This window comes from Cupriavidus necator (assembly GCF_016127575.1).
In the GTDB taxonomy this organism is placed as follows: Bacteria; Pseudomonadota; Gammaproteobacteria; order Burkholderiales; family Burkholderiaceae; genus Cupriavidus; species Cupriavidus necator_D.
This window is the reverse complement of record NZ_CP066019.1, coordinates 2,835,015-2,892,685: the sequence shown is the minus strand read 5'-3', so window position 1 is coordinate 2,892,685 and position 57,671 is coordinate 2,835,015. Positions and strand designations below refer to the sequence as shown.

The following is a 57,671-nucleotide window of genomic DNA, read 5'->3' as shown; positions in this document are numbered from 1 at the left end:
CGCCTCCTTCAAGCACACGAGGCCACTTCCGACTGGTATAGCCCATGGCGCAAGCTTCATGCCATTTCCGCCCCACCGATTTGCGCGACTGAACGCACCGTGATGGCGCCGCGACGCCACCAGTGCGCCCCCAACCGGGCCATGCCGAGGCATCGCGCACCGTTGCAGCGTACCCGTTTCTGCGTGCCCGGCCAGGCCGCCCACAAAGGGTGCGGCGCCTGCTCCGGGATCCGTTGCCTTGCGAGAATCATTTCCCGTGTAACGTCACATTACCTCCAACCCGGCACGCGCAGGCCACGCCATGGACCTGCCGCCATGCGCGCAACGCCTTGATACGCAAGGGCTTCCGGGATGCCGCGCGCCCGGTGCGGGGCTGCGCCCGCTGCAAAACCCCTTGTGAGACAGCCTTACAAGTGCAAGCACGCGCAGCGGGGCTGGCTCGCTACATTGAAGCCATGTCCAACGCGAACCCGCCAGGAGCCCATATGAAACGCGCCCTCTCGCTGCTGGTGCTGCTGTCCACCACGGCCGCACTGCTGTCCGCCTGCATCGTAGTGCCACCGCGCGGCGGCCCGCCGCCGCGCCACCACCACTACGACCGCTATTGACCGAGCCAGCGGCTTCGAACCGCTTCCAACCGCCCCAAGGAGAATCCACATGAAACGCCAGCTCCTGATTGCCGCAGCCGTCCTCGCCACGGGCGGCACCTTCGGACTGACCGCCCCCGCCGAGGCTCATCCGGTGGCGGTCGCCCACGGCTATGACCGTCCGCCCCCGCCGCCGCGCTATGAACCGCACCCCGCCGCGCGCCGCGGCCAGGTCTGGGTGCCGGGCCACTGGACCGCCACCGGCGGGCGCTACGACTGGCGCGCCGGCTACTGGAAGGCGCAGCGTCCAGGCTACCGTTATGTGCCCGAGCGCTGGGTGCGCGGTCCGCACGGCTGGGTCATGCATCCCGGCCACTGGGCCCGCTGACGCCTGCGCGGACGAACCTGCCGGCCGGCCCCGGGCCCGCCACCCTGTCCTCCCGGCAGGCGGTGGCAAGTCCGGCGCAGGTCGGTGCAGCCGGCGCCGCAGCGCTCATCCCGAGGTGGGAGACGTCTCTCATCCAGAAGCACTAGGCCATGCGCCCGACCTGCCTGAAAATCAGGCAGGCCTATTTCGAAAACACATATGAAAGCGGCGTTTCATGATTGGAGCAATCCGCCGCAGATATATTACCGATACCCCACGATGGGGTTAAGAATACTACTTTCAGGGGGTACAGATAATGCTATCTGTTTCAATGCTGCAACCAAATTAAATCCCGATGTCACATCCGTGAAACCTCCTGGACCCCGCATCAGCGCGGCGTTTGCGGAACCTGGACCGGTGCGTTCGGATGATTTTTGAAAGGATTATGTATGTCCTTTCATTCCCACCCACACTCGTACCAGACCGGCTCGCTTGCATTCCATTCAACCAGCCCATAAGATGAATTTAAGCCGATTTAGGAGCGAGAATCTTTCGGGTTCGGGTTCGGGTCAACCTTCCAGCCACCGACAAGTTCCATCCAGAAAAACGGGACTGCCGGAGCATGGAAGCATGGGGGTCAGACAAGCAGCCAGTCGCCGCAGGTGACTGCTGTCCTGCAATGCCCTCCATACGCAAAGCGCCCCGCATTCCGCCCCCGAGTAACGGGGAGTGAAGTCAATGAACGCGTTGCTGATCGAGGAGCATCCACTGCTCCGGCTCGGGCTGTTGCAGATGCTCGAGAACATCCAGGAGTCTGCCCAGGTTGCCGCCATTGCGCCCGCGGACATCGCCAGGCTGGACACCCGGCACCACAACGCAGACCTGCTCGTATTCGGCATGCCCGCCGATGTGGGGTCTGGCTGGCCGCAGCTCGAACAGGCCCGCGAAGCACTGTCGCCGCAACGCATCCTGATCCTGGCAGACATCTTGCCATTGCATGTGCCCAACGCGGACAGCGCCCGCGGCGTCTGCGGCTGCCTGCCGAAATCCGCTTCGCTGGCGGTGATCGAGGCGGCCATCCGGCTGGCGGTGTCAGGCGTGCAGGGGCTGCTGTTCTCGGCCGAAACCGGCTCGATGCCGTCGGCGTCGCGTTCGGCCATGCCGGCCGTGCAGTCGCTGGCCTCGGCCGCGCCGCTTCCGCTGAACCCTGCGCACGCGCTCACAGGCGAGCAACTGTCGCTGGTGGCATGCGCCGGCACGCCCGGTGCCGCACGCACCACCGTGGCGGTGCGCGACCTCACCGGCCTCCGGCCGGGGCAGCCGCTGTCGGCCCCGGCTGCCACCAATGCAGCCCCGCTGGTCGAGGAAGAGCCCAGCTACGACGAAGCCGAAATGCTGAAGATCACGCCGCGCCAGTACGAGGTGCTGGTGCTGCTGGCACGCGGCTACCCGATCAAGACCGTCAGCCGCATGCTCAATATCTCGGTGGCAACTGTCAAGAGTCACGCCTGCACGCTGTACCAGCGCCTGAAGGTACGCAACAAGGGCGAGGCCGTCTATGCCGCCCTGCAACGTGGCGCGACGCTCGAGTGGGTCAGCGGCGATGAACGCTTCACGCGCGGCAGCACCGCGCGCCCTGTGGTTGCGTCCCGCACCGGCGAAGCCGCGCTCCAGGCCGCCAGCCCGGTGCTGTAGTTCAGGACCTTGCGCCGCGCCCGCACCAGACGGGCCGGCGCAGGTGTCTGCCATCTGCCGAACATTGGAGGGGTCACCATGCCGGCAAGCTCGTTCCTGCCCACCGTTTCGGTGTGCATCTACACGTGCGACCATCCCGAGCAGCTGCGGCACACGCTGCAATCGGTCGCTGATTCCACCATGCCGGCGCACCAGCTCATCGTCACGGATGACAGCAGCGGCTACGACACGCGCGAGATGATGCGCCGGGACTATCCGGACATCACCTATCTGGAAGGCCCGCGCCGCTCCAGGGCCGCCAACCGCAACCGCGCCCTGCGCGCGGCCACCGGCTCGCACGTACTGTTCCTGGATGACCAGACGCTGCTGGGCGCAACCTTCCTGCAGCAGATGACCGAGTCCGTTGCCGACGACCATCTCCGGCGGGCCACGGCCGGCTGCGCGACGCCGCTCATCCTGACCGGGACCGAGGTCTGCCAGGGGCGGCGCGGCGTTCCGCGCAAGCCGGCGTTCCTGGGCCACCCGACGCTGGACTACCGCCGCGGCGAGCGCCTGTGCTCGGTGCTGTTGCACAGCGCGGTGTTCCCGCGCGAGCTGTTCGAGAACCTGTCGTTCGACGAGCACCTTGCCGTCGGCTACGACGACCTGGAACTGGCCGGACGCGCGGTGCAGGAATTCGGCTACCGCATCGAGATGGTCCCGAGCGCAGTCAACCAGCGCTTGCCGTCGGTGTCGGCCGACCGGCCATGCTCCGCCAGCGACGCCTCACGACTGTATGTGGCCTGCCGGCGCTATGACCATGGCCCGCAGCACCCACTGAAGACGGCAGTGTTCCTGCTGTTGGCCCTGCCGCACGACCTTGCGCACCATCTGCGCGCAGCGGGTCTGCGCGGCGCCGGCACCTTCTATGACACGGCGACTTGCCTGTGGCAGCTGCTGCGCGGCCCGCGAGCCGCCGGGCGCCAGGGTGCCGCCGGCCTCGGCGCACCGCTGCCGCGCGACTGACAAGCGCACAGGCCCGGGGAGCGTACCCATTTCTGCGCTGCCCGCCCACGCGTGCGCGGCGGCGCACCTACTCGAGGGGTGAGGCGGCCAGCGCCGCGCTGGAATGGTTCAGGGTAGACGAATGCACGACACGCAGCGTGCGCTTCCGCGGAGGCAACCCCGCACGGCGCGAGGCGGTCAGCGGCCTGCCAAACGGCCGGCGCGGCGTTCTGCCCCGGGCACGGCAGGCGCCAGCCCGATACGGCCCCTTGCATATGCGGCCTACCTCATCTCTACCTGATTTTCGTCGGTGCAAAATACCAGATAATTAATGATACTAATGTGCAACCTGTTCTGCCCCACATCACCGCTGTTGTAAGGAATAAAACTGCCATTTTCTGTTTTAAACTGATGATGAGAGTGCCCAATCATGTAGTTTGCGTCGAGAGCAAGCTTGGTGTCCGGGTAGATGTTCCTGTTTTCGATGGTGTGAGTAAACGCGGCGCCTGCCGGCCCCGCTTCGACAGGCACGACCGCTTGCGCACGGTGATGCGGGTCTCGCCCGTCACCGGATCGGCGTCGATCTGCCGGTAATGCCGCACTGTGCCGTCCTGCCACGGTGCCGCGTGCTCCCACATTGCGGCCTTGACCGGGTACAGCAACCCGCGCACATTGACAAAGACGAAGGCGCCGATGCCAAGCGCAGCCACCAGCACGATCTGCGGCGCCGGCCCGCGGATACGGATGCCCGCATTCAGCCACGCAACCGCCAGCCCCACCGCACCACCCAGCAAGGTCTCGGACAGCGTGTGGTAATTGCCGGACACCAGTTTCACCGCCATCGCGAGCCCCAGCGCCAGTCCCGCGAACCAGCCGATGCGTGCCACGCGCGGGCTCAGCGCCGAACCCAGCAGCATCAGCAGCACCGGATACGTCGCCGCGGTCAGCATGGCGTGGCCGCTGACACTGTACAGGCCGAGCTGCGGCAGGTACCAGCCGCCGTAATCAAACGCGAACTTGGCAGCCCCCACCAGCGCGGCGCCAAGGCTGAACGACACCAGCCATCGCAGCGCGCTGCGCCATGCGCCCCCCACGGACAGCGCTAGCGCAATGACCAGCGCAACGGGCACCAGCAAGGTAATGGTGCCAAGCTGGATCAGCGACGGCCAGTGCATCATCGCCGCATGGCGCCCGCGCAGTCCTGCGCCAGGCCGGGCACCACCCCGCCGTCGGCGTCCCGCCCGGCACCGGTCGGCAGCGTTGCACGAAGCATGACCTCGCGCAGCACCTGCGCAGTCAGGGCAATCTCGGCGTCGGTCAGGGTGGGATGCACCAGCAGCATCAGGCTGTTTTCACCCAGCAGCCTGGCGTTGGGCAACCGGTGCGGCGGGCGCCAGCCCGTGTAATCGAACGCCTTCTCGAGATAAGCCTCCGAGCAGCCGCCCGCATAGCAGGGCACGCCGCCTGCCTGGATCTCGGCCACGATGCGGTCACGGCTCCAGCCATCCCTCAGCCATTCCGGGCGGACGAATGCATAGAACTTGTACCAGGCTGATTGTGCATCCGGTGGGCAGGCGGGCAACCAGACCGCAGCACATTGCCGAAGCGCGCCGGCAATGACCTCCGCATTGGCAGTGCGCTGCGCTGTCCATTGCTTCATGCGCGCAAGCTGGATGCGCCCGATCACCGCCTGCATTTCTATCATGCGCCAGTTCGTCCCGAAGGATTCGTGCAACCACCGGAATCCCGGGGGGTGCTGACGCTCATAGACAGCGTCCCAGCTCTTGCCATGGTCCTTGTACGACCACATGCGCAGCCAGAGGTCCCTCGCGCTGGTCGTCACCATGCCGCCCTCGCCGCCGGTGGTCATAATCTTGTCCTGGCAGAAGGACCATGCACCCACGTCCCCGATCGAGCCGACCGAACGCCCTTTGTAGCGCGCACCATGTGCCTGGGCACAATCCTCGATCACCTTGATGCCGTGCTCGCGCGCCAGCGCCATGATCGGGTCCATGTCGCAGGGTATGCCGGCAAGGTGCACGCATATGACGGCTCGCGTCCTTGGCGTCAGAACCTTGCTGATCGTCACCGCGGAAAGATTGCCGCTCGCAAGATCGACGTCTGCAAATACCGGCTTTGCTCCCGCATTCACCACGCTTGAAATGCTGGCGATGAATGTTCGCGGCGTCACCACGACCTCGTCGCCAAGGCCAATGTCCAGCGCCTTCAGCGCGACATCGAGCGCAAGTGTCCCGTTTGCCAGCGCGATCGCATAGGGCGTCCCGGCCCACCTGGCGAATTCCTCCTCGAACTTCCGGCATTCAGAGCCGGTCCAGTAGTTCACCCGGTTCGACAGCAGCACCTTCTGCACGGCAGCCGCCTCGTCGGCAGTGAAACTTGGCCAGGGAGAAAAACTGGTATCCAGCATGGTGGTCCACCTCAGTAATGAAAGTCGGAGCGGGTGCCCTGCACGAACCCGACCGGGTACCGGGAACGCATCCATCTAACCAGACTTGCATGGGCAGGTGAAGGCCGCCATGTGGCCTGGATCACTCAACTAAGGCGCAAAGGGCGCGGCGGGCGCCACGCCCTTTGCGCCACCTGCCGCTGCGTACGCAAACCCACGCTGCTGCGTTGCCAGGGACGCACCAACAACAATAATTGTTTCAGTCGGGAATGGTGTCGAAAGCACCCAGTCGCTGACGGGTAAACGGGCAAATCGGAAGCCTCTGAAAGGGCATGTCCCTTCCAGAGGCCACCAGCCGGTGGAGCTGCCCATAGAAGAAGCCTTAAGACAATGCATAACCGTGCGCAACCTTCTTTGTCCGCCCCGCAAATGGGGCGTCCCTATCGCAGCCTGGTCGCCGCCAGGCCCCTGCCCGTTCTGGTGCGCGGAGGTTCCGGCCAATGACCAAACCGCTCTCGCGCTGGCTGATTGCCCTGCCAAGACGTCGCAAAGTCGCGCTGATGATTGCGGCGGACCTGCTTGCGCTGCCGCTGTGCTTTGCTTTCGCACTATTCCTGCGCGCCGGCAACTTCGAGTTGCTGGCACAGTACGGCATCACGCCGCCGCTGATCATTGCCGCCTGCACGATTCCCGTGTTTTCGCTCAGCGGACTGTATCGGACCGTCGTCCGGTATTTCGACCTGAAAGTCCTTTGGACCACCGGCACCAGCCTGGCCGGCATCGTCGGACTCACCTATGCGCTGTCGTTCCTCATGCACCTCGACCGGCTGCCTCGCACCGGCCTGCTGATCTACTGGTTCATCGCCTTTTCCTATGTCGTGATCTCGCGCTTCGTGGCGCGCGCCTTGCTGACGCGCACGCGGCAGAGCCTGCTGGCCCGCAACGAGCGCGCCAGCTTGCGCGTGGGGATATTCGGCGCCGGCGAGGCCGGCTTCCAGCTCGCCATCGCCATGCGCGCCAGCCTGGGCCACAAGGCCGTCTGCTTCTTCGACGATGACTTCGCGCTGGAGGGCAAGGTCGTTGCCGACCTTCCAGTCCATCACAGCAACCACGTGCGCAAGGAGATCCAGCGGCACGCCATCAATGAAGTCGTACTGGCCGTTCCGTCCCTGCCAATCGAGCGCCGCCGCCAGATCGTCGACAAGCTGCACCGCTATTCGGTCAGCGTGCGCACGTTGCCCTCTCTTCTCGAGCTTGTGGATCGCAAGATCACCGTGCAATCGATTCGGGATATCAGCGTGGAAGACTTGCTGGGCCGTGACATCGTCCCGCCACGGGTAGACCTGTTCGCCAAATGCACGCAACGCAAGACGGTCATGGTGACCGGTGCGGGTGGCTCCATCGGCAGGGAGCTGTGCCGTCAGATCGCTTCGCAGGAACCCCAGCGCCTAATTCTCTTCGACCACTCCGAATATGCCCTCTACGCGATCGAACAGGAACTGCGCCAGCGCTACCCTGACCTGCAGATCACGGCGCGGATCGGCTCTGTGTGCGACGCCACTGCCGTGTCAGCCGCACTGCGCGGCCAGCAGGTCGACACCATCTATCACGCCGCCGCCTACAAGCATGTGCCGCTGGTCGAAAAGAACATGCCCGAAGGGATCCGCAACAATGTGCTGGGCTCCCTGACCATTGCCGATCTGGCAGACCATTTCGGCGTTCAGACCTGCGTGCTGGTTTCCACCGACAAGGCGGTACGGCCCACCAACGTGATGGGCGCCAGCAAGCGCATTGCGGAACTCGTTTTCCAAGCCGCAGCCACGCGCCCCAACACGCGGACAACGTTCGCGATGGTGCGCTTCGGCAATGTACTGGGCTCATCCGGGTCCGTGGTACCACTGTTCCGCAAACAGATCCGTGAGGGCGGGCCCGTCACGATCACGCATCCGGACGTCATCCGCTTCTTCATGCTGATCCCCGAAGCAGCCCAGTTGGTGATCCAGGCCGGCGCGATGGCCAAAGGTGGGGAAGTCTTCGTGCTGGACATGGGCAAGCCCGTCCGCATCATCGACCTGGCCCGCACGATGATCGAGATGTCCGGCCTGACGGAAAAGACGCGCAAGAACCCCGCCGGGGACATCGAGATCAAGGTCGTGGGGCTGCGCCCGGGAGAGAAGCTGTTTGAAGAGCTCCTCATCGGTGGTGAGGTGACGGCCAGCGAGCATGAGCGCATCTTGTGCTCGAACGAACCGCTCATCGCGGAGGCAGAGTTGCACGAGATGCTTGAGCGCCTCTTTGCCGCCTGCGATACCCGTGACGAACTCGAGATCCAGACCGTCATTCAGAGCCTGGTAGTCGAGTACGCGCCGTACAGCTCACTGGAGTCGCCGGGCCGCAAGGTGGCGGCGCCCTCGCAGCGGGAGCCGAGCCAGCCGTTGCAGCATGCACTGCGCGGGGTTGCATCGCGCCAGCAGCCGCCCCCGGAGATCGGCACCGACCCGCAACTCGCAACACTGTCGAATTCAAGCAAGGCGAGCTGAAGCCGACCGGCATGAGCCAGTGCGAGCCAATCCTGCGTTCGCTGACACACGCGGGCCCGTTGCGACCGCACTACCACGCGGGAATAATTCCTTTAACGAAAAAAGGAAGGCCTCGCAGGCAAATGCTGGGGCCGCCAGGGGCAATATCTCAAGGCGAGTGTTTCTGAGAGAAACCAACTATGGAGCGTTGTGAGGAATCATGAGCCAAACCAAGCCCGTGCCAGCTATCACCGCTGAAAGCGAGACCAGGAAGGCATATCGCACCATATGCTCGGAAAATCCGCAGATAGCGATCTCATCCAAAGACTGGTGGCTTGACTCGGTCTGCCAGAATGGCGAATGGGACGCGGCGATTGTCATGAAGAATAACAAGCCAATTGCCGCACTCCCTTACTACACCGAACGCAGGGGGCCACTCATAATTCAAAGGATGCCAAAGTTGACGCAAAGCTTTCAGCTCTGGCTAAATTATCCGTCGAATATATCCGAGCACAATCGCATTGATTTTGAAATGGAGGCAGTCAGGGAAATCGTGGCACTGCTCCCAAAATCACATGTCGTTAGCTTCAATATTCATCATTCCCTCAGAAATCTATTGCCATTCTATTGGAAAGGATTTTCCGAGGCTGTACGTTACACTTACGTTATCGATGACATCGCCGATCTGGACGGTGTCTTCAGCCGGTTCAACAGCGCCGCGCGCAACAAGATTCGCAAAGCAGAGAAAATTGTCAAAACACGCTTCACCAATGATGTATCAGAATTCTACGCCATCAACAAAAAGACCTTTGATCGCCAGGGCATGAAAATGCCATATTCCTTTGGCTTTATAGAAAGACACGACCAAGCCTTGCTGGAAAGAAATGCAAGAAAGATTTTCATGGCCGTCGACGATGACAACCAGATACATTCCGCGCTTTATTTAACGTGGGACCAGAAGTCCTCTTATGTCCACATGGTCGGCGAGGACCCGAAGCTGCGCACAAGCGGTGCCGGAATAAAACTAATCTGGGATGCCATTCAATATACCCGGAACGAGTTGAAATTAAACTGCCTTGATTTCGAGGGCAGCATGATTCAGTCTGTTGAATCGGTGAGAAGAAGCTGCGGAGGACAGCAACGCACGTTCTCCAACATCTCAAACCGGTTGTTCGCAGCATTACATATGGCTCGCGGTGTATTTCGCCAGGCAAAATAACAGCCAGAACCGTTGCGCAGAACTCGTGGCCGCCAGGAGACGGATTGGCAAAAAGTTGCGCTACCTGACGCCGGGTGCCCCACGTGCCGCGCTCAGGCCTGCTTCGCCGCGCAGCGGTACTCGTTGAGATAGCGGTACTTGCCGTAGTGATTGTGCGAGCGATACCAGCGGCCCTGGACGTGGGGACCGTTGAACAGCACGCCCTCGACCTCGGCACCCGCCCGGCGGATCGCCTGTTGGGAGGCCCGCAGCTCGCCCGCGGTTGTCATTTCCGCGCGCGCCACCAGAAACACCGCGTCTGCCTTGCCGGCGAGAATGCCGGCGTCGGCAGCAGCCAGTACCGGTGGCGTATCGATCACAACCAAGTCATAGCGCGACCTCAGTGCATCGAGCAGGGCGCCCATGCCCGCGCTCTGCAGCATGTCGGCCGCGTGCGGTGCTTCCATACCGGTCGCGATGAAATCAAGGCCCTTCACCACCTGACGCCGCAACGCCCGGTCCGGCGGCATGCCCATCAGCACGTCGGCCAGACCGGGGCTGCGCTGCACGCCGAAGCAATGGTGCAGGCCACCGCGGCGCAGGTCGGCGTCGATCAGCACCACGCGGCAACCGCTGGCGGCAATGGCGGCTAGGTTGGCACAGATGAAGGACTTGCCGACGCCCGGCGACGGGCTGCTGATCACAACGACACGGTTGTCGCTGCCTGCCAGCGCGGACTGCAGTACGGTGCGGAAAATGCGCAGGCTCTCCATGGCAGGATCCTTAGGCATCACGCGCGCCAGCAGGCCCGCATCCTCCATGCCCGCCGACTGCACCTGTGCCTGCTGTGCGCTGAAGGGAATGGTCGAATAGACGGTCATGCCAGTCTGTCGCTCGACCTCGTCGGCGTCGTTGACGCCGCCATCCAGCGAGTGGCGCGCAATGATCACCAGTAGACCCGCAAAGAGGCCGAGTACTATGGATAGGCCGGTGATCAGTGGGCGGTTGGGACTCTCCGGCTTGACCGGCACGCCGGCGGGATCGACCAGGCGTGCGGTACCGACCTTGCTGGCCTTGATCAGCTTGAGGTGCTGGATGTCATTGAGCAGGGACTGCAGCATTTCAGTGCTGACCTTGACATCGCGCATGAGGCGCAGCACGTGCTGCTCGACGTCGGGAAGCTTCTGGATCTGCCCGGCAATGGCATTGATCTGTGCGTTGAGACGACCGATCTGGCCATCGATGGCTTCAAGTGCCGGGTGGCCGTTGGTAAAGCGCGTGGCCAGCTCCTGGCGCTGCCGGTGCAGCTCCTGCAGCCTGGTCTGGATCTGCATCGACTGAACCAGGACCAGCTTGGATTCCTCGCCCAGGTCGATCGTGCCGCGCTGGCTACGCATCGCGTTGTAGCGGGTTTCGGCTTCCTCGACCTGCTCTCGAAGCTGCGGCAATTGCTGCTCCAGGAAGGCGAGTGACTTCTCCGCTTCGGCGGCTTTGCGGCGAACGTTCTGGTCGACGTACGCACCGGCGATCTCATTGAGGATGGCCGCGATCATCGTCGGCGAATTGCCATTCAACGATACGCCGATCACGCCGCTCTCCTTTCCGCGCTCAGAGATCATCAACTGTTCTTGCAGCCTGGCAATGGCGGTGGCGCGTGGCAGGCGGCGCAGCACAAATTTGCAGCCGGCGCGGCCATCGAGATGGCTGACCAGCAGGGTAACCGTGCCGCGTCCCGTAGCAATCTTCAGGGGCAAGCCCACGGTGCCCGTCACCTTGGTATCGTCGCTGTCAAAGGTGACACGGAACTGGTTGCCCCCCAGCGCGGTGAGGTAGATCTTGCTCCCCTCCATCTGCGGCGGTACTTCGAGCCGGGCCACGCTGATCGATTCCTTGCCCCACGCGAAGCCGCCCCAGCCGAACAGGCCGGGCGTGGACAGGCCGGAACTGAAGCTTGCGAGGCCCCGGCCGATCAGGGGGAAATAGCGTGCTGCGGCCTCGATATCGAGGCGCAGGTCGTCAACCGCCTTTCCTACCACCATCCGGGACCGCAGCAGTTCAATCTCCGCCGCTGCAACCAGCTTGGCGTCGAATATCGGCGAGATGTTGGTTGCCAGCCTGCCAGCGCTGGCATCGCCATTGATGTCTTCCACTTGCACCAGGATGTCGGTGCGATAGAGAGGCGTCGCCAGGAGGGCATAGAGCATTCCGACACAGATGAACATGCCTGCCACAGCGAGAAAGGTCCAGCGGTAGCGCAACAGCACATCGACATGGACGGTCAAATCGAGCGGGTCGCGCCCCTCGTCCCCGGCATCCGGAACGCTGCCATGCATGTTAACGACTTTCATGTTCCCTTCCTGTGACGATGGCTGGCACTACCCCTTTGCTCATTGACCAGATAGTACGGATACACGCTGACGCTGGTGCGCTCTTGTTTACTGCGCATTGCGTCATGCAAGCTGCTCACGCATTCGCCGCAGCACCCATCCCACGATAGCCGCATCCTAGAAAGCCATGTCGCCGGCATCGGTGCGCCTTCGCACATTGATTGGAAGTGGCCCGTCGCATGCAGTCTGGTGCGGCACGGCTCCATCGATTGGACGATAGCCGTCAGAACGATGTCGCTTTCGACTTCGATTCCATTAGTGTTGGCAGCGACATCTGGGCACGCCGGAATTAGCGACAGGAAATGGTTCATGTAATTGCCCGCATATGTGTGGGTCACAACAGTCTTCACCCGTCTGGAGATATACGGACTCCTACAATCGATAACACGGGTCATCCGCCCAGCTCTGTCATCTCGTCGCCGGTCCGACCTTATCGTCCTCTTCGATTCACCACAACGAAGCAGATTCCACCATGCCGAGCCCAATCGCCAAAGACCTCATCGACCGGATCAAGAACCGGGAGTCCATTATCGGCATCGTCGGCCTGGGCTATGTCGGCCTGCCTTTGATGCTGCGCTACTGTGCGATTGGATTCCGCGTGCTGGGTATAGATATCGACGGGAACAAGGTCGACAAACTCAATGCCGGCGAGAGTTATATCGAGCATATCCCCGCACGCGGCATTGCCCATGCCCGCGAGACCGGATTTGAGGCGACTACGGATTTCGAGCGCGTGGGCGAGTGCGATGCAATCATCCTGTGCGTGCCGACGCCGCTCAACAAGCATCGCGAACCCGACATGAGCTTTGTCATCAATACGACGGATGCCATCAAGAAGTACCTGCGCATCGGGCAGGTGGTATCACTGGAAAGTACCACCTACCCCGGCACAACCGAGGAAGAATTGCTGCCGCGCTTGCAGGAAGGCGGGCTGGAGGTGGGCAACAACATCTTCCTGGTCTATTCGCCGGAACGCGAGGACCCGGGCAATGGCAAGTTTGAAACCCGCAGCATTCCCAAGATCGTCGGCGGACAGACGCCGGGCTGCCGCAAGGTCGGCATTGCGCTGTATGAAGCGGCGATCGACCGTGTGGTGCCGGTCAGTTCGACCAAGGCGGCCGAGATGACCAAGCTGCTTGAGAACATTCATCGCGCCGTGAACATCGGCCTGGTCAACGAAATGAAGATCGTGGCCACGCGGATGGGGATCGACATTTTCGAAGTCATCGATGCCGCCTCCACCAAGCCATTCGGTTTCACCGCGTACTACCCGGGGCCGGGCCTGGGCGGGCACTGCATTCCCATCGACCCCTTCTACCTGACCTGGAAGGCCCGCGAGTACGGCTTGCATACCCGCTTCATTGAGTTGTCGGGCGAAGTCAACAAGGCCATGCCAGAATATGTCGTCGCCCGGCTGACGGAGGGGCTGAACCAGCAGGGCAAGGCGCTCAAAGGCTGCCGGGTTCTGGTGCTGGGCATTGCCTACAAGAAGAACGTCGATGACATGCGCGAGTCTCCCTCTGTCGAGATCATGGAACTGATCCGCGCTCGGGGCGCGACGGTCGCATACAGCGACCCGCATGTCCCCGTGTTTCCGAAGATGCGCGAACACCATTTCGAGCTATCGAGCGTGCCGCTTGACGGCGAATCGCTATGTGGCTTCGACGCCGTGGTGCTGGCCACCGATCACGATAGCTTCGACTATCTTCTGATCCGCCAGCATGCAAAGCTCCTCGTCGACAGCCGCGGCAGGTATCGCTCGCCAGAAGCCAATGTTGTCAAGGCCTGAGCATACGGGGAGCGCTATCGTGAAGCGATTCGCACTGATCGGCGCGGCCGGCTACATTGCGCCCCGCCACATGACGGCCATCAGGGATACCGGCAACCAGCTGGTGTCGGCCTATGACATCAATGATTCCGTGGGCATCATCGACAGCATCTCGCCCCAGAGCGAGTTTTTCACCGAGTTCGAGCGCTTCTATGACCATGCCTGGCGACTGCGCCGCCAGCCCGGCGCGGCGCTGGACTACGTCGCCATCTGCTCGCCGAACTACCTGCACCAGTCTCATATCTCAGCCGGCTTGCGCCTGGGATGTGACGTGATCTGCGAAAAGCCGCTGGTACCGACGCCCGAGTTGCTCGATGAGCTTGCCCTGGTCGAGCGAGAGACCGGTCGGCGCGTGTTCAACATCCTGCAGCTGCGCCACCACCAGGCCATCCTCGACCTCAAGGACAAGGTCGGCCGTGAGCGCAACGGGCACAAGCACGAGGTCGAGCTGACCTACATTACCTCGCGCGGCAAGTGGTATATGGAGAGCTGGAAGGGCGACACGCGCAAATCCTTCGGCCTGGCCACAAACATCGGCGTGCACTTCTACGACATGTTGCACTTCATCTTCGGGAGGGTGCAGCACAATGTCGTGCACCACAGCACGGACAACAAGGCGGCCGGCTACCTCGAGTACGAGAATGCGCGTGTGCGCTGGTTCCTGTCGGTCGATGCCGGCGACTTGCCCGCGGCGGTGAAAGGCAGGAAGCCGACCTATCGCTCGATCACCGTGGACGGCGCGGAGATCGAGTTCTCGGAAGGCTTCACCGACCTGCACACCGTCAGCTACCGGGAGGTACTTGCGGGCCGGGGCTACGGCCTGGATGACGCGCGCCACTGCATTGAAACGGTCAATGCGATCCGCTCGGCACGCCCGGCAGCGCCCCGCGACGGCGAAGCCCATCCTTTCTTGCAGCAACTTCTTGCCTGAGGCTCTAATGACCTACCAGATACATCCATCTGCCGTCATCGATGAGGGCGCACAGATCGGAGACGGATCGCGCGTCTGGCATTTTGCGCATGTTTGCGCCGGCGCGCGCATCGGCAGGCAGTGCTCGCTCGGCCAGAACGTGTTCGTTGGCAACCGTGTCGTCATCGGCGACCACGTCAAGGTGCAGAACAACGTCTCCGTCTACGACAACGTCACGCTGGAAGATGGCGTCTTTTGCGGTCCAAGCATGGTGTTCACCAATGTATATAACCCTCGCTCGCTGATCGAGCGCAAGGGCGAGTACCGCGACACTCTGGTGAAGCGGGGCGCGACGCTGGGCGCCAACTGCACCATCGTCTGCGGCGTGGCGATTGGCGAATATGCCTTCGTCGGCGCCGGCGCTGTCATCAACAAGGACGTGCCCGCCTACGCGCTGATGGTCGGCGTGCCGGCACGTCAGATCGGCTGGATGAGCGAATTCGGCGAGCAGCTCGACCTGCCGGTGCGTGGTGAGGGTGAGGCCATCTGCCCGAACAGCGGGCAACGCTACGTCCTGGATGGCGCCACGCTGCGCAAGGCTGCCGCCTGAGGTGCCTGAGGTGCCTGGGACAGTGGCCAGGCTTGCCCGAATGCCGTCTGCAGAGGAGATCAGCAATGATCGAGTTCATCGACCTCAAAACCCAGCAAGCCCGCATCAAGTACAGGATTGACGCCGGCATCCAGCAGGTGCTGGCGCACGGTCAATACATCCTGGGCCCGGAGGTCGAGGAACTGGAGCAGCGGCTGGCGGACTATACCGGCGCCAGGTATTGCATCAGTTGCGCCAACGGTACGGATGCGCTGCAGATCGCCCAGATGGCGCTAGGGATCGGCGCCGGCGATGAGGTCATCATGCCGGGCTTTACCTATATTGCCACCGCTGAAACCGTCGCGCTGCTGGGAGCAAAGCCGATCTATGTAGACGTGGATCCGCGCACCTGTAACCTGGACCCGGCGGCACTTGAAGCCGCTATTACGCCACGCACCAGGGCCATCGTCCCGGTCAGCCTGTATGGCCAATGCGCCGATTTCGACCCCATCAATGCCATTGCCGCGCGCCACGGCGTACCGGTCATCGAGGATGCCGCGCAGAGCTTCGGCGCCTCCTACAAAGGCCGCAGCAGCTGCAATCTGTCCACGATCGCCTGTACCAGCTTCTTTCCCAGCAAGCCGCTGGGCTGCTATGGCGACGGCGGGGCGATCTTTACCAACGACCACGAGCTGGGCAAGCGGATACGCCAGATCGCCCATCACGGCCAGGAGCGGCGCTACCACCATGTCCGCGTTGGCGTGAACAGCCGCCTGGATACATTGCAGGCGGCCATCCTGCTGGCGAAGCTGTCAATCTTCGATGAGGAGGTGGCGATGCGCCAGCAAGTGGCGGCGCGGTACGGAGAGCTGTTCCGCCGCGGGGGAATCGAGGCCACGCCGCATATCGAACCACACAACATCAGCGTGTATGCGCAGTACACGATCCGGGTGCCCGATCGCGAAACCTTGCAGGACCGGCTGAGGGCCGCCGGGATCCCCACCGTCGTGCACTATCCGCTGCCGCTGAACCGACAGCCCGCGGTGGCCACTCCCCATGCCCGCCTGCCGATCGGCGACGCATTGGCGCGGCAGGTGTTGAGCCTGCCGATGCATCCTTACCTCGACATGACGAGCCAGCAGGCCATCTGTTCGGCGATTCTCCAACATGTCATGTGCCAGCCGGAGCGAGTTTTGCCTTGAACAAACAAACGCTTGCCACTGAGCCCAACGCGGCGGCGAAGCCGCGCGTGGGCAGGAGCGTTGGCCTGCTGGTCGGCGGGCAGGCCACCGCGCAGATACTCACCCTTGCGGCAGCGCCGATTCTGACGCGCCTTTATGCACCGCAGGATTTCGGCGCCGCGGCGGTCTTCACGGCCCTGCTGGCATTCTTCGGCGTTGTTGCCTGCCTGCGCTACGACTTGTCGATCGCGCTACCCGCCAACGATCGCGATGCCGAGAACCTGGTGGTGTTGTGCCTGCTATGCGTTGCGTCGACTACCGCGCTATGCGGGCTCGGCGTGCTGTGGTTCGGCGATGCGCTGATCCTGGCCCTGAATTGGTCGATCGACACCAACGTTCTCTGGCTGCTTCCCTTCGGCGTTGCTTCGGCCGGCCTCTACACTGTGATTGAGAGATGGATGGTCAGGATGCAGTACTTCGGCCAGCTGGCGCAGACCAGGCTGCTGCGGTCCTTGATCGGGAATCTGGTTCAGTTGGGCGGCCACGGACTCGGCGTCCTTGCCTTGATGGGCGGAACGGTGATCGGCAATGGCACCGGCGGACTGTTCTTCCTGATAAGGGAAGTCCGGCGCAGGCAGGGCCGCAATATCAGGCTGGTCCGAATCATTGCCCTGGCTCGCCGCTACAAGGACTTTCCGCTGTATTCCACCTGGACGGCCGTATTCAATGTGGCGGGCCTACACCTGGTCCCGTTGATCTTCTCCGCATTGTTCGGTGCTGCCGTGGTGGGCCACTTTGCCTTTGCACTGCGCATGGTGTCAGCGCCGATCACGCTGATCGGCGCCGCTATCGGCAGCGTCTTCTTCGCCCAGGCCCCGGCCGCCAGGCGGGCAGGCCGCCTGCCGGAGGTGGCCGAGGAACTGCGCCGGAAGCTGGCCAACGCCGGTGTCCCGGCGCTGGTGCTGCTCATCTGCGCCGGACCGGACCTGTTCGGCACCGTGTTCGGTGAACGGTGGCGCATGGCCGGCCACTATGCGCGCTGGATGGCACCCTGGATCTATTTTCAGTTCCAGTTTTCCCCGCTGTCGTGCCTGCCTGATGTGATGGAACTGCAGAAGCTGGAGCTGACCGCGCAGTTCAGCACCTTCGCAGTTCGTCTGGCCACGCTGGCGGCGTGTTACGGATTCAGCGTTCCGGCGGATCAAAGCATCGCCGCGTTCTCGGTGGTAAGCGCCTTGGCCTATCTCTGGATGCTGGCCTTGTTCATGTCGCGAGTAGGGGTAGGTCTCAGGGCAATGGTGGCGCACGATACGAAGCGGATCCTCATCTTCTGCGCCTTGGCGCTGCCGTCGTTACTGCTGTACAGCGGCGCGCCCGACTGGCGCTCCCTTGCTTGCGCGATTTACTTCCTGGCGCTCTCGGCACTCTGGCTGCGGCGTGCCTTGCGCGCGCCGCACGCCGGCACCGGTCGGGCATGAAAGGGCGACAACGATGGACATAAGGCAATTGCCGCAACGCGATCTGGATGCAAGTGAGTGCGACGACGCTCCCATCTTCAGGCAAGCATGCCCGTTTGTTCTCGGGTAGGCGATGGCCGGCGTCAAGCCTCGACCCGCGAGCAAAACGGCCGCCCTTTTTTCAGAGGGTGTCGTGGCGATGTTAACGGAGTAAAAACGGAGCAGAAGAAGTGCAGAGTCCTAACGTAGCCCACCTCACCTCCGTTCATCCACGCTACGATGATCGCATCTTTCTCAAGCATTGCCGTAGCCTGGCGGCCAATGGCTATCGGGTCTCGCTGGTGGTGGCCGACGGCAACGGGGACGAAAGCCGCGATGGGGTGCTCATCACCGATGTTGGCACCTTGCCGGGGCGTGTGAACCGCGTCTTCAGGACCACCGCGCGCGTTCTGCGCCGGGCGATCAAGCTGAATGCTGATATCTACCACCTGCACGACCCGGAGCTGATTCCCATTGGCTTGAGGCTGAAGAGCATGGGCAAGCGTGTCATCTATGATTCGCATGAAGATGTGCCCAAGCAATTGCTCAGCAAGCCCTACCTGGGACCGACGCGCTTACGAGCGCTTGCGGGTGCCTTTTCCATGTATGAGAGGCAGGTCTGTCGCAGATTCGACGGCATCGTGGCAGCCACACCCTATATCAGGGACAAGTTCCTGCCGATTAATCCATGCACGGTCGACATCAACAATTTCCCCATACTCGACGAACTGGGCGGTCCCGTGCGCTGGGAAGATAAGCGTGCAGAAGTGTGCTATCTCGGCGGCATAAACTCAAGTCGCGGTATCCGCGAGACCCTCATGGCGCTGGAGCTGATGCGATCCGGGGCCCGACTGAATCTGGCGGGACGGTTCGGCGACCGGGCCCTGGAGTCCGAGGTCAGGGCGACCACCGGCTGGTCCAGCGTCAACGACCTCGGGTACCTGGACCGGGCCGGGGTGCGGGCCGTGCTGGAGCGGTCAGTGGCCGGCCTGGTGACGCTCCACCCGATCATCAATTTTCTCGATGCGTTGCCGGTGAAGATGTTCGAGTACATGGCAGCTGGTATTCCGCCCATTGCCTCCAACTTTCCGCTCTGGCGTGAGATTGTCGAGCAGAGCGACAGCGGCATATGCGTGGACCCGCTGGATCCGAAGGCGATTGCCGACGCCGTCGACTATCTGGTGACGCACCCGCATGAGGCGCGCCGCATGGGTGAGAACGGCCGCCGCAACGTGGTCAGGAAATACAACTGGGCGATCGAGCAAGACAAGCTCCTGCAATTCTATGAACGGCTTCTGGCGTGAAGTCCGTCGCCGACGCGTCGTTGCCCATCTGTGTGCACTCCGGGCGGCGCGTCCTGCGTGTGCCAGCGGGCTTGCCCGCCTGCGCAACCGCGCTCGCCAGAGCGGACCGGATTTTCCGCCAGAAGCAAACCCTTCCAGTCCGGGCTGCCATACCGCTGTGTGTTGGGTTGGACACGCACTGCGCTACAAAAGTAGCGGCGACTTTGATTAGATGGATAGGACGGCAGCAGACATCCGTGGCCGGGCCTTGCATGCGGAAAGGCACTGTCCGCGGCTTGTACGCCAGCGACTTCCACTGGCTGATAAACCGCGACGGATGCAATAGCGATCGGGAATTCCGTCCGAATTGACGACCAACACGGGAGGCAACAAGGCAATCATGAAGCGCAGGTACCTCTCATTCTGCGCCGGCGTGGTCTTCGTCACCCTCTTTCCGGGTTACTTCTACTATCACACCGCGGTTGCTGGCGGTTTCTTTCCGCCGGTGCTGGGCGGCTTCTTCGGCCCGATGTCGGTCGTGCTCGGTGTCCCGCTGCTGGCACTCGGCGCCGGCGCGATGATAGTCGGGCGCGAACGGTCGCTTTTTATCGATCAAGCTTTCATGCTGTATTTGCTGTTTGCCGTGGCATGGTCAAGCCTGCATTTCCTGCTCGGCATGGGGGCGCAGGGATCCCCCGCCGTCTATTTGTATAACCTCGGCGCGATGTTCCTTTGGCTGGTGGTCTACGCGGCAGTACGGAGCCTCGATCTGGACGGGAAGTGGCTGCGCTGGATACTTTCCCTTTCACTGGTCTACTTCCTGGCGATCGCCGCATGGCAATCGAATGGCCAGTTCTACGATACCGAAAGGCTTGCTGGTGATGCGGTGCGGGTCTCGGGCTATCAGGGGCTGGCCCGTTCTGCCGCCGTTGTCGCCCTGGTCCTGCTCGCGATGAATGCGGGATTGCGAGCAGCACTGATTACAGTGATTGCCGTACCCCTATTGTTCCTGTTAGGGGCAAGGTCCGAGTTTATGGCATTCCTCGTGGTGGCCGCAATGCTCATGGTGGTTCGGGAAGGCGCGTCGCGGACCACGCTGATCTGGCTTCCGCTGGGCGTTGCTGGTATCGCCTATCTCGCCATCAGTTTCCAGATCCTCGAGGGCAACTCGCGCATTCTGCAGCTTCTGGCGATCAAGGAATCGGCTTCCTATCAGGCAAGAAGCGAACTGATGCAGTACGCCGTCAGGATAATCATGGAGCATCCGCTGCTTGGAAGCTATGCTTCCGAGATGGAGATCGGCGAAATGGGAAGCTATGCGCACAACGCACTTTCGGCCTGGGTCAGCTACGGGCTCGCGGGCTTTCTTGGCTTTGTACTCCTGCTGGGCTGTGCCTTGGTACAGTCGGCCTGGCTGGCCAAAAAGGGCGGCGCATCGGATCCGCAGGTTGCACTGGCGCTGGCCTTCAGCCTCTATGCAGTGACGTTGGCGGCCACCGCCAAATCCGTCAACGACCCGATCTTCGCCCTGGCGTGGGGCGCGACGGCTTGCGCACTAGACAAGCGCCGGCGCACAAGCACGCCATCCCTGACACAGGCAGGGGTGCGCAGCCGCGAAGCAGAGCTGACAAAAGTCCGCTCTCCATCCCTCTGAACGATATCGTCCTTCCGACGGCTGATCGCCATCCGCACGATGTTGCGCCTGCCATGGATCCGCTAGTCTGGAGACGGACAACGGAAATCAGGTATGCCGACACTTCTCGGCCGCCGATTCGGGTGTGCAACCAGCAGAAGTATAGAGAGCCCTGCGCGATCGAATGCTCTGCCCTTTTTCCAGTCAGGCGTGGTGGCTGGTCGCCACGATCGGCGCTGAACAGCCGCGCGTTCACAAGGAGATGCTGGCATGAGGCTCGTCCGCCGCCGTCTTGCGTCAGCGCTACTGGGCGCCTGCGGCCTTGTTGTACTGCTGGCCAGCACTGTGCCGGCAGCGCAGGCTCAATCCGGCGGCCTGATGCCCGACGCGCTGAACTGCGACGGCCCGATCGAGTACGCCGTCTGGCGCCGCTGGAACCAAGGCGGCCTCGCCTTCGTGCGAGAGGAGCTGATCGCGCAACGACTGGCAGCAGGCGATACTTACGCGCTATACCATTTCGAGATCTACTTTCACAACTTGCTGGCCATGGCGCAACGTTGCCAGCGGATCGACCGGCTGTACCAGCTGGCCGAACTCGTCTCCAGCACGTACGCGAAGCTGGAGCCTGCGCCCGGCAACCGGCCGGGGCGAGCATGGATATGCCGTGGCGGTCCTGAGTGCAGCCACAACATCCGGCTCCGCAACACCGAGGTGATGCTCAGCAGCACGCAGTTCCTGGCATTCGCGACCAGCCTTGCCAACAGCTTGAGCCGGGCGCGGCCCGAGGCTCCCGGCGATTTTGTCGAGCAGACCGCGCGCATCGCGCGCGAGCACCTGGTGCGGTGGAGTACCCCTGCGGCGCAGGGTGCGTTGCGCAAGCAGATCGCCGCCCGGCCGGAAGATGTGAAGAATGGCTCGTCCGAGCTGTTCCTGACCGACAAGGAGCTTTGGCAGATCTCCATCTACGCGGATCTGGCCGGCATGCTGGCCGTGCGGCCTGGGCTTGCCCTGGACCAGGATGATGCCGGCTTTGCCACCATGAAGGCGCACCTGGACTTGCTGCTGGGCCTGGTTGCGGCGCGTATCACTGTACAGGTGCCTCCCGGAGCGAACGGTAAGGCCGGCAAGAGCGCCATGGTGGCTGACCTCGACGCGGGATTCTGGCGGCTCTATGACGACAACCGGTACGCGGGCTACACCGGGCGCGACAAGCCGGTGGTGTGCAAGCGCGATCCGGCCAGGCCCGATGTTTTCGTGGCGCAGACGCAAATCCCTGCCGAGCGCTTCGCGCCGGTTGCCAACCTCGGCTGGGACATCAGCCATGCGCGCCGGCTGGTGCATTTCTTTGAAGCCATCGAGCGCAATCGCGCAGAGATGGTGCGGGTATACGGCATCTCCCCGTCGAGCCTGCCCTCGCACGACAGCATGGTCGCTTTTGCGCGCCAGCTGCGTCTTCACGTGTGGAACCAGGACTGGAACCGCCCGCTGTTCACCAATTACTTCAGCGGCGCCAATGGCTGGTATCGGGTGAACTACGACAATGGCACCGGCAATTGCTCGGAGGGCTACCCACCCTATGGCCAGGCGGAGTCATTCCCTACCGGTGGCTATGCGACATGGCCCGGACTGCATGCGCTGGGTGTGCGCTTGTACGAACTGACGCAGTCGGCAAGCGTGGACGACCGGGACTTCGTCGCGGCGTATTTTCCGAGCTTTATGGGGCGCTACGGTCCTAGCAAGCGTATGATTGCCGAGCTGATGTTCTGGCCTACGCTGGTTCGCCGTGGCGGCTCGCGCTGAAGGACAAAAGCATCGCGGCGCTGTTCGCCTGCGGGCGAGGGCGGCCCTGGCGGGTGCGGACCGGCTGCTTGCCAATGCGATGGCTGGTCAGTGCTCAAGCACCGCCTGGTACAGATCCCGTTCTTCGGCACTGCCGAGCGATGAGTTATGCCAGAGCATCGTGAAACAGCCGTTCACCGCCTTGCAGGTATCCTTCAGTTCCCGGAACTTCTTCCAGGCTGCTTCGCCGGTTCCAAGCCCCATATAACCAATGACGCTGCCTTCCATCGCAATCAGCGGACGGATGCGCAGGTTCAGCGCCGTTCCCGCGACCGGGTCGAAGGCCGGATACTCGAAGCAGGTTCCGCAGCGGAATCCGGCGTGGTCGGCGTAGGTGAGCGTGCTGTCGTAGGTCATGCCTGCCTGCTCCCAACCAAGCATGGTGGTGGGGTGTTCCCAGCGCAGGTAATGCATGCGGCCGCCCCATGCTTCCTGTTCGATATTCTCCTGCTCGCATATCCGCCGCAGCCGCTTTGCTTCCGCCTGGAGCTTTTCGGGGGCGCGATAGGTATTGAAGCTCGGATGCAGGCCGATTTCGTGGCCGCGGGCATGGATGCGCTGCATCAGTCCACATATGGCGGGATGCTCGGGCTCGTAGTCGGCATCCTTGCTGGGGTCGGTACAGCCACAGATGAAGTAGAAAGCGCTGACCAGTCCATGGCGCTCGGAAACATCCATGATCCAGTCGAAGGTATTGACCCGATCCGTCGGATGCAGCGCGGTCCGGGTCTTAAGCCGTATCACGGGAGCCTGCAGCACGCTTTTCACGTCCCGGCGTATCAGTATGTCGCCCGCCATGCGGCGGATGATTCTCGCCGCAGAGGCAAAGCCATAGCGGCTGGGCACATCCACGTCATGCGACACCTTCATGCTGGCCCGCTGCTGCCTGAGCTGCAGTTCGGGCCATAGCCGGCTGATCACCTGGCCAAGGATATGCAGCCATTCGTCCACCACCGGCCGCTCCAGATAGCCATGTTTCCCGGCATGCGACGCGCTGGCCGGGAAACGACCGTAGCTGTCGAGGTCGGAGCGGCCGACCTCCTCCTGGCGCGACAGCATCCAGTAGCTTAGACCGAGAACGTCATAGTGGATGCGATAGCCGGTAGTGGTCGCCTCGATCAGCGGTGACGGTGCGCGCGCGAGGCCTGGCGCTGGCAAGGGACTGCCGAGGGCCGGCTGCCAACCCTCGGCAAGCGCGTCCCAGCTCGTGAAGGCGAGCTCAGAGTCGGCGCGCCGGAAGGTGCCGGGATCTGCGGCAATCTCAATCGACCTCTGGCCGGAACCAGCAAGGCACAGGTGGACAAAGTCCGCGCCAGCAGCTTGCAGGTGAAAGCCATGGCCGAATCGCTCGGCCAGAATCCGCTGTAGCCAGGAAAGGGCTTCCGGGGTCATATGCCTCATTCAGATTTCCAGTGTGAATATGCCAATGCTCCGATGGGAATGATGGCTGTCAGTTCCACGAGCCGGTCCTGGATCGGCGCCACGCAAGCCGAATGGCCGATACTCACAGGATTGGGCCAGTCGAGAAAATTATCGGGACTTCGCAGTGCACTAACAATGGCGCTGGGTGCGACGCCGAACGCAAAGCGAATACGTTGACCTGGTGGACCAGCTGTCTTGAGCTTGCTACGGTGCGCCGTCGAGCAGTGTGGGCCGGGCCACGCTATGCGCTTCCCTTTAGCTGCGGACTTTGATTAGATGTATTTGACCGGATTGGCAAGTACGCCGCAGACGACGGCAAGGTATTCCAGTTTCCGGCCCGTGACCATGTCCTTGTGCGGCGACAAGTGGTCGCGAGGGGGGAGGTCCTTGGCGGGCCCGCATTGCTCTGCTGACCTACCAGACCGGGAGGGCAACTGGACGAGCTCTGCCGATGACATCCGCGCCAGCATCCAACGATCCCGTCCATCCATGAAGCATGTCTGGATTCTCAATCACTATGCCCAGGAGCCCGGCGGCACAGGCGGCACGAGACACTTCCATCTCGCAAAGCACCTGAGCTCGTCTGGCTGGCAGGCGACCGTCATCGCGGCCACCGCGATCGGCAGCGGCGAGAAGCGGCTGGAGGCGGGCGAGTTGTCGCGCCTGGACAGTATTCGCGATGTGCCCTTCCTCTGGGTACGCACGCCCATATACGAAGGCGATGGCGCCGGCCGAATGCTCAACATGCTGGCCTACAGTTGGCGTGTATTGCGTCGGCGCACCACGCACGGCCTGCCGCGCCCGGACGTGGTGATCGGCTCCAGCGTCCATCCCTTTGCCGCGGCGGCGGGCGCCCTGCTGGCGCGCCGCTTCAAGGTGCCATTCGTATTCGAGGTGCGCGACCTGTGGCCGCAAACACTGGTGGACATGGGCCGTCTGCGTGAAGGGGACTTCCTGACCTGGGCATTGCGCAAGCTGGAGACGTGGTTGTACCGACGTGCCGCTCGCATCGTTGTGCTGTTGCCGCATGCGTGGGAGTACATCACGCCGCTCGGCATCCCGAGGGAGCGCATCACCTGGATACCCAATGGCGTGGACCTTTCGCTGTTCCCGCCCACGCCTGAGCGCACTGGGGAACCATCCGGGCGATTCACGCTGATGTATTTCGGCGCCCACGGGCAGGCCAACGGCCTGGACAACTTGCTGCAGGCGATGAAGCTGGTGCAATCGAGTCCGGAGGGACGGCACATCGTGCTGCGCCTGGTGGGGGATGGCCGCATGAAGGCTGCACTGATTGAGCAGGCGCGGCAGCTCGGCTTGAGCAATGTCAGCTTTGAGCCCCCGGTGCCGAAATTCCGCATCCCTGCCGTGGCGATGGAGGCGGATGCCTTTGTCATCGCCGTGCGCGACCTGCCGCGGCTGTACCGGTACGGGATCAGCATGAACAAGTTGTTTGACTACTTGGCTGCGGCCCGCCCCGTCGTCATCGCCTCCAATGCCGCCAACAATCCGGTGGCCGATTCGGCGGCCGGACTGACGGTCGGCGCGGAGCAGCCTCGGGCACTGGCCGATGCCATCATCAACATCGCCGCGGCGCCGCTCGAGGCCCGCCTGCGCATGGGGCGCGCCGGGCGGGAGTACGTCGAACGCAACCACAGCTTCCAGCAGCTGGCGCAGCGTCTGGCTGTCGTGCTGGACGAAGCATGCGAAGCCACAGTTTAGTGATTGGGTCAGCGCCAGGAGCAAAAGCAATGGCGTGGTTGAGTTGGATGGCCATGCCGCGATCACCGGGAAGGGGTGTGTGCGAAGACCGGCGTGCAAGCCGGCGCGGAGCGGCCTGGCGCTCGCAGAAGCGCGGCTCTCACGTGCATGTACTTACTGTGCGCAACCGCACCGAAGCATGGAGCAGCCGCTCCTACTATGCATTCGTCGGGGGACATGGCATGTGCGGTGCGATGTCCGCTGCTATCAGCAAGGAGACCGCCGTGAGACCAGTCAATTGGCGCATTCAATCTCGGACCAGTCTGACAATACTTGTGGCCACCGCCCTGCTTGCGGCTTGCGCCGCATCGCCCGGCATGTACTTCGATAACAAGGCGGTAGTGAGCGCGATCGGGCCGGAAGTCGTGCCCAAGGTCACGCCGATCACCCTGGACCTGGTGAAAGCGCAACGCAACAAGGCCCGTACGGACAACGATCGGGTCCAGGAACTGTTCGCAACGCCGCAGCCTTATCGTATCGGCCCGGGGGACATCATCTCGGTCGTGGTATGGGACCATCCGGAACTGGTCTTTCCCACGCAGACTTACAGCATCGGCGCCTCCTTCGAAATCCCTTCGTCGAGCGGTGGCGCCAACGTGCCTGGCTATGTGGTCAGCGCACATGGCGATATTCAGTTCCCCTACGCCGGTGTCATGAAGGTGGCCGGAAAGACGGCAAACGATGTTCGCGACCAGATGGCGCGTGTGCTATCGCGAGTGGTCAGGAATCCCCAGATGACCGTGCGTGTGCTTGGCTTTCGCAGCCAGCGTGTCTATGTCGACGGCGAGGTCAAGCTGCCTGGCATGCAGCCCATCGACGACGCGCCCATGACTCTGGTGGAAGCGCTCAATCGCGCCGGCGGCGTGCTGAATCTGACCGGTGACAACAGCCGCATCCGTATCACCCGAGGCGAGCGCAGCTGGTATGTCAACATCCCCGCGCTGCTCGCCAAGGGCATCGATCCATCCCGCATTCTGCTGCGCTCCGGCGACATCGTCCGCGTGGAACAGCGCGAAGACAACAAGATCTTCGTCACCGGCGAAGTGGTGCGTCCGGCTTCCTTGCTGATGCGCAACGGGCGGATGACACTGAACGAGGCACTTGGCGATGCCGGTGGGGTCAATCCGAATTCCGGCAATGCGGAGCAGATCTACGTGATTCGGAAGGCGGTGGATGGCGAGCCCAATGTCTTCCACCTGGATGGCAACTCTCCGGCGGCGCTGGCTATCGCCGAGGGCTTCGAGCTGGAACCGAAGGACGTGGTTTATGTGAATGCACGCGAAGTGGTCCGCTGGAGCCGTGTGATCAACCAGTTGCTGCCGAGTACACAGCCCGTTTTCAGTTCGGCCACGGCATTCAAATAGTGGGATGCGAGAGATGGTTCACTCAATCCTGGTGGTGTGCATCGGTAACATCTGTCGCAGCCCGATGGCGGCTTGCCTGCTGGGCCATGTCCTGCCTGCTTGCGAGGTGGTTTCCGCCGGGCTCGCACCGCCGGTCGGCGCCCCCGCTGATCCGAACGCTGTCAGGCTGCTTGCACGCGAGGGGTTCGATATCGTCGGTCACCGCGCACGCGCCGTCGATGACGCACTGGTGGCGGCGGCAGATCTGATCCTCGTGATGGACAGCGAGCAACGCGACGAGCTCGAGCGGGTTTTCCCGCACGCGCGCGGGAAAACCCACCGGCTTTGCGAATATACGCACACGGATGTGCCGGATCCGTATGGATGCTCGCCGAAGATGTTCGGCATCGTGCTGGAACTGATCAAGCAGGGCATCGCATCATGGTCTACACGGCTGGGGGCTGCTGCTGCACCCGCACATGTTCAAGGAGAGGCATCATGAAACCGATCGGTACGCGATACCAGGCCCCCGCTGGCGCGGACGAGCGCGAGCCGGCAGTGGACCTCACCTCCTATCTCGATTTGCTGGCCCGCTATCGACGGACCTTCCTGTCCGTCGCCGGAGTCATCATCGGCCTCGGTCTCATCTACGCCATCCTGGCAAAGCCGGTCTACCGCACCGACATGACGGTACAAGTGGAGGACTCGAGCGGTAACTCGATAGGCAAGCTCGCAGCCGGCGTCTCGCCGGCTTTCGACGTCAAACCCGCGGCTTCTGCGGAGATCGAACTCCTGCGCTCACGGATGGTAGTCGGCAAGGCGGTCGACGACCTGCGTCTGTATATCGAAGCCGCACCGCGCTATTTCCCGCTGATTGGCCCGGCAATCGCCAATTTCAATCCTGAACTGTCGCACCCGGGGCTGTTTGGATGGGGCGGCTTCGCGTGGGGCCATGAATCGATCACCGTGGCCCAGCTCGACGTGCCAGCGCCCATGGAGGAACGCAAGATCACGTTGACCGCGCTGGGTGACGACGCGTACAGGGTGCGGTTTGCCAGCGACAATGTCGAGGCTACCGGCAAGGTGGGATCGCCATTGACGATCAGCACGGCCACCGGGACGGTCACCATGCTGGTCAGCCAGATCGACGGACGCCCCGGTGTCCAGTTCGTACTCCGTCGCCTGCCGCGCGGCGCGGCCATCACGCGATTGCAGGAGAAGCTGGCGATCAGCGAGCGTGGCAAGCAAAGCGGCGTGATCGGCGTGTCGCTGGAGGGAATCTCGCCGGACATGACGGCAGCTGTCCTCAACGAGATCGGTAACGCCTATGTTGACCAGAACATCCGCCGCAAAGCCGCTGAAGCCGAGAAGTCGCTGGCCTTTCTCGAGGGACAACTGCCGCTGCTCAGGCAGCAGGTCGATGTGGCCGAGACCCGGTATAACGCGATGCGCAATCAACGCGGCACCATCGACCTCAGCGAGGAGTCCAAGCTGATCCTGGGCCAGTCGGTACAGATCCAGACCAAGCTTCAGGAATTGCAGCAGAAGCGCCAGGAGCTGGCTGCACGCTTTACCTCCAATCACCCGGCGATCGCACTCATCGACAACCAGATTGCCGGCCTGAACGGCCAGCTGAACGGTGTATCCGGGCGGATCCAGAAGCTGCCGGATGTGGAACAGAATGTGCTTCGCCTGATGCGCGACGTCAAGGTCAGCACTGAGTTGCTTCAGACGCTGCTAAACGAGGTGCAGCAGCTGAAACTGGTCAAGGCAAGCAAAGTGGGAACCGCGAGGATTGTCGACCCGGCCGATGTGCCGCTCAAACCAGTGCGGCCTGATCGGGCGATGATTGCGGGGATGTCGCTGGCCCTGGGCTTGCTTGCCGGCCTGCTGGCGATCTTCATGCGCCATATGCTCGATGGCGGCGTGGCCGACGCGGACGAGATCGAGAGGCAGACAGGGATGACCGTCTATTCGACCATCCCCTTCAGCAAGCAGCAGTCAGAGCTGCCATCCGGCGGCAACCTGCTGGCACTACAGCAGCCGGACGACCCGGCCGTGGAGAGTCTGCGCAGCTTCCGCACGGCATTGCGTTTCGCCATGGCTGGGAGCAATAGTCGGACGGTGATGATCACCGGGCCCGCCCCGGGCGTCGGCAAATCCTTTGTCTGCGCGAACTTTGCCGCGATTGCCGCCGCTGGCAGCCGCGTGGTGCTTATCGATGCCGACCTGCGCCGCGGCAGCCTGCAGAGCCTCTTTGATGCCAGGCGCGGGCCAGGCTTGACCGAACTGCTGATGGGCGCGCCGCTGGAACAGGTTTTGCAGCGGCAAGTGGCGCCCGGCCTGGACTTTATCTCGACCGGCACGCAACCACCACACGCGGCGGATTTGCTGCTGACTTCCAGCATAGATTCCCTGCTTGAGCAACTCAAATCGCGCTATGACCTCGTGCTGATCGATACCCCGCCAGTGCTTGCCGCTGCCGACGCGAGCATCCTGGCGAGCAAGGCTGGCGTAGTGTTCCTCGTCGCGCGTGCCGAGAAGACCACCACCGACGAGTTGATCGCGGCGCAACGGGCCATCCAGCAGGCCGGCGCCGACATCAAGGGCGTGCTCTTCAACGGCCTTCTGATCGAGGGACGCTGGTACCGGTCCCACAACTACTTCGGCAAGTATCGCTATCTCGCCGAATACGGCAATGGACAGAGCAAGCGGGCCTAGCTAAAGCGGCGGTCGGTGTCGTCCCCGGCTGTCTCCCAGCCGTCGGCCGCCACCACCGCCGACTTTCACACGGCTTCACCGGAGGGCCCATCAGCCATGCCACTCGTTCACGCGTCTGCCGTCTCTTCAGTGGTCATCGCCGGCGCCGGCGGGCTCGGGGTGGAACTCTATGATTATCTGCAGGCAGAAGCATTGTGCGGCGGACCGGTTGTAGCGGGCTTCATCGATGACAGGCCGGGCAAGGTTCCGGACGGCATAGATCTGCCGCATCTGGGACCGATACGTCAGTTCCGCCCCGCGTCGCACCAGGCAGTGCTGGTCGCGATAGCTGCCACCCAGGCACGGCAGGACGTACTGTCTTGGCTCTTGCAAATCGGGATCGAGGTTCCGCTGTATGTACACAGCACGGCCCTTGTCTCGCCTTCCGCCCGCCTGGGCGTGGGTGCACTGATCTTTCCATTCACTGTCGTCAGTCGGGGCGCATTGGTGGAGGATGGCGTGGTGGCCAATGTCTTCAGCGGGATCGGCCATGGTTCCCGGGCGGGCGCATGCTCTGTGCTGTCACCTCACGCGGTCCTCAATGGCAACGCCACCGTCGGACCGCGGTGTTTCCTGGGGACACGTGCAACGCTCTACCCAGGCGTGACAATCGGTGCCGATTGCGTTGTCGACTCTCACACCGGCGTCTCCGCCAACGCCAAGGACCGGCAGTTCATCACTGCCGGTACCTACCAGATTACGGCACGCCGGATCCGTGATCAGTGATGGTGAACTCCATCGTCGCAGCTCAGAAGGTGTCAGAACATGCCCGGTAAGACGGCAAACGGCACTGTTCGACATTCACCACAGTCCGGCCGGAAACCGGATCGGTGTCGATGGATCTGAAATAGCGCTCGGTGACACCGAACCAAAGCAACCCATGGGACCACAAGCGAGTTTTGATAGGATGCAGCGCGGCCGGCATAATAAGGACCAGGAAGCCGCAAAGTGCCAGCCGGGCAAGCATCGGCGTCTGACCGGCGCGCGCAAGCGGACGAAAGGGATGTAGGTTGAGCCATGCCACGGTCAACCCCACAGCCATGCCGATCAGGGTTTCCGCCAGCGTATGATAGCGACCGACAATCAGGGCAACCGCCACCACGACCGCCACCCATACACCGGCAAACAGGCCGAACCTGGCTGTGCGCCTGCCCCATGTCGATCCCAGCATCGCACAGAGCACCGGGTAGACCGAAGCCGTAAGCATGGCGTGCCCGCTTATGCTGTACACGTTCGCCGATGGTATTGACCATCCCCCAATTTCGAACGCGAGTTTCCCTGCAAGAATGACGGCCACGCCGGCCCCCAGCGACAGGAGCCAATAGCATGCCTGCCTCCAAAAGCCCAGGTAGACCAGCCGCAGCGCAATCATGGCAGCAAGGGGGAACGTGAGTGAAGCGCCGCCAATATGGACGATCAGCACCCAGGACAATCGCATTGGCGGCTCCAGATCATGGAATGGTCACTCGCCCTTGCGTCTCGAGCGAGCATCCGACATGTCATGCGGCATCGACATCCGGGGCACTCGGCTTGCTTCCCTTGAAGCGGGGGGCGGAGAATTCTCCCGCGGCACTGATCCCCTCGCGCGCCACGACCTTGGTGACGGTCTTCCACAAGATCACCATGTCCAGCCATACCGATACATGGTCGACGTACCAGACGTCCAACCGGAATTTCTCCTCCCAGCTGATAGCGTTGCGTCCACTGATCTGCGCGAGTCCGGTAATACCGGGACGGACCAGATGGCGGCGTGCCTGCTCCGGTGTGTAGAGCGGCAGGTATTCCATCAGCAGTGGCCGCGGCCCGACCAGACTCATATCGCCTTTGACGACATTCCAGAGCTCCGGTAATTCATCAAGGCTTGTGGCGCGCAGCAATGCTCCGAATCCTGTCAGCCGCTCCGGATCGGGCAGCAGTTCGCCGTCCGGGCCGCAAGCATCCGTCATGGTGCGAAACTTGACGATGTGGAATGGTTCGCCATGAAGTCCCGGCCGCACCTGCCGGAAGAAGACCGGTTTGCCCAGCCTCAGGCGCACCGCGCCCATCAGGAACAGGAGAGGAATGGCGAGCAGCAGGATGGCCAGCACGGCCAGGAGGATGTCAAAGATGCGCTTCATCACATTCGCTCCGAGAAATCCCGCCCGTCAGGGCGGCGGCGTAAGGAGCGCCACCGGCAGGCGGCATCCTTCCTGGAATGGCCGGCATGTAGGTCCAGAGGGGGTAAGCGTCGAATGGGGGAGGGAGCCTGCATGCCGCGCCGGCACTTGCCGGGCCGGGCAAGTCATTAGTGGCCGCCACACGCCACGCTGGCTCAGTATAGTTGCGGCGGAAAGCGAACGTTGCACTGCTATGTGGCGATGACCACAGAACGCACGCCACCTCCGCTATACCCCTCGGTCTCGACCTGCCGGCCGCGCCGCCGGCTCTTCCGGTCTTCCGCTACCGGAAGCAGGAACTCTCCGAAGACCCTGGCGAAGCTTGCCCAGTTTTGCGTCAATTCTTTTCTCGACAAGTCGATAAGTAAGCAACGAAACCATCATCGTCGCAATCACCAACAACACGCATGCAATGTCGCCTGGCAAGACCCTGTGCTTGTCCATCGCGGAGAACAGCCGGGCAAATGCCGGAACCGTGAAGGCCTGCAACAGATATAACGAGTATGAGGAATCGCCAATGCCCTGCAACCAGCTACCTCCTATCCAGCCCTCGGCGCTCTCCCAGAACACCATCCCGGAAACCAGCAGCGCCGCGGGGATTCCCGCAAAGACCACTCTGTCCTCCATCGAAGAACCGGGGGTCAGCACAAGGAAGCCGAAAACTCCGGCCGCGATCAGGGAGAAAGAAGCCCGCCTGGAGATCCGATAGCCGAATTTGTAGAGCCAGGCGACCAGGCAGCCGAGTACGAATTCCAGCAGCAGGGGGGAGGTCAGGAACCTGAAGATATATAGCGTTGGCCTGGTGAGCGACAGTACCGAAAGCCCTGCAAAGAAGGCGGGCAAGGCCCAACGCATGCATCGCTCCGAGAAGCAGATCGAGATGGCGAAAACCGCATAGAAGAACATCTCATAGACCAGCGTCCAGCCGACATAGAGAATCGGGTAGGCGTTACCGTGCTCTTTGACCTCGTATGGGATAAAGAGATAGGAGGTCACAATTTGCATCGCCGTGAACTCGGAATTCTTAAGACTCGGTACCACCCACACGACTGCCAGCATCAGGCTGGTGAGAATCCAGTACATCGGTGCGATTCGCATGAGCCGGGCAACCATGAAATCCTTTGCCGCCTGCGCTCCGCGAAGCCGGCCCGAGGTCGTGGCCACCATCACAAACCCGGAAATGAAGAAGAAAATATCGACGCCGCTCCATCCCCACTCGCTCGCATGGCTGAGAGCACCGGGCGTCCACCCGAAGATCCTTATCGTGGCGGCCGAATGATAGGCGACCACCGCCGTCGCCGCGATGGCGCGCAGCGACTGCACTGTTGATAGCTTTTGCCCCATGTCGTGCTCCCGGTGCGTTGCTCTTCGGCCCGCTGTCCATCCATTGGCACGCGAATCCGGATGGAGCTTTGAGCAATTCTGTCTGCAAGTGTGCCTTCGCACCGTTGGCTATCTCACATTTGGCCGCCGCTCGAGGGAGCACTCCCTGCACCGCTCTCGACCCAGCCGAAAGGCCTCCGAGTCTGTTGGAGAGCGCACCGAAGAGCGAAGGCCAACTCGCTAGATTTGGAGTCCACACCCAGGCCGGCAGACCACGCCTTGGGACATGACAGATGTGGAGGACCGGACATGAAGGCAAGCACAGCACGCAGCGAGGGCGGCGGCGGATTCGGCGCCACCCTGCCGGCGATTGCGGATCCCCACCCGCTGCATAGCGCCGAGGCCATCTGGCAGGAAACCAACTGCTACATCGACTTGTGGGTCGAACTGCTCCACCGCTGGGGTCTCGAACCGCGCGCGGGACTGGCTTTTACCGTGGCGCAAGACTTTGAGGGTGATCACTTTACCTTCTTCAAGTATCCGCAGTTGGACCTGGAGACGCTGTACGGGACGGTTGTGCAAGAAATGGCGGTCTACGACACGCTCCAGGCGCACGTCATGGCCCAGGTCGAACGCGGTCACACCGTGCTGCTCGAAGCCGACAGCTACTATCTGCCCGACACGCATGCCACGGCGTACCGGCGCGAGCACGTCAAGACCACCGTCGCCATTGACCGCATTGACGGCCAGGCGCAGCGCCTCTGGTACTACCACGGCCTCGGCTATCACAGCGCGCAGGAGGAGAACTATCGCGGCCTGTTGCGGCTTCTCCCTGATCTCAGCGGCAACGGCAACATCTTGTTCCCCTATGCCGAATGCGCTAAGCGCGTGCGCCCGCCGCTCGCGTCATCCGCATTGGTCGACGCTTCGGTCGGCCTGCTGCGCTACCACCTGGGCAGACGCCCTGCAGCCAACCCGGTGGCCTGCTGGCGACAGGTGTTCGGCGAGCATATGGATACCCTGCTGGCGCGTGACGACGCCTATTTCCACCTGTACTCCTTCAATTTTCCGCGTCAGCTCGGCGCCAACTTCGAAATGCTGCACCACTGGCTGGCCTGGCTCAGCGAGCAAAAATACAATGCGCCCAAGGCTGTGGCTGACGCCGCACGCAGCATTGCGACCGAGAGTAAGGTCTTGCAGTTCCGGCTTGCTCGAGCGGTCGCGCGCCGGCGGGTGGACTCCTGCACGGATTGCCTGGACACGCTGGAGTCCTGCTATGACAGGACCATGGAGGGCTTGCTGTCGGCGTTCGGCACGTCCCACCAAGTCTGCGCATAGGGCCGGGGGTGCCCGCCATGTTCTACGGCGGGCATCCCGGGGCATGAGCGCCGCAACAGCAACGGCGCCCGGCTCGGCGGTCAGCCATCATAGCCAAGTGGATGCTCCGCATTGACCGCGTGGATCTCGCCGGAAGGAATCGCGGGAGCGTGCGCGCCAGCCTTCCCCGCCTCATGCACCAACCGCAGACGCCGGCTGCTGCCGGGCGCGAGATGGAACCAGTTATCGGTCGCTTGAAAGGCATGATCGTCGATGTGAACCCAACGTGCGAAGCGCTGCGCGGATACCGTCAGCCACCAGTCACCGTCGACTTGCTCGAGCCTGGCTCGCAACCCGGGGGGCTTCAGCGCGGCGGCACGGCGGTCAGGAAGGTAGACGGCCTGGCTCAGCGGCTCGCCGCTGTCGGCAGCATGCAGCGTGACCACGACCACATCGTGCGTCGGCGGGCCGAAGCGATACGCATAGGTGAAGTCGAAGAAGCGGTCCAGCAGCGCCGCTGCTTCAATGCGCGCCGCGCCACGCGCCGGCAATAACAGGCTGTGCCGGGCTTCGGCCACAACTGTCTCGCCGTCGCGCAGGCAGCGCAGCGTCAGCGACAGCGCGTGCGGTTGCGGCGTTTCGTTGATCGCATGCACGTGCAGTCCGTTGAGCCCTTCATCGGTAATCAATACCTGCAGCGGTTGCCAGACCTGCCGCAGGGCATGCCAGGCCGACTTTGGCCGCCCGCACGCATCGACGATGCCCCAGCCGGCTCCGGGCACGAGATCCTGCAATTGCCAGATCAGTCCGCCGGCACAGCTTGACCCGACCCGGCGCCATTCGCTGAAGACTTCTGTCATCACCTCCGCGACCACCGCACGGGACAGCACCAGGTAACGCTGCGGCTGCTCATATCGTAGGCGCGGTGGATCCACTTCGTACAAGGTTCGCAGGTAGTACTCACGTACATCCTCGAAATCCCACGGTGCGCCCGCGTCGCGGGGTATTGTGGCTTTCCAGCGGGGCGAATGCAGCGGCTGCGACAAACCGTGTTCCGCCAGCGTGCGCTCGCAGGGCACATTGGCAAATGCCAGACATTCGGAAGCAAAGCGCACTTGCGCCAAGCGCGCATCCGCCAACGGTCGCTGGTAGGCTCCAACGCCGTAGTAATGACTCACACCAGTGTCCGGCTGGAACGGCCACGCGCCGCCAGTTGGCGAATTGCCGACATACACTACGTCCGGCCGCTTGGCGGCAACCAAGCCCCGGATCAGTTCGTCGAACAGTGGCTGCTTCCAGTCGCTGCGCGAGACGCCCATCATTGCCGCCTGCTGCTCTGCCTCGCTGCCGCCACACAGCACGGCAATGCTCGGATGGGTTAGGGTGGCGCTTAGCCAGTCGCCAACTTCGCGCGTGATGTCCTCGGTGAGGCCGAGGCCCGGTCCGATGCTGCCATAATCAAAATTGGCGAACATGAAATCGTGCCAGACCAGCAAGCCAAGTTCGTCACATATCCGGTAGAAGGCCGCGCCCGGATAGCACGTGACGCCGCTGATCCGCACCATGTTCATCCCGCCCCGGCGCGCCAGCTCCAGCCAGTGCCGGGATGCTTCATCCGTGTCGGCAAGGCCGTGCAGATCATTGCTGGAGATGCACGCCCCCCGGCAGAACAGCGGCTCTCCGTTGATGCGCAGTGCGAAGGCCCCGGCATCGCTTGAACAATCCAATGATATGGTGCGAAAGCCAACCCGTCCGCAGTGGATGGCGCGTCCCTCGATGGTTGCATCCACACGGTAGAGGTGGGGTTCACCGTGCGTATGCGGCCACCAGAGCTTTGGACGTTCAACGCAGACTGTGCCTTCGAGTGTGAACCTGTCGGTACGCGACAGCGAGCCCGGATAGATGCATCCCTCGCCGTCGATGGCCTCGAACGATCCAGACGCTGGCGCGGATGCCGGGAAGTGCAGGTGCAGGCCAATCACACCGCGATCTCCTTGCACCCGCCCCCACAGATCAGCGCGCACGCCATGCAGGATGTCGTCACTGGCCGGGTCAAGCAGTTCCACCGGCCGCCAGGGCCCAACCGCATGGACCGGCGGGCACCAGCCCGGCATGTGGCCAAGCAGGGTCGTGCGAATCGCCCGCAGGATTGGTGGCACGATCATTCTTGGCTTCCACCGCACCGGGCCGCGCTGCTTGCGCAACCACGGATGGAGCGCACGGAAGCAGAGGTGCATCAGGTTGTCGCCGTCCAGGTCGACCTCGACTTCATGAGCGACAAACATATGCCGCGCGCTCAGCACAAGCTTTCCGTTCAGCCAGGCTTCGACCACCGTGGCGAGCCCGTTAAAGCGCAGCACGCGCCGGCCGCGGCCGGCAAAGTTCACACGATACCAATGGTCATACTGGTGCAATGGCGGCGGCATTGCGTCGTCCCATCGCCCGGCGGCGCGCAGCGCGCTGGCCACCGTGCCGGGCACTGGGGCCGGCAGCCAGCCTGCGGCAGGATCCAATGCAGCGGGGCTTTCGGCCGCGCCGGCGGGTGTCTGCACCCATGTCCACTCGCCGCCGAGCGCGGTACTGCCGATGGCAACGCCCGGGCGGCCGCCGGGGAGTGCTTGCTGACCGGACGCAAGAATGCTTGTGTCAGGATAAGTTTGCGACTTCATGGACTGCCTCTCCCGTGACAGCCTGCCCGTGCTGGAACGCTGGCCACGCGGAGCATGCCTCGCTGCTCCGGGCGGCTGCAGAAGTTCGATGCAGGGCGGACCACCAGGCGCATCGGTCGGCACTGCATCTGCATGGGCCGAATGGATGCGGCATCTGCTCACGTCTCAATGCCGCTCCGTCTCAGATGCCTCCGAGCACGTCACGCACCCGCTGGGGCCAGTTCGCCGGCTTGAAGCCGTGGTGACGCAGCAAGGCCAGCGTCAGGCGCTCGATGCCAAAGCCCACGCAGCCGGTGTGCGCCGGCGCGCCGTCCGCGGTACGCAACGGCCATGCGTGCGCGAAATGGTCCATGTGGTAGTTGAAACTCATGCAAGCCGTGGGCGGCGCGCCATCATTGATCGGCACCAGCAACTCGAACTTCAGCTTGAGCTCGCGCTGGCTGTCGGCCACGATCTTGCCGCCACGCCCAAAGAACGGATCGTTCGCCACGTCAACCTCATGCGGCAAGCCAAGCAGGCTGGCCAGTTGCGTGCCACGTTCCATCCAACGTTGACGGAATTCCACGATCTGCTCGGCCGTGCCGAGCCGGACATATTCGCGCTGGCGGAACATCTGCATGCGTGCAGGGTCGATCGAAGGTTCATGACGGAAGCAATACGTCAACACGTCAACCACCAGCCCTTCCCGAGGCATCGGACCGCGGCTGGCCACCACAGGGTAGACGGGATAGCACGCCGCGGGCGCCAGCACCACATCGGTGGGCTGCTGCTGATCGGCCCATTCCTCACCGCGCTCCAGGCGCGCCAGGAGTCGATGATGTTCGCGATCGCCGCCACAGAAGCAATGCACCGTCCCTGCCAGTTGGGGAAAGCCCTTGAGATACTCGCTCGCTTCGAAATCCTTGCGCGGCATGGCAGGAGGAAATCGCATCACCTCCGCGTCCTGGTCGGCGCCCAGTTTGCTGACGGCGTAGTTCAAGCCGTCGGCAATACTCTCGAACAGTCCGCTACGGCCATAAATGCCATCGACCGTCGAGGGAAAGAGCACGCGGGCGTCAATCAGCGCCTGCCGGTAAGCACGGCGGCCCGTGTCAGGATCCTGCGCCGGCCTGGCCATGGCAGAATGGTCACCCGGGGCAACGGATGCGTCGTCGCCTGGCACGTAAGCGTTGCTGGTATCGTCCATGGACGGCTCCTCAGGCGGACCGGTCCGCCAGTAGCAGATTGGCGGTATTGGTCAATATGCGATCGTTGTTGATCATCAAGGGGGCGGACCACAGATCCCGCAGGTGGCGTCCCAGGCTGAACGGCGTGCCATGCTTGTAGCCCGCCATGCCGCAGACCAGCATCGCGATTTGCACCGCTTCGAGCGCCAGCGACGACACGCTGGTCTTGAGCCCGTTCATTTCCGCCGCCAGGTTGAAAATTGCCGACACACTCTGGCTTGCATGACGCTGGCGTTGGTGAGCCAACGCCAGTTCCAGCCGCCCCTCCAGCATCTGGATAATGGCAACCGCTTCGGCCACGCGCGTAGCCGAGGGCGGAAGCGTGCCAGGCCGGGCGCGCGCCTGGCCCTGGAACAGCACCTTGGCGCGCTGAACCGCATCCGCGGCGATACCGGTCCACAAGGCAGACCACAAGATGTGCGACACGGGGGTCATGGTGACGTCGGCAATCTCGCCGAACGACACGGGCAGGATCTGATTGGTATGCCCGCGGGCTTCCAGCCGGAATCCATTGCTGCAGGTGCCGCGCATGCCCAGGGTATCCCAGGTGGAGAGACTTTCCAGTACGTAGTCTGGCTTGAGCACGCTTACCATGACCTGGTCCGATGGCGAGGCATCGGGATGGCGGCGTGCCGTGACGAGGATCCCGTCGGCATGGGCGCCATAGGAAATGGTCGGAGCCATCTTGAGCAAGTACAGGTTGCCGCCATCGGCGTTGACCGCGCAGCCGCTGCTGCGCAGGGCACCGCCAATCGCCTCTTCGGACGTGGCCGAAGCCAGCAGCAATTGTTCGCTGGCCAGGCGCTGCAATAGCTGCGCGTGCCACGAGCTGGTGCTCGCATGATTGACCAGGCATGCCACCTGTATCTGGTGCATGGCGTAGATCATTCCCGTCGAGGCACAGGCACCGCCCAGCACGCGGCAGACCGCTGCGATCGTTTCCAGCGACGCGCCATCACCGCCACAGGCTGGCGGCACCATGGCGCCCAGCAACCTCTGCTCACGCAAGACTGCAAACGCCTGGTGCGGAAAACACGCATCGGCGTCGACCTGGTCTGCATGCCTGGCTGCTTCTGCCGCGGCCAGGCGCGCTCCGGCCAGCAAGTGTGCGGCGTCAGCAGTCTCTGCGCGCGGAAAGGCCTGCTCGACGCTGGCGAGGACCGGGCTCATGCCGCCTCCTGCTCTTGTTTGATCTGCTCGGTCGCCGCAGCCAGTGTGCTGATGCTGCGGAACAGCTGGCGAGTCAGCATGCGGTCAGGTATCTCGATGCCGAAGGTATTTTCGATCGCGAGCATGACTTGCACCGTTGCCAGTGATGACAGTCCCGCTTCGTATAGATCGGCCTGGTCGTCCAGCGATTCAACTGGTACGTCAAGTCGGGCCACTTCCAAAAGTATGGTGCGTATCGCTGCTCGCATGGTGGGCTCCAGGTTGAGGTACAACGCCTTGGTGACCTATTGAGCCTGAACGTCGCACGCGCATCAGTGCGTTTTCACACCAATGCGTGTGCTCAGAACGTCCGCCAAACGCTCGCAGAAACAGGTACACCCACACAAATGGCGGTGCGGTTTCTGGCGTGCTTTGGCATGCGTCAGTTTTTCCCTACCCGATCGGCTTGACCGGCCAATGCGGGAGGCTTCGCTACCGCTCGTGGCAACGGCATCCCCAGATAAGGATTGATGGTATTGAAGTCCGCCCGGTTGCTGCGCCGGGGCATGACACCGTTGAGGATGCCACCGGCCAGCCTGGCATTGGCGTGCGCCAGGCGCTTGAGGGTTTCATCGACCTGCGCCGTCGCCGTGACATCGGCGCGCACCACCACCAGCGTGGAACCCGCCAAGTTGGCCACCAGCGTGGCATCGGCCACCGCCATCACCGGCGGCGTGTCCACCAGCACCAGGTCGAAGCGCCCCGCGCACAGCCGCAGGGATTCCGCCAGCGCGGGCAGCATCAGCAGCTCGGACGGATTGGCCGGCACCGCGCCGCGGCTGAGCAGGAACAGGCCATTGACCACGCTCGGCTTGACCGCTTCGGCGATCGCGCTGCGGCCAGCGAGCACTTCTGCCAGCCCGGGCTCGGCAGGCAGGTCGAACCAGTCCGCCACGCGGCCGCGGCGCAGGTCGGCGTCGACCAGCAGCACGCGCTGGCCGGCTTCGGCGAACAGCACCGCGAGGTTAACCGCGGCGAAGGTCTTGCCGGCGCTGGCGGCGGGGCTGGTCACCGCAACCACGCAGTTGGGTGCATCGCGCAACGCGAAATGCAGCGCCGCCCGCAGCGTGCGCAGGCCTTCCACGGCAAGCGAATGCGGGGCGCGCCGCGCCAGCAGGAACTGGTCGTGCAGGCCCTGGCGCAGCAGCCGTTCGGCGCGCGCGCGTTCGTCCTCGGGCGCGGCGGCCGTGGCGGCGTCGATCACGCTGGTGACAGACTCCGGCCGGCCGAGGCGCACATTGGGCGGCAGCACAAAGCCGGAAGCGATGCCCAGGCGGCGCTTGGCTTCGACCAGCCGTTCCAGCTCGGTCTGCTCGTTGCTGAAGGCGATATCGCCCAGCATGGCCATGCCCAGGCGCTGTTCCGCATCGGCGGCGCTGGCCACCGACGGGCGCATGCGCTGGCGCAGGTTGATCGCGGCCACGCCCAGGCACAGGCCGAGCAAGGCGCCGGCGGAGGCGAACGGCCACGCGCCGAGACCGACCGGTGTGACCGGCGCGATCGCGGCATCGACCACGCGCATCTGGGTAGAGCTGTCGGACAGCATCAGCGACAGCTGCTCGACCTTGCTGCGCAAGGACATGTACATGTCCTCGGCCACCTTGACGTCACGCGTGAGCGCCACCGATTCGCGCTCGGAGGCCGACAGGGTCTGCATACGCGCGTCGATCTCCGCGCGCTCGCGAGTCATCTGCTGGATCTGGCTGTCGACGGTGCGGACCTCGTTGGCCTCGGGCGTGAAGCGCTGGAGCAGCCGCGTGCGCTCAAGCTTGAGCGCTGCGATCTGGCGCTGGTACTCCATGCTGTTGCTGAGGAACGACTGCGCGTCGCGGCTGGGCTGCAGCGAACCCGTGCGCGCGCGGTAGCGCGTGAGCGCCTCTTCGGCGCGCGTGAGTTCGCTCTGCACGCGCGGCAGCTCGCCCGAGAGGAACGCGAGCGTGCCGGCCGCGTCCTGGCGGCGCTTGTCGGTCTGGCCGTCGATATAGGCGCGCGTGACCCCGTTGACGAGTTGGGCGGCAAGCTGGCGGTCCGGGTATTGCCAGCTCACGCGCACGGTGCCGCCCGGCGCGGTCAGGGGGTCGGCCGCGCCGCCCAGGCTCGCCGGGGTTTCACTGCGTTCGCTTTCCACCGTGAGCCCGCGGCGCACGGACTCGGCGGTGCGGGCCAGGTCGTGCCGCGTGAGCTGGAAGCGCGTACCGGGCCCGGCCTCGATCTTGTCCACGCGCAGCACAATGCCGTTGGCCATCGCAGTCTCGCCGGCCCGCCCTTCCAGCAGCAAGGTGTCCTGCTGCATCAGGCGGTAGCGGCCGTCGCTGCGCACCTCGAAGGTGAGTGGCTGGTCTACCAGCGCCTCGGGCACGGTCATGCTGGCGATTACCAGACGCTCGCCGCCCCAGGCATAGCCCAGGCTGGCAGGCCAGGTGCCGCGCGGCTGGCCGGGTGTGGAAAAGCGCTGGACCAGCGCGCCCAGCAGCGGCGCACGCAGCGGCTGCGCGGTGATATCGAGCCGCAGCCGCTCCACCACCGGACCGACCACGGCGCGGCTCTTGAGCAGGCCTGCGTCGAAGGCCGCCGGGCCCTGCATCTGGGCGACGCTGCGCATGCCGCCATCGCGCCCCTCAACCTGCACCAGCGCCTGCGCGCGATACTGCGGCGGCGCCGACAGCGCCACCAGCAAGCCTGCGGCCGCACCGGCCACGCCAGCCGCGGCAATCCAGCCGAGGTGGTCCATCAGCGCGCGCGCCTGCGTGACGCCCGGCTGGGCCTCACGGCGCGGGGTGGCGCTCTCAGCCGGGCCACCGGCATATGACAGTCTGCTCACGACTACAGCTCCTCAAATGGGATCGGCGCGGCGTATACACGCCGCGCTTCGCAGGCCACACGCGCCGAAGCGTGCCGCTCAGGCGCTGGCCAGCGCGGGCAGCAGGCGGTCATACTCGCGCTTGACCAGCTTGTAGCACTCGCACGAATGCTTCTCCAGCCCGCAGCGGTCAAGCACGGTGATATGGCCGCGGCTGTGGTGGATCAGGCCCAGGTCTTCCAGCTTGCCGGCCGCTTCGGTCACGCCTTCGCGGCGCACGCCGAGCATGTTGGCGATGACCTGCTGGGTAATCACCAGCTCGTTGGAGCTGAGCCGGTCGATGGCCAGCAGCAGCCAGCGGCACAGTTGCTTGTTCAGGGAGTGGTGGCGGTTGCAGGCCGCGGTCTGTGCGATCTGCGTGAGCATGGCCTGCACGTACAGCAGCGTCACGCGCTGCAGCGTGGGCAGGCGCGGCAGGTCGCCGCGCAGCAGGCGCGCGGGAATGCGATAGGCCATTCCGGGGCTGCGCACTTCCACCCGGCTGGGCATGGTGTCGCCGCCGGTGACCACCGGGATGCCGACCAGCCCTTCGTTTCCGACCGCGGCGATCTCGACCGTCGCGCCGTCCTCCAGCAGCGACAGCAGCGATACCACCGCGGTGGTCGGGAAATAGACATGGACGATGCGCTGGCCGGAATCAGTCAGGAGTTCGCCGGCGCGCAGACGGACCAGCTCGAAGTGCTGCGCCAGCGTCTCCCACTCGCCGCGCGGCAGCGCGCTGAGCAGGTGATTGACATGCAGATCCGATCGATGCGTAATCATTTTCGTACCCCCTGTCCAATCCCGAGTCCGGGAACAACGCTCTGCCGGCCTGGCTCGGCACGACTGCTTTCCGAGAACCGGCTGGCTGCGCCGCCGACCCAGGTGCGGCGCTCTTTGCAAGCCAGTGCCTCTATTTAGCGTCATGGCAGCGCGCTCCGACAGTAGGCGAACGGCTGGGGAACGGTCATCCATCGGGAGGTTGGACGGAAAGGCGAGAGTGAAGCGGGCGCTGACAAGGGCTCCATGCGCCGCGGCGGCTGCGATGTCCGCCGCCGCCATACGAGGCGAGGCGGCACGGCAGATGGAAGCTGTTACGGGCTAGTCAGTCACGGCAGGCACGCAAGGCTGGATGCATGGCATGCCCTCCGCTGTCGGCATGAGACCCGGGATATCGTGCAAAAGGCGGATGCACCGGGTTGCCCCCGGCGCCGGATCGAACCGGTTCTGTGCCAGACGCCGGAGGCGGCACACCAGCCAAGTGTTGCCCGCTGCAGGCAGGATCTGCCGACTCATGGCTTGAACTCGCCGAAATGCGCGGCCAGCAACGGCACGCTGGCCAGGTATGAGGCTTCGAGCTGGTCCAGGCAGTCTTCGCAACGGTCCGGCTTGCGGCTGATGACCGCGCGCATCAGGCGGAACTGCATCACCATCGCCTCCGAGGCCATGGTGTAGCAGGCTTGTGCCGCCTTCTCGGGCACCTCCTGCCCGTGCATCACCAGCCAGCGCAGGTAGCGCGCCAGCAGCTCGAAATTGGCGCCGAGCTGGCGCAGCACGCCCGACGCGTAGTGGTGAAAGCCCGGTTCCCCGCGCGCCATCAGCCGCTCGAGATGCTGGGGAAATACCGCGCGAAACATTGTGACGGGGTTCTCGCGCGGACGGTTGCCCAGGTGAAAGCGCAGCAATGCCAGCGAGGCCTCGAGCAGCGTCTCGGCAGCGTGCGGATGCCCGTTGCGGCGGACCACATCGGCGTGCATGAAGGGCAGCGCGTCGGCACTGCGCACGCCCGGTGCCAGGCGAATGATGGCGGCGTAGTCCTCGCCGGTCGCGGTGTGGTAGCCGTCGGAGTGGTAGTAGCCGACAGCGCCGGCTTCGGGGATCAACACATCGATGGCAATGCAGGTGGGCATGCAATGGCGCAGGTAGCCGGCGCCGCGGGGTGGCGGCAGCTGGCTGCTGTCCAGCTCCATCACGACGATATGGCCGCGCGAGGTCTGTGCCGCAACGTGCGACTCGAGCGAGTCGTAGAACGTCAGGGCGTGCACGGTGAGGCCGTACAGCCGCTCCAGGTCGGCATCCGGAAAGCGGCACTGCGTGAAGTGGTCGGCCTCGAAGTCCTGCCGCACCGCGCAGGCCAGTGCCGCGACCGGCGGCAGGTCCAGCCCGTGCAGCAGCTCGATCCAAAGGTCGATATGGCAGTTGACGTGCGACCACACCGGATTGCCGCCGCGCAATCCTGGTCCGCCCCGTCCACGCATCCTGGTGTCGCCGTGCACTAGTGACCTCCGCGCCTGCCATGCCGCTTCATGAGCGGGTACGGACGGCCCATGCCGGGCCCGCGCGCGTGCCTGACGAGCGATACGGCAGGCCGAGCGCTGACACCAGTCATTTTTCCGTCTCCCCCTGAACCCGAGCCAGATACTTGCTGCCATTGGCCATGATGGCGATCTTGGCGCGCGCGGTTCTGGCCAGTCTGTTGGACGGCGCACAAACCCGCAAAGGGTTCAGGCGGTTCAGGGGGGCACTCAGCCGCAAATATGCGCGCATGGTGCTTCTGGTTGATGGAGGACTGCGAACTGATTGGTTATCGTCAAGGAGACGTGTGGGCGGGCAGTATGGCCCGCACGCCTTCAAAGCCCGCATGGTCCCCCGGTCGGCGGGCTTCTTTTTTGGCTCGCCGGCTGGTGTCCTGTTCCGCAAATACCTTGCCATGAAATCGCCCCAACTGGGCGATTTTCATTTTGGCAAGCTGCGCGACGACGAAGAGAATGACAAAGGCACAGTGGCACCCGGCGAGGCCGCCGGGTGCCACTGTGCCTGATTCTCGCTGGATGCCTGCTGGTTCAGGCCACGAGTGGTGGCGGCACGCGATGCCGATGCTGAGAAATGATCAGCGCCCTCAGGCTTTCCACACGCAGCCGCGCTTCGCGCTCGCCGGCCGCGCGGGCCGCGTCGGCGGCGGCCAGCTCGCAGTCAAACTGACGCCCGTGCAGTTCACCGCGATAGAGCAGCGGCTCATCGCTGCCCTCGTTGGCACCCGCGTGGCAACCATGGTCAAGGCTGGCAGCCAGCCTGATCTCGAAGCAGCACGCCCACTTGCCTCTGCCTTCGCGCACAGCAAAGCCGCGAACGACGAGGAATTCCAGTCCGGCCTCCATATGACCCCCTTACTTCCCCAGGGCGGCCTGCCTGCAAACTGGGCTGGCTTCTGCCTCCGGGCGAATCAAGCATAGGCAATCAGGTGCGATGCGCACTCCTACGGTGGATGTAGGTCTGCTCGCTCAAAGGAGGGAGGAGGTGGCCCCGTTGGCGCCCGTCAGTGACAGCGCCATGCGCGGAAAGCACTGGCCGCCGGCCCACACCAGCGCGGTGGCGGCGCAGACCAGTTCAACCGGTGCCGGCAGCGCGAGACACCCGCTGGCACCGAGCAGCGCGGCATGCAGCATCAGCGAGGCATCGAGGCGATCGGACAGCACCAGCCAGCGCCGTGGCGCCAGGCGTGCCTGCAGCTGGTCCAGCAACGCACGCGGGTCGCCCTCCAGTGCGCTGCAATCGATCAGCGCGATATCGGCCGGGTCCGGCGATGGCTCCGATGACGAAGCCTGCGTCGATGCGCGCGCCGATTCATGCAGCCACTGCGGCGTGCGCCACGTGATCGGCTGCGGCACGTCCAGTGCGTTCAGGCGACGCGCCAGGACACGGCACATCATTTCATTGCTGGCGATGAGATAGGTCGGCATTGACTCGGTCTGGCAGCTGGCCCGGGCCGCAGATGCGCTTGCCACCGGGTCGGGATCCGGGCCGCGGGGCGGCCCGCCTTGCAGGGCATCAGGGCAGCGCCAGCCGCCGGAAAAAGTGTCTGCAGATGCCTTTCATCACAAGGTAGCAAGCCGCCGCTGCCATTGCCTCATGCTTTTGGCCGAGAGCCGCACGCCAGAAGGATGAGGCGCGACCCGTGAACGCCGCGCCGCCACCCGTCACGCAGCCTGGCAGGTGGGATCAGGTGCCGGCACCCGGGTCACCGGATTGACGGGCGTGGCGGGCCCGGCCCAGTTGAGCGTGGCACCCTTCTGCAGGGCAACGTAGACGGCTTCGCCCTTGTTGCGTACGTGCAGGCGCTGGTACAGCGTGCAGGCATGCGTCTTCGCGGTGGCCACCGAGATATTCAGCATGCGGCTGACCGTCTTGATGGGATAGCCCCGAGCCAGCAGCGCCAGCACTTCGTACTGGCGTTCGGTGATGTTCAGCAGGTGCGCGCCGGCCGACGGGGTTTCGTGGTACGTCGCGTGCGCCTGGAAATGGCGCTGGGGCGCGGGCACCGCATGCTCGAGCACGGCCTCGCCGATGCCTGCGCGCAGCGCCACGACCCGGGCCTCGCCCTGCCCTGCGCTGCTTGCCACCGGGGTATGGCCGGCATCGAGTTCCGATTGCCAGGCATGGTGGCTGCCTTGGGCACGCGCCGGGAAGCACTCGCCGCCGGCCAGCACCAGGCGCACCGCGGCATCGAGCGCATCCGCACTGCAGCTCTTGGCCACGCAGCCGCGCACCGGGTCAGGCAAGCCTGCATCCGGCAGCGATGGGGCCGCCTGATCGCTGAGGACCAGCACGCGCTGCGGGCGTAGCCGCTGGCACAGTTCCTCCAGCATGGCCCAGCCGCCGGCGTGATCGGCTGGCAGGCCATAGATCAGCAGGTCGGCATCGTACAGCCACAAATCTGAATCGACTGGGGCGAGGGGATCGATATCGATCAGGTCACCAGGAATATGTGCTTGGGCCAGCAGATGGCGCAGACCCAGGCGCAGGAGGGGGTGAGGCTCGATCAAGAGGATGGTGGCCATGGCCGCTCTCTTATTATTGCGGCAAGTTCGGACCCTGCGACAATCCGCGCTTGCTTGTCGGAAATGCTCCGCTATCTTGCGGTTGCACTTCCATACGATCCGCCATCGCTCCAGACCGCCCGGCAGCCTTCCCGTCAGGCTGCAGGTCCGTCCTTCCCGTGGAGATACCGGATCGCCCCGTTTTGCGTGTTAAGACGCTTATGTAGAAAGAGTCTTAGATGCGACTGAAGTCTGATCTAAGTATTTATAACTCCTGACCTGCAGCATATGAAACGCGTAGGTCGAATGCAAGGTGATGGTGCGCTGCGGCGGGTTTTCCCCGAGCACTGCCTGACACCAGCATACGGATGCCACAAGGGCAGCGGGGATGACTTTCCAGTGAAAACGCGCATAAAATTATCGGCATTGTATTTATCTATGCATTTCGGGCCGGATGAATTCTCGCTCGCTTCAAGTGCCTTATAAATCAAGAAGTTAGCCATTCAGCGCATACCTGCCGATGATTCCTGGAATGATGATGGTCAGCCTCACCCGCAGCGAATTTGCGGCGGTACGCGCCTATGTGCAGGGCATGCCGGCGGCCATGGTGGTGCCCCGCTACCTGGCCGACGAAGCCGATGACGACGAAGCCGGGGCCGAGTCTGCGCTGCGGATCCTGCTTGCCCTGCGCGACCGGATGGTCCAGCTCGCGCACCTGCACGGACGGGCGGACCTGGCCGAACTGCTGCTGGCCGGCCCTGGCCGCTCCAACCGCGGCATGGATCGCCGCGTCGACGCGCTGGCTGAGCTCGAACGGTTGGGTACGGCGGCGCCGCGCCCCCAGCACGGCGTGGAGTTGTGGTTTGCACCAGCCTTGGCGCGACGCTTGCGCAAGGCTGAAATTGTGACCCTTAATTCTCTTTTTGAGCTTGCAAACCGACGCGGCAGCGCCTGGTGGCGGGCCGTCCCGCGCATTGGCGCGCTTGCCGGCGCGGCCGTCAACCGCTGGCTCAGCGAGAACCGTGCTGCCTTCCGGGACCCGGACGGCAAGCCGCTGCTGGGCGCGCACGTCGGCAACCGGACTCTGCTCGAGCGAGGCAGGCTGGGACCAGGGATGCGCCAGCCGTTGCCGCTGGAATGGATGACCGCGTCGCCCGCGTTAGCCGCTGACGCCAGCTGCCCGTACAGTCAGGGCCTCGACGTCGTCCAGGCCTGGCTGCGCGATGCCGCCGGCGACAGCGGCAGCACGTTCTCGGCCTACCGCAAGGAGGCGGAGCGCTTGCTGCTATGGGCAGCACTGGAGCGGCGCAAGGGCCTGTCGCAGCTCGATCTGGACGACCGCCGGGCCTACCTGGGCTTCCTGGCGCAGCCCGAACCGGGCAGCCGCTGGTGCGGACCGCGGGCACCGCGCCACCTGGCCGGCTGGCGTCCGTTCACCGGCCCGCTCAGTCCGGCAAGCGTGCGGCATAGCATGCGGGTGCTGGCCGCCCTGTTCCGCTGGATGCATGCCAACGGCTACCCGGTCACAGCGCTCTGGCCAGCCCGGATCCCGGACGGCACCGATGCCTCGGCGGCAACGGAGGCGGCGCGGCCGGACACCTTGCAGGTTCCCGAGGCCAGCCTGGCTCCCTTCCTGTCATGGCTGGAACACCGGGGCGGCGACGACGATGGCCAGCGCTACCGGACCGCCCATGCGGCAATCCTGCTGTTGCGGGAACACCGGCTCAGCCTGGACCGGCTGACCTCGGTCACGCGGCGTTCGCTGGCGCCGATGCAGCAGCCTGCGCGGGTTCCGGAAGACGGTGTGGAAAGCATTGTGCCAGACGGAACGCCCGGCTTTGGCCTGGCCACGCAGCACGCGCTGGCCCGGCATTGGCGTGACCGCAACCTCCAGTGGGACGGTGCGGGCACAGAAGACGCCTCGCTGATCGGTCCACCGGCCGCGCCGCCGACCCGGCGCGCGCAGCGCAAGCTGGCGGCATTGCCGCTGGCCGGCTACTCGGTGCGTGGCCTGCATGCCCTGCTGTCCAGCATGCTTGAGCGCTACCGCAAGACCTGTGATCCGGAGTTTGGCGCGCGCTCGCCGCGCGACCTGCTGGCTTGAGCGCTGCGGCGGCAATGCTGCCGCAGCGGCGCCATGGCTTGCCTGCCCGGCTCAGAGCAGCGTGTTGTCCAGCCCGAAGCGGGCCTTCAGGGCCTCGACCAGCGCCTCGCGGGCACTGCGGTCGCTCAGCTGCACGTCCAGCATCACGCGTCCCGAGTCCCATTCCTTGATGGTGCCCAGCAACTGGCCGCTGTCGGTCCGGATCTTGTATTGCCGGCTGATTTCCTTGACCTTGCGCGCCTTGCCTTCCTGCGCGTGCTTGCGGATGGCTTCAACCTCGCGGCTCGACAGGCCGTCATTGATGATGCGCGCCGCCAGTTCGCGCGTGCGCTCCTCGCCCGCCAGCTTGCAGTACAGCGTCAGCTCATAGCCCGCGGCGATGCCGATCGCGCTCGGGCGCTCGCGCATCACGCCCAGCACGGACTCGGGCAGGCGCAGCAGCGCCAGCGTCTTGTTCACGGTGCCGGCCGACATGCCGGTCAGCTCGCAGATTTCCTCTTCCTTCTGGACCTTGCCTTCGTCCAGCAACTGGCGCCAGGCGATCGCATTGTCCAGCGCTGACTGGTCCGAGCGCTGCTCGTTGAGCATGAACGACAGCCGGTAGAAGTCCAGGTCGCTCAGGTCGTTTTCGACAAAACATTCCATCTCGAGCTTGCCGGCAGACGCCAGAGCTCGCTTGCGGTAATGACCGTCGATCAGGATGTAATGGCCGGGGCGCGCCGGATCGGGCGCGGCCAGGCCGGGGGTCTTCTGGCCGTGCGTGGCAATGGATGCCGCCCGCTCCTGCACCACGGCGGGATCGTAGAGGCGCCGCGCGTTGAGAGGATTGTCGTGCAGTTGCTCCAGCGGAATCCTGATCAGCTGCCGGCCCGCGGCGGCTTCGCCAAGACTTTCAGCGCTGAAAACGGGCGCGCCATCGGCTCCCCTGCCCTGCAGCAATCCATTCGGATGCTGGGAAATGGCCGCTTCCGCGCGAGCGAAGCGGTCCAGCGTATCGTTGCGGGTCTTTTCGGCCGCCATGCCGGCCAGCATGCCAGCCTTGAGGCTCTTCAGTTTGGTAGCCATACCTAGTGCTCAATCAAAGACAGTATTTCGTCGACCATCATGTCGACCTCCTGCACCGCCTCGCGTGCGCCGGCAACGCCGTGCACGGTGCAGCCGATCGCCTGGCATTCCCGGAATGCCGAGCGCGACCCGATCATCGAATTCAAAAGCGGTACGTCGCCGTCGTCGCCAAGGATTTCAATGGCCTGGCGCGCGATCGAGACGCGGCGCTGGACCATATTGGCCATCACACGGATCAGCAAGGACTCATTCTGGACTTGGGCGTGCTGCGCCAGCGTCTTGGCCGCTACCGCCGCCCACAGATCCGGCGGAGAAGGCACCACCGGAATAATGGCAAGGTCCGAAATCAGCAGCGCGCTCGAGGGCGCTGCCGAATGCACCGCCGGCGGGCAATCCACGACGATGTAGTCATAATCCTGGACGAATTTGCGGACTTCGCGGTGCATGGCGCCGCCCGAGGGCGCCAGGCCAATCACGGAAGCCGGGAACGGCCGCTCGTCGCTGGCCTGCGCCGCCCAGCGAGTGGCGGTGCCTTGCTCGTCCATGTCGACCAGCATCGAGCGCGCGCCGCGCAGGCCAAGCGTGCCAGCAAGGTGCATGCTGACCGTAGTCTTGCCGCAACCGCCTTTCTGGTTAAAGACTGTGATGATTTTGGCTGGCACTGCGACCTCTCTTTCAGCGCTGAAAGCGCGGTTGATTCTTAAGGCGCAACTGTAGCCAAAAGCACGTGATGCTTCAACCGTTTTCCAAATTTACAAAATATATGTTGCCAACGCAGAGAGCAGAGGCCGCCATTTGGCAGCCGGAAACGAGCCGTACCGTAAAATTGCTTGAAAAACAGCCCGGGATGTGCCTAAAGTATCTATAGTGCGCATTACGCCGCACATGACACCGCAATCCAAAGTGGTTATGATGCGCGCTACAGTCGAGTCAAGTCGTGTCAACCTCGTCGGCTTCCGTTCGGTATCTACGAGAACTCAACGTGCTTGAACGGTTGTTTGCGTTGTGTACAAGAACTTGCTTCGAAAAGGAAATTCCTATGGCAACCGGTACGGTCAAGTGGTTCAACGAGACCAAGGGCTTTGGCTTCATTACCCCGGACGACGGTGGTGCAGACCTGTTCGCGCACTTCTCGGAAATCCAGGGCTCGGGCTTCAAGACCCTGAAGGATGGGCAGCGCGTGACGTTTGAAGTCAAGCAAGGCCCGAAGGGCCTGCAGGCTTCGGCAATCAAGCCGGCCTGACCAGCCTCGGCTGACCCCGCCCGTTGCGGATCCGTCCGCGGCGGGCAAACAAAAAAGGCAAGCGTTCAACGCTTGCCTTTTTTGCATTCGGGGGCCGGACATGGTGTCCGGCCTCAGTTCCGGCCCGCCCGGACCTGCTGATGCCGTCCCGAGAGCACGTGCAACGGCGTGCGCGGATCTCCCCGGGCGGGAAGCTGGCAAATCAGCCCAGCTTGCGCACGCTGGTCCGGGAAGGCTGCAGGATCAGCGCCTTGGACGAATCCGCATCGACCTTGGCACCGGGATACACCACCAGCACATCCTTCAGGGCCTTGCGGAACAGCGCACGGAACTTGCGCTCGCTTTCGGTCTCGGTGCCGAACTGCATCTGCAGCGCTTCCCACGGGATTTCCGTGCGGCGCTGGATGGTGAAGAAGCGGTAGGTCAGCCACGAATACACGTCCAGCGCGAACGGCGACTGTTTCAGCGCCTTGAGCGCGCGCATGTCGACCGGTACGGGGCGGTTGACCAGTTCGTTGAAGAACGGCTCGGACAGCACCACGAAGCTCTCGAACATGGACCCCTGACCAGGCTGCATGGGGTCCCACCAGGTCGACAGTTGATCGGCCAGCAGGTAGCCCACCCGATCGATCGACAGTGGCTCGTGGTTGGGGTTCTGGTTCTGGCTCGGCGTCGACTTGTTTTGCACGATGGCGATGGTCGCCGAGAACAGGCGGATCATCTGCTGGCGTACCAGCGTCATCGTGCCGCGCTTGCCGCCGGTGGCCATCGGAATGCCGAGGTTGTACATGAACTCGGACAGCGAATTGCCCAGCGAAATGCGCCGGTCCTCTACCGTGCCGGTGAATTCACCGCGCTTTTTCTTCGCCATGATCTCCTTGCCGATCCAGGCCAGCATCAGCCGCGGATAGGAGCCATAGGGGTAACCCAGCGAGACGGTCTCGGACACCAGCTTCTGGCGGCCGTTGGTGGCACGTTCGGAACGTTGCTGCGTGAAGTAGCCAGGCTGGATCATCAGCGAGATATTGCCGCTGGTGCGGGTCCATACCGGCGGCGCGCCCTTGGGCGCGCGGTAGGGCAGCGTTACCTGGACGCTGGCGCGGCTCAGGAAGCCGACTTCACCGCTTTGCCAGGCGTCTTCACGCTCCATGGCCTGCGCTTCGTCGAACAGACGCTGGAATTTCTCGGACGGAACCAGGTTGTTCTCGTTGCCGGGAACAATGATGCGGGAGGGTTCGGCGTCCAGGTCGAGGACGCTTCGATCCCCCGTGGTGGCCGGGGAGCGTTTGATGGGCATATTGGCGTGCTTCGGATTACCCGCCTTTGTACTCGAAGCCGCAAAGGTTGTCACGCAGAAACAGGTACGCAAAGCCCTTGCCTTGCTCGCCCTGTTTTCTGCCGGCTGGGAATCTCACGACTGGTCGCATGGTGGTGGACGGTGGGCAACCCGTCAGGGTTGTCCACGGTTCGCCAGCCATCCACTACCAGTAAACGATACCGATACGGGTTAACTACTTGTAAACCGTATACGTGAAGTTCAGCGCCTTGATTCGTAAGGGAAAAACCAACCCCACCGAACCCGATTCTGCGGGCAACCGTACTCGATTCTGCGAAGGGCCGAACCCGTATCTGCGGCAAGCCGAACCTGTATCTGCGGGTGGGGCGAACTGGTTTCTGCGGGGATAACTTGCAGGTTCCACAGCCTTTTCCACAGCGGCCACTCCTCAAACCGTACCCGTTTCTGCGAGCGAGCGCCGGGTATACGCGGCTTGCGAGGGTTCCAGTGCCTCTTTCCCGCAGAAAGTACGGCCAGAGCCCGGTTATCCCCGCAGAAACTGGTTCACTTGCCGGGCTGCTGACGGGCGCTTTGCACGTCAGGCGTACCCGTTTCTGCGCTGGCCTGAAAGGCCGCTGCCGTGCTGCCCCAGCGTACCTGTTTCTGCGGCGTACCCATTTCTGCGTGCCGACCCTGGCACCCTGGTGCGCCGCGAAGCGTACCCGTTTCTGCGTACCTCCTGCCGGGCTCTTCCGGGTCATGCGTACCCGTTTCTGCGCAGACCTATGGTGCTGTTCTGACGGAACTTTCACCAAGTTTCCATTCTACATGAGAGTTGCAGAAAAAGCTAGCACTCACACTCAACGTATACGCGGGAAACTCGCGGCGCTACGCGCCGTACCTGTTTCTGCGCAGACAGATCATGGATGCCAAAGCTCAGCCGGGTAGCCAACCGCCTTGCATGTCGTTGGCGTACCCGTTTCTGCGTGGCGTCGAGTGGTGCGCCTGTGCCCGTGGGCGTACCTGTTTCTGCGTGGGGTGCCGGCAGCCTCAGGGCTTCCGATGGTTATTGCGTTGCAACATTAGCCGTACCCGTTTCTGCGTCGTCGGCCTGGCCCGGCTTTGTGGATATGTAGGAGGAATGCGGGCCGGAGAACCGCTGCCATCGGCCGAATCGAATTCGAAAAAAAATTTTTGGGCGTACCCGCTTCTGCGTGCCAGAAGGCTCCTGGAAAGACCAAAGTGCCGCAGGGCGTACCTGTTTCTGCGTACCCGCTGCCCAGCGCAAGCAGGCCTGCCAGGACAGACCGTACCCATTTCTGCGAGGCTCACGGGCCGTGCCTGACCTCGTGCGGTGCAGCAGGCGTACCCGATTCTGCGTGGAGCGCAAGGCTGGATGGTGAGCGGGAAAGTGCGCCGCGCAAGGCCAGGCGTGCCGGCTGGCGGCGGCATGGGCATGCGGGGGCTGGAGCGGAGCGCCTGGCGGTCTGCATGACCGGGGCAGGCGGGGAGCGGCGGGGGCCGGGATGTGATGAAGGTGGCGCAGACAGCACCGCCAATCGCGCTATCCGCGCCTGAAAACAAAAAACCCCGCCATGGGCGGGGTTCTACGCTGTTCGGCGCGCGCGGGGCGCGCCGGCAGTCAATGCTTACAGCGGGGTGATGTTCGCGGCCTGCAGGCCCTTCGGGCCATTCTTGACTTCGAACTGCACGCGCTGGTTTTCCTGCAGCGACTTGAAGCCGTCGGCGCGGATTTCCGAGAAATGGGCGAAGAGGTCGTCACCACCCGCGTCCGGCTTGATGAAGCCGAAGCCCTTGGCGTCGTTGAACCACTTGACGATACCGGTTTGCATGATTTGCTTTCCAGAAAAAGGACAAAAAACATCGCATGACGAAAACGTCATCCGACACGGGGAACTCAAGGAAAGGACACCATGGACAACCGAAGTACCAGACGGTGGCTAACGAATGAACTGTTGCCTCGTCGCTTGAATCTAGGCGGCTTTATACGGGGGATTGCCGCAAGCGTCAAGCCGGGGACGCCCCGGAGCACCCCCGTGGCGGCGCTGGATTCAGCGGTTCGCGCTGTGGGATCATCACGCCTTTTGCATATCGCTTATTCGCCTGTGCCATGGCGAAGCGGGCCGGCCTGCACCAGAGTACGCTCGCCGCCCAGCGGGGCGTCGCGGGATGCTTCAGGCCGAAGCCAGCCACCTGCGGCCGCGCCGTTGTTGTCGCCGCGCACACGATAACGATATCAGGAGACCAGTCATGTCGATGCCGGAACCCGCTTCCAAGCCGGGCACGTCAACCGCCAATCCGCCGCACGGCAAGCCACAGGCCGCGCCTTCGCTGATCGAGCGCCTGTTCAGGCTGCGCGAACACCAGACCGATGTACGCACCGAGATCCTCGCCGGCGTCACCACGTTCCTGACGATGGCGTACATCATCTTCGTCAACCCGTCGATCCTGGGCGATGCGGGCATGCCGAAAGACGCGGTGTTCGTCGCCACCTGCCTGGCCGCGGCGATCGGCACGCTGATCATGGGTTTCTACGCGAACTACCCGATCGCGATGGCGCCGGGCATGGGCCTGAACGCGTACTTTGCCTATACGGTGGTGAAGGGCATGGGCTTTGCATGGGAGGCGGCACTCGGCGCGGTCTTTATCTCCGGCTGCCTGTTCCTGCTGGTCACGCTGTTCCGCGTGCGCGAGATGATCGTCAATGGCATTCCGCATTCGATCCGGGTGGCGATCACCGCGGGCATCGGCCTGTTCCTGGCGATTGTCGCCCTGAAGAACGCCGGCATCGTCACCGCCAGCCCGGCCACGCTGGTGACCATCGGCGACCTGCACCAGCCTTCGGCCGTGCTGGCGATCATCGGTTTCTTCGTGATCGTGGCACTGGATCATCTGCGGGTGAAGGGCGCGATCCTGATCGGCATCCTGCTCACCACGCTGCTGAGCTTTGCGTTTGCCGGCAATACCTTCCACGGCGTGTTCTCCGCGCCGCCGTCGCTCGGCCCGACGCTGTTCAAGCTAGATATATCCGCCGCGCTGTCGATCGGCGTCATCAACGTGGTGCTGGTGTTCTTCCTGGTGGAGTTGTTCGACGCCACCGGCACGCTGATGGGCGTGGCCAACCGCGCGGGCCTGCTCAAGGCCGGGAAAATGGACCGGCTGAACAAGGCGCTGATGTCCGACAGCACCGCGATCATGGCGGGCTCGTTCCTCGGTACGTCTTCCACCACGGCGTATATTGAAAGCGCATCCGGCGTGCAGGCGGGCGGGCGCACCGGACTGACGGCGGTGACGGTGGCCGTGCTGTTCCTCGCGGCGTTGTTCATCGCGCCGCTGGCCGGCACGGTGCCGGCCTATGCCACCGCGCCGGCGTTGCTGTATGTGTCCTGCCTGATGTTGCGCGAGCTGCTGGAGATCGACTGGAATGACGTCACCGAAGTCGTGCCCGCGGTGATGACCGCGCTTGGCATGCCGTTCACGTACTCGGTCGCCAACGGCGTTGCGTTCGGCTTTATCAGCTACGCGGCGCTCAAGCTGCTGACCGGCCGCGCACGCAGCGTGCCCGTGATGGTGTGGATCATCGCGGCGGTGTTCATCTTCAAGTTCTACTACCTGCCAGGGCATTGAGCGCGCCAGCCGGCATGGGATGAAGGAAGGGCGGCCAGGGCCGCCCTTTTTCCATGGTGCGCTGCTGTCATGATATTGACATCGTGATGCCGGGCGGGCGCCGTAGCGCCGTCCGACACCCGCCAGCCGTACCCGTTTCTGCGTGCCGCGCGAGCGGGTCCACCGGCCGGGCGTACCTGTTTCTGCGTGACAGTCCGCCACCCCTCGGGCATGCGGCACGGCTTGCGGCACCCGCGGCGACGGTGCTGCCATCACCCGTTCGGGGGTCAAAGCGTACCCGTTTCTGCGTAGCATGGATGCAGACATCGACTGCTCGTAATGTGTCCGAAAAGGTGGCGGTGGCAGGCCGGGGGCCAGTGTGCGCGCGGCCTCATACCAAAGTATGAGATTGGCTGTAAGTCACCCACTCGGGGCTGGACAAAGTGCCCCAAATGCACTGAACTATAGACGTGGCAAAGAGGGGCGCGGCAAGGCGCCCCTTCTTGACTCCGGTGCATGCGGCAGGATGCCGGAGCCAACCGAGAGCGCTTGAGCGCCGTTCGCCGGTCGGTGGACATTTCGGTCCAGACCGTCAACAAGGCGGCATAGCC

General features: G+C 63.7%; 45 protein-coding genes. 24 read left to right on the top strand and 21 right to left on the bottom strand.

The annotated features are described in order from the left end of the window. The first annotated feature begins 485 nt into the window (after positions 1-485). The 4 genes from I6H87_RS34765 (at position 486) to I6H87_RS31940 (ending at position 3,654) form a co-directional block, all read left to right on the top strand. Positions 486-608: a hypothetical protein gene (locus I6H87_RS34765; protein WP_010811106.1), complete on the top strand. Its 123-nt coding sequence runs from the start codon at positions 486-488 to the stop codon at positions 606-608. A 49-nt stretch (positions 609-657) separates the two neighbouring features. After that, a complete protein-coding gene (locus I6H87_RS31950) occupies positions 658-975 on the top strand; it encodes a YXWGXW repeat-containing protein (RefSeq protein ID WP_011616322.1) in 318 nt (105 codons plus the stop codon). A 717-nt stretch (positions 976-1,692) separates the two neighbouring features. After that, complete coding sequence (locus tag I6H87_RS31945; protein ID WP_010811108.1) at positions 1,693-2,649, top strand: LuxR C-terminal-related transcriptional regulator; 957 nt, start codon at positions 1,693-1,695, stop codon at positions 2,647-2,649. Positions 2,650-2,727: 78 nt separating this feature from the next. Further along, complete coding sequence (locus tag I6H87_RS31940) at positions 2,728-3,654, top strand: glycosyltransferase family 2 protein (protein WP_010811109.1); 927 nt, start codon at positions 2,728-2,730, stop codon at positions 3,652-3,654. A gap of 407 nt (positions 3,655-4,061) precedes the next feature. Here the strand turns inward: I6H87_RS31940 and I6H87_RS31935 are convergent, their stop codons facing one another. Then, entirely contained in the window at positions 4,062-4,811 is a 750-nt protein-coding gene (locus tag I6H87_RS31935) for a phosphatase PAP2 family protein (protein WP_011616321.1), read from the bottom strand. Beyond that, positions 4,808-6,061, bottom strand: coding sequence for a DegT/DnrJ/EryC1/StrS family aminotransferase (locus I6H87_RS31930; protein WP_011616320.1), 1,254 nt, complete (start codon positions 6,059-6,061; stop codon positions 4,808-4,810). Before I6H87_RS31930 ends, I6H87_RS31935 begins: the two co-directional genes overlap by 4 nt. Positions 6,062-6,540: 479 nt before the next feature. Between I6H87_RS31930 and I6H87_RS31925 the strand changes: the two genes are divergently transcribed. Continuing rightward, the gene (locus I6H87_RS31925) at positions 6,541-8,580 is read left to right on the top strand and encodes a polysaccharide biosynthesis protein (protein ID WP_011616319.1); all 2,040 of its coding nucleotides are present in this window, start codon (positions 6,541-6,543) and stop codon (positions 8,578-8,580) included. A 199-nt stretch (positions 8,581-8,779) separates the two neighbouring features. After that, positions 8,780-9,778: a GNAT family N-acetyltransferase gene (locus I6H87_RS31920; RefSeq protein ID WP_011616318.1), complete on the top strand. Its 999-nt coding sequence runs from the start codon at positions 8,780-8,782 to the stop codon at positions 9,776-9,778. Positions 9,779-9,870: 92 nt separating this feature from the next. On the opposite strand, the gene I6H87_RS31915 is transcribed toward I6H87_RS31920, so the two are convergent. Then, a complete protein-coding gene (locus tag I6H87_RS31915) occupies positions 9,871-12,105 on the bottom strand; it encodes a polysaccharide biosynthesis tyrosine autokinase (protein ID WP_011616317.1) in 2,235 nt (744 codons plus the stop codon). A gap of 511 nt (positions 12,106-12,616) precedes the next feature. Here I6H87_RS31915 and wbpA point away from each other — a divergent pair. The 8 genes from wbpA (at position 12,617) to I6H87_RS31875 (ending at position 22,864) form a co-directional block, all read left to right on the top strand. Continuing rightward, complete coding sequence (gene wbpA, locus I6H87_RS31910; protein ID WP_010811115.1) at positions 12,617-13,933, top strand: UDP-N-acetyl-D-glucosamine 6-dehydrogenase; 1,317 nt, start codon at positions 12,617-12,619, stop codon at positions 13,931-13,933. Between the two features lie 19 nt (positions 13,934-13,952). Beyond that, a complete protein-coding gene (locus I6H87_RS31905; RefSeq protein WP_010811116.1) occupies positions 13,953-14,903 on the top strand; it encodes a Gfo/Idh/MocA family protein in 951 nt (316 codons plus the stop codon). Positions 14,904-14,910: 7 nt separating this feature from the next. Then, positions 14,911-15,492 (top strand): acyltransferase, encoded by a 582-nt coding sequence (locus I6H87_RS31900; RefSeq protein WP_011616315.1) that lies wholly within the window; start codon positions 14,911-14,913, stop codon positions 15,490-15,492. A gap of 65 nt (positions 15,493-15,557) precedes the next feature. Further along, on the top strand, positions 15,558-16,673 hold the full coding sequence (locus I6H87_RS31895; protein ID WP_011616314.1) for a DegT/DnrJ/EryC1/StrS family aminotransferase: 1,116 nt from the start codon (positions 15,558-15,560) through the stop codon (positions 16,671-16,673). Beyond that, a complete protein-coding gene (locus I6H87_RS31890) occupies positions 16,670-18,130 on the top strand; it encodes a lipopolysaccharide biosynthesis protein (RefSeq protein WP_011616313.1) in 1,461 nt (486 codons plus the stop codon). The genes I6H87_RS31895 and I6H87_RS31890 overlap by 4 nt, the downstream gene beginning before the upstream one ends. Before the next feature lie 209 nt (positions 18,131-18,339). Further along, positions 18,340-19,452, top strand: coding sequence for a glycosyltransferase family 4 protein (locus I6H87_RS31885; RefSeq protein ID WP_011616312.1), 1,113 nt, complete (start codon positions 18,340-18,342; stop codon positions 19,450-19,452). Between the two features lie 346 nt (positions 19,453-19,798). Further along, positions 19,799-21,085: an O-antigen ligase family protein gene (locus tag I6H87_RS31880; protein WP_136227841.1), complete on the top strand. Its 1,287-nt coding sequence runs from the start codon at positions 19,799-19,801 to the stop codon at positions 21,083-21,085. Between the two features lie 357 nt (positions 21,086-21,442). Next, positions 21,443-22,864, top strand: a complete 1,422-nt coding sequence (locus I6H87_RS31875) for a hypothetical protein (protein WP_136227840.1) — start codon at positions 21,443-21,445, stop codon at positions 22,862-22,864. A gap of 87 nt (positions 22,865-22,951) precedes the next feature. On the opposite strand, the gene I6H87_RS31870 is transcribed toward I6H87_RS31875, so the two are convergent. Then, positions 22,952-24,304 (bottom strand): polysaccharide deacetylase family protein, encoded by a 1,353-nt coding sequence (locus I6H87_RS31870; RefSeq protein WP_037024995.1) that lies wholly within the window; start codon positions 24,302-24,304, stop codon positions 22,952-22,954. 510 nt (positions 24,305-24,814) lie between these two features. On the opposite strand from I6H87_RS31870, the gene I6H87_RS31865 reads away from it, so the two are divergent. From I6H87_RS31865 to I6H87_RS31845, 5 genes are all read left to right on the top strand, one after another. Beyond that, positions 24,815-26,047, top strand: a complete 1,233-nt coding sequence (locus tag I6H87_RS31865) for a glycosyltransferase family 4 protein (protein WP_011616309.1) — start codon at positions 24,815-24,817, stop codon at positions 26,045-26,047. A gap of 233 nt (positions 26,048-26,280) precedes the next feature. After that, complete coding sequence (locus I6H87_RS31860) at positions 26,281-27,450, top strand: polysaccharide biosynthesis/export family protein (protein WP_136227839.1); 1,170 nt, start codon at positions 26,281-26,283, stop codon at positions 27,448-27,450. A gap of 13 nt (positions 27,451-27,463) precedes the next feature. Then, positions 27,464-27,931, top strand: a complete 468-nt coding sequence (locus I6H87_RS31855) for a low molecular weight protein-tyrosine-phosphatase (protein WP_011616307.1) — start codon at positions 27,464-27,466, stop codon at positions 27,929-27,931. Further along, positions 27,928-30,150 (top strand): polysaccharide biosynthesis tyrosine autokinase, encoded by a 2,223-nt coding sequence (locus I6H87_RS31850; protein WP_010811128.1) that lies wholly within the window; start codon positions 27,928-27,930, stop codon positions 30,148-30,150. The genes I6H87_RS31855 and I6H87_RS31850 overlap by 4 nt, the downstream gene beginning before the upstream one ends. Before the next feature lie 96 nt (positions 30,151-30,246). After that, the gene (locus I6H87_RS31845; protein ID WP_011616306.1) at positions 30,247-30,915 is read left to right on the top strand and encodes an acetyltransferase; all 669 of its coding nucleotides are present in this window, start codon (positions 30,247-30,249) and stop codon (positions 30,913-30,915) included. 22 nt (positions 30,916-30,937) lie between these two features. Here the strand turns inward: I6H87_RS31845 and I6H87_RS31840 are convergent, their stop codons facing one another. The 3 genes from I6H87_RS31840 to I6H87_RS31830 form a co-directional block, all read right to left on the bottom strand. Continuing rightward, complete coding sequence (locus tag I6H87_RS31840; RefSeq protein WP_011616305.1) at positions 30,938-31,627, bottom strand: membrane protein; 690 nt, start codon at positions 31,625-31,627, stop codon at positions 30,938-30,940. A gap of 61 nt (positions 31,628-31,688) precedes the next feature. Further along, entirely contained in the window at positions 31,689-32,306 is a 618-nt protein-coding gene (locus I6H87_RS31835) for a sugar transferase (RefSeq protein ID WP_010811131.1), read from the bottom strand. Between the two features lie 267 nt (positions 32,307-32,573). After that, a complete protein-coding gene (locus I6H87_RS31830; RefSeq protein ID WP_010811132.1) occupies positions 32,574-33,689 on the bottom strand; it encodes an acyltransferase family protein in 1,116 nt (371 codons plus the stop codon). 288 nt (positions 33,690-33,977) lie between these two features. Here I6H87_RS31830 and I6H87_RS31825 point away from each other — a divergent pair, with 288 nt between their 5' ends. Then, entirely contained in the window at positions 33,978-35,006 is a 1,029-nt protein-coding gene (locus I6H87_RS31825) for a DUF1839 family protein (protein ID WP_011616304.1), read from the top strand. Between the two features lie 80 nt (positions 35,007-35,086). On the opposite strand, the gene I6H87_RS31820 is transcribed toward I6H87_RS31825, so the two are convergent. The 7 genes from I6H87_RS31820 to I6H87_RS31790 form a co-directional block, all read right to left on the bottom strand. Then, positions 35,087-37,654, bottom strand: coding sequence for a beta-mannosidase (locus I6H87_RS31820; protein ID WP_010811134.1), 2,568 nt, complete (start codon positions 37,652-37,654; stop codon positions 35,087-35,089). A gap of 181 nt (positions 37,655-37,835) precedes the next feature. Further along, positions 37,836-38,840 (bottom strand): amino acid--[acyl-carrier-protein] ligase, encoded by a 1,005-nt coding sequence (locus tag I6H87_RS31815; protein ID WP_010811135.1) that lies wholly within the window; start codon positions 38,838-38,840, stop codon positions 37,836-37,838. A gap of 10 nt (positions 38,841-38,850) precedes the next feature. Beyond that, positions 38,851-40,050 carry an acyl-CoA dehydrogenase family protein gene (locus I6H87_RS31810; RefSeq protein WP_011616303.1) on the bottom strand — a complete coding sequence of 400 codons (1,200 nt, stop codon included), beginning with the start codon at positions 40,048-40,050 and terminating at the stop codon, positions 38,851-38,853. Beyond that, entirely contained in the window at positions 40,047-40,298 is a 252-nt protein-coding gene (locus tag I6H87_RS31805) for an acyl carrier protein (protein ID WP_010811137.1), read from the bottom strand. Before I6H87_RS31805 ends, I6H87_RS31810 begins: the two co-directional genes overlap by 4 nt. A gap of 173 nt (positions 40,299-40,471) precedes the next feature. Continuing rightward, the gene (locus I6H87_RS31800; RefSeq protein ID WP_011616302.1) at positions 40,472-42,910 is read right to left on the bottom strand and encodes a polysaccharide biosynthesis tyrosine autokinase; all 2,439 of its coding nucleotides are present in this window, start codon (positions 42,908-42,910) and stop codon (positions 40,472-40,474) included. A gap of 78 nt (positions 42,911-42,988) precedes the next feature. Continuing rightward, on the bottom strand, positions 42,989-43,711 hold the full coding sequence (locus I6H87_RS31795) for a Crp/Fnr family transcriptional regulator (protein WP_010811139.1): 723 nt from the start codon (positions 43,709-43,711) through the stop codon (positions 42,989-42,991). Positions 43,712-44,220: 509 nt separating this feature from the next. Then, positions 44,221-45,204, bottom strand: a complete 984-nt coding sequence (locus I6H87_RS31790) for a DUF1839 family protein (RefSeq protein WP_011616301.1) — start codon at positions 45,202-45,204, stop codon at positions 44,221-44,223. A gap of 161 nt (positions 45,205-45,365) precedes the next feature. Between I6H87_RS31790 and I6H87_RS31785 the strand changes: the two genes are divergently transcribed. Next, positions 45,366-45,749 (top strand): hypothetical protein, encoded by a 384-nt coding sequence (locus tag I6H87_RS31785; RefSeq protein WP_136227837.1) that lies wholly within the window; start codon positions 45,366-45,368, stop codon positions 45,747-45,749. 22 nt (positions 45,750-45,771) lie between these two features. Here the strand turns inward: I6H87_RS31785 and I6H87_RS31780 are convergent, their stop codons facing one another. From I6H87_RS31780 to I6H87_RS31770, 3 genes are all read right to left on the bottom strand, one after another. Further along, positions 45,772-46,086 carry a hypothetical protein gene (locus I6H87_RS31780; RefSeq protein WP_011616299.1) on the bottom strand — a complete coding sequence of 105 codons (315 nt, stop codon included), beginning with the start codon at positions 46,084-46,086 and terminating at the stop codon, positions 45,772-45,774. A gap of 123 nt (positions 46,087-46,209) precedes the next feature. Further along, positions 46,210-46,668, bottom strand: a complete 459-nt coding sequence (locus I6H87_RS31775) for a response regulator transcription factor (RefSeq protein WP_041687890.1) — start codon at positions 46,666-46,668, stop codon at positions 46,210-46,212. 237 nt (positions 46,669-46,905) lie between these two features. Then, entirely contained in the window at positions 46,906-47,766 is an 861-nt protein-coding gene (locus tag I6H87_RS31770; RefSeq protein WP_010811144.1) for a helix-turn-helix transcriptional regulator, read from the bottom strand. A 511-nt stretch (positions 47,767-48,277) separates the two neighbouring features. Between I6H87_RS31770 and I6H87_RS31765 the strand changes: the two genes are divergently transcribed. Continuing rightward, a complete protein-coding gene (locus I6H87_RS31765) occupies positions 48,278-49,849 on the top strand; it encodes a phage integrase family protein (protein ID WP_136227836.1) in 1,572 nt (523 codons plus the stop codon). A 51-nt stretch (positions 49,850-49,900) separates the two neighbouring features. On the opposite strand, the gene I6H87_RS31760 is transcribed toward I6H87_RS31765, so the two are convergent. Together I6H87_RS31760 and I6H87_RS31755 are read right to left on the bottom strand one after the other, a co-directional pair. After that, on the bottom strand, positions 49,901-50,914 hold the full coding sequence (locus I6H87_RS31760) for a ParB/RepB/Spo0J family partition protein (RefSeq protein ID WP_010811146.1): 1,014 nt from the start codon (positions 50,912-50,914) through the stop codon (positions 49,901-49,903). A 2-nt stretch (positions 50,915-50,916) separates the two neighbouring features. Then, the gene (locus tag I6H87_RS31755; RefSeq protein WP_010811147.1) at positions 50,917-51,576 is read right to left on the bottom strand and encodes an AAA family ATPase; all 660 of its coding nucleotides are present in this window, start codon (positions 51,574-51,576) and stop codon (positions 50,917-50,919) included. A 377-nt stretch (positions 51,577-51,953) separates the two neighbouring features. Between I6H87_RS31755 and I6H87_RS31750 the strand changes: the two genes are divergently transcribed. Beyond that, positions 51,954-52,157 carry a cold-shock protein gene (locus I6H87_RS31750; protein WP_006159056.1) on the top strand — a complete coding sequence of 68 codons (204 nt, stop codon included), beginning with the start codon at positions 51,954-51,956 and terminating at the stop codon, positions 52,155-52,157. Between the two features lie 202 nt (positions 52,158-52,359). Here I6H87_RS31750 and I6H87_RS31745 read toward each other — a convergent pair whose 3' ends face one another. After that, complete coding sequence (locus tag I6H87_RS31745) at positions 52,360-53,454, bottom strand: replication protein RepA (RefSeq protein ID WP_011616296.1); 1,095 nt, start codon at positions 53,452-53,454, stop codon at positions 52,360-52,362. A 1,628-nt stretch (positions 53,455-55,082) separates the two neighbouring features. After that, positions 55,083-55,286 (bottom strand): cold-shock protein, encoded by a 204-nt coding sequence (locus I6H87_RS31740; RefSeq protein WP_010811149.1) that lies wholly within the window; start codon positions 55,284-55,286, stop codon positions 55,083-55,085. Positions 55,287-55,704: 418 nt separating this feature from the next. Here I6H87_RS31740 and I6H87_RS31735 point away from each other — a divergent pair, with 418 nt between their 5' ends. Continuing rightward, positions 55,705-57,081 (top strand): NCS2 family permease, encoded by a 1,377-nt coding sequence (locus I6H87_RS31735; protein ID WP_011617972.1) that lies wholly within the window; start codon positions 55,705-55,707, stop codon positions 57,079-57,081. Positions 57,082-57,671: the final 590 nt, after the last annotated feature.

Excerpts from the sequence above, each read along its gene's own strand:
- I6H87_RS31765 (WP_136227836.1), top strand. The coding sequence starts at position 48,278 with ATGATGATGGTCAGCCTCACCCGCAGCGAATTTGCGGCGGTACGCGCC.
- I6H87_RS31900 (WP_011616315.1), top strand. The coding sequence starts at position 14,911 with ATGACCTACCAGATACATCCATCTGCCGTCATCGATGAGGGCGCACAG.
- I6H87_RS31740 (WP_010811149.1), bottom strand. The coding sequence starts at position 55,286 with ATGCAAACCGGTATCGTCAAGTGGTTCAACGACGCCAAGGGCTTCGGC.
- I6H87_RS31950 (WP_011616322.1), top strand. The coding sequence starts at position 658 with ATGAAACGCCAGCTCCTGATTGCCGCAGCCGTCCTCGCCACGGGCGGC.
- I6H87_RS31940 (WP_010811109.1), top strand. The coding sequence starts at position 2,728 with ATGCCGGCAAGCTCGTTCCTGCCCACCGTTTCGGTGTGCATCTACACG.
- I6H87_RS31935 (WP_011616321.1), bottom strand. The coding sequence starts at position 4,811 with ATGATGCACTGGCCGTCGCTGATCCAGCTTGGCACCATTACCTTGCTG.
- I6H87_RS31930 (WP_011616320.1), bottom strand. The coding sequence starts at position 6,061 with ATGCTGGATACCAGTTTTTCTCCCTGGCCAAGTTTCACTGCCGACGAG.
- I6H87_RS31820 (WP_010811134.1), bottom strand. The coding sequence starts at position 37,654 with ATGAAGTCGCAAACTTATCCTGACACAAGCATTCTTGCGTCCGGTCAG.
- I6H87_RS31850 (WP_010811128.1), top strand. The coding sequence starts at position 27,928 with ATGAAACCGATCGGTACGCGATACCAGGCCCCCGCTGGCGCGGACGAG.
- I6H87_RS31875 (WP_136227840.1), top strand. The coding sequence starts at position 21,443 with ATGCCCGACGCGCTGAACTGCGACGGCCCGATCGAGTACGCCGTCTGG.
- I6H87_RS31760 (WP_010811146.1), bottom strand. The coding sequence starts at position 50,914 with ATGGCTACCAAACTGAAGAGCCTCAAGGCTGGCATGCTGGCCGGCATG.
- I6H87_RS31805 (WP_010811137.1), bottom strand. The coding sequence starts at position 40,298 with ATGCGAGCAGCGATACGCACCATACTTTTGGAAGTGGCCCGACTTGAC.
- I6H87_RS31920 (WP_011616318.1), top strand. The coding sequence starts at position 8,780 with ATGAGCCAAACCAAGCCCGTGCCAGCTATCACCGCTGAAAGCGAGACC.
- I6H87_RS31830 (WP_010811132.1), bottom strand. The coding sequence starts at position 33,689 with ATGGGGCAAAAGCTATCAACAGTGCAGTCGCTGCGCGCCATCGCGGCG.
- I6H87_RS31750 (WP_006159056.1), top strand. The coding sequence starts at position 51,954 with ATGGCAACCGGTACGGTCAAGTGGTTCAACGAGACCAAGGGCTTTGGC.
- I6H87_RS31895 (WP_011616314.1), top strand. The coding sequence starts at position 15,558 with ATGATCGAGTTCATCGACCTCAAAACCCAGCAAGCCCGCATCAAGTAC.
- I6H87_RS31825 (WP_011616304.1), top strand. The coding sequence starts at position 33,978 with ATGAAGGCAAGCACAGCACGCAGCGAGGGCGGCGGCGGATTCGGCGCC.
- I6H87_RS31860 (WP_136227839.1), top strand. The coding sequence starts at position 26,281 with ATGTCCGCTGCTATCAGCAAGGAGACCGCCGTGAGACCAGTCAATTGG.
- I6H87_RS31785 (WP_136227837.1), top strand. The coding sequence starts at position 45,366 with ATGATGGCGATCTTGGCGCGCGCGGTTCTGGCCAGTCTGTTGGACGGC.
- I6H87_RS31840 (WP_011616305.1), bottom strand. The coding sequence starts at position 31,627 with ATGCGATTGTCCTGGGTGCTGATCGTCCATATTGGCGGCGCTTCACTC.
- I6H87_RS31835 (WP_010811131.1), bottom strand. The coding sequence starts at position 32,306 with ATGAAGCGCATCTTTGACATCCTCCTGGCCGTGCTGGCCATCCTGCTG.
- I6H87_RS31735 (WP_011617972.1), top strand. The coding sequence starts at position 55,705 with ATGTCGATGCCGGAACCCGCTTCCAAGCCGGGCACGTCAACCGCCAAT.
- I6H87_RS31795 (WP_010811139.1), bottom strand. The coding sequence starts at position 43,711 with ATGATTACGCATCGATCGGATCTGCATGTCAATCACCTGCTCAGCGCG.
- wbpA (WP_010811115.1), top strand. The coding sequence starts at position 12,617 with ATGCCGAGCCCAATCGCCAAAGACCTCATCGACCGGATCAAGAACCGG.
- I6H87_RS31945 (WP_010811108.1), top strand. The coding sequence starts at position 1,693 with ATGAACGCGTTGCTGATCGAGGAGCATCCACTGCTCCGGCTCGGGCTG.
- I6H87_RS31770 (WP_010811144.1), bottom strand. The coding sequence starts at position 47,766 with ATGGCCACCATCCTCTTGATCGAGCCTCACCCCCTCCTGCGCCTGGGT.
- I6H87_RS31845 (WP_011616306.1), top strand. The coding sequence starts at position 30,247 with ATGCCACTCGTTCACGCGTCTGCCGTCTCTTCAGTGGTCATCGCCGGC.
- I6H87_RS31745 (WP_011616296.1), bottom strand. The coding sequence starts at position 53,454 with ATGCCCATCAAACGCTCCCCGGCCACCACGGGGGATCGAAGCGTCCTC.
- I6H87_RS31810 (WP_011616303.1), bottom strand. The coding sequence starts at position 40,050 with ATGAGCCCGGTCCTCGCCAGCGTCGAGCAGGCCTTTCCGCGCGCAGAG.
- I6H87_RS31775 (WP_041687890.1), bottom strand. The coding sequence starts at position 46,668 with ATGCCGACCTATCTCATCGCCAGCAATGAAATGATGTGCCGTGTCCTG.
- I6H87_RS31915 (WP_011616317.1), bottom strand. The coding sequence starts at position 12,105 with ATGAAAGTCGTTAACATGCATGGCAGCGTTCCGGATGCCGGGGACGAG.
- I6H87_RS31865 (WP_011616309.1), top strand. The coding sequence starts at position 24,815 with ATGAAGCATGTCTGGATTCTCAATCACTATGCCCAGGAGCCCGGCGGC.
- I6H87_RS34765 (WP_010811106.1), top strand. The coding sequence starts at position 486 with ATGAAACGCGCCCTCTCGCTGCTGGTGCTGCTGTCCACCACGGCCGCA.
- I6H87_RS31870 (WP_037024995.1), bottom strand. The coding sequence starts at position 24,304 with ATGAGGCATATGACCCCGGAAGCCCTTTCCTGGCTACAGCGGATTCTG.
- I6H87_RS31855 (WP_011616307.1), top strand. The coding sequence starts at position 27,464 with ATGGTTCACTCAATCCTGGTGGTGTGCATCGGTAACATCTGTCGCAGC.
- I6H87_RS31925 (WP_011616319.1), top strand. The coding sequence starts at position 6,541 with ATGACCAAACCGCTCTCGCGCTGGCTGATTGCCCTGCCAAGACGTCGC.
- I6H87_RS31780 (WP_011616299.1), bottom strand. The coding sequence starts at position 46,086 with ATGGAGGCCGGACTGGAATTCCTCGTCGTTCGCGGCTTTGCTGTGCGC.
- I6H87_RS31815 (WP_010811135.1), bottom strand. The coding sequence starts at position 38,840 with ATGGACGATACCAGCAACGCTTACGTGCCAGGCGACGACGCATCCGTT.